A 40,444-nucleotide genomic window follows, 5' to 3' on the forward strand; every position below is an offset into this window, starting at 1 on the left:
CCCCCCCCGCCTGCTCCCGGGTCCGCCCGGACCCAGCCCGGCTACAGACTTTCGATCGGCAGGAGCAGAGAACAGCGATGGCGGGACAGAAGATCCGCATCCGGCTGAAGGCCTACGACCACGAGGCGATCGACGCCTCGGCGCGACGCATCGTCGAGACGGTCACCAAGACCGGAGCGCGCGTGGTCGGCCCCGTGCCGCTGCCGACGGAGAAGAACGTGTACGCGGTGATCCGTTCGCCGCACAAGTACAAGGACTCGTTCGAGCACTTCGAGATGCGCACGCACAAGCGGCTCATCGACATCCTCGACCCGACGCCGAAGACGGTCGACGCGCTCATGCGCATCGACCTCCCGGCCTCGGTCGACGTCAACATCCAGTAAGGGCAGTCAGCAGACATGGCGAGCACATTTCGCGGTCTTCTCGGCGAGAAGCTGGGGATGACCCAGGTCTTCGACGAGAACAACCGCCTCGTGCCGGTGACCGTCGTCAAGGCGGGCCCGTGTGTGGTGACCCAGGTGCGCACCCCCGAGGTGGACGGCTACTCGGCCGTCCAGCTCGGATTCGGCGAGATCGACCCGCGCAAGGTGAACAAGCCCGAGGGCGGGCACTTCACCAAGGCGGGCGTCACGCCGCGGCGACACCTGGTCGAGCTGCGCACCGAGGACGCCGGCGACTACACGGTCGGCCAGGAGCTGACCGCGGACGTCTTCGACGGCGTGGCCAAGGTCGACGTCATCGGCACCAGCAAGGGCAAGGGCACCGCCGGTGTCATGAAGCGCCACGGCTTCCGTGGCCTCGGCGCGGCGCACGGCACCCAGCGCAAGCACCGCCACCCCGGATCCATCGGTGGGGCTTCCACGCCGGGCCGCGTGTTCAAGGGCCTGAAGATGGCCGGCCGCATGGGCGCGGTCAAGACGACCACGCTGTCGCTGGTCGTGCACAAGGTCGACGCGGAGCGGGGGCTGCTGCTCATCAAGGGCGCCGTCCCGGGTCCGAAGGGTGGCCTCGTCCTCGTCCGCTCAGCGGTCAAGGGTGGCCCCGTGGGGAGTGACAACAAGTGAGCCAGTCGATCGAGACGCGCACCGACCGCCAGGTCGACGTGCGCACCCCGGCGGGGGAGACCTCCGGCAGCGTCACGCTGCCCGGTGAGCTGTTCGACGCCGACGCCAACGTCTCCCTGATGCACCAGGTCGTCGTGGCGCAGCTGGCCGCGGCCCGTCAGGGCACCCACGCGACCAAGACGCGTGGTCAGGTCAGCGGCGGTGGCACCAAGCCCTACCGGCAGAAGGGCACCGGCCGGGCCCGTCAGGGTTCGATCCGCGCGCCGCAGTTCGCCGGTGGTGGCACGGTCCACGGCCCGCAGCCGCGCGACTACACGAAGAAGACGCCGAAGAAGATGAAGGCGGCCGCGCTGCGTGGCGCGCTGTCCGACCGGGCCCGCGAGGGCCGGGTCCACGTCGTCTCGGCCTTCGTCGACGGCGACGCCCCGAAGACCAAGGCCGCCCTGGCGACCCTCGAGGCCGTCACCCGGGCCGCCAAGGTCCTCGTGGTCCTCGACCGCGACGACGTCCTCAACTGGGTCAGCCTGCGGAACCTGCCCCAGGTGCACCTGATCGAGGCCGGACAGCTCAACACCTACGACGTGCTCAACGCCGACGAGGTCGTCTTCACCGAGACCGCGCTCGCCGAGTTCGTCGAGGGCCGCCGCGGAGCCGCCGGCACCAAGCCGGACCTGGCGACGCACGTGACCCCCGGTGGGGTGCCGTCGATCGCGCCGGCCGAGGGCGAGGGCACGGTCGAGGCCGTGACCGGCGCCGAGCCGGCCCCGGCCGAGAAGGCCGCTGCCAAGAAGGCCCCCGCCACGGAGGCCGCCACCCCGGAGGAGGCCGCCCCGGCCACCGCCGAGGAGGCCGCCAAGGCCCCCGCCGAGCTGGCCGACGTCGCCGACGCCGGGCCGGACGCGCAGGCGCCCACCGAGGACGGCACCACCGACGCGAGCACCGAGGAGAAGGCATGAGCGTCCGCGACCCCCGGGACGTCCTGCTCGCCCCGGTCATCTCCGAGAAGAGCTACGGGCTGCTGGACGAGAACCAGTACACGTTCATCGTGCTGCCCGAGGCGAACAAGACCCAGATCAAGATCGCGGTCGAGCAGATCTTCGACGTGAAGGTCGTCGGCGTGAACACCATCAACCGCCCGGGCAAGCGCAAGCGCAGCCGGGGCACGCGGATGGGCAAGCGCAAGGACACCAAGCGCGCCATCGTCTCGCTCGCCCCCGGCAACCGCATCGAGATCTTCGGCGGCCCGGGCGCCTGACCGCGCCCGGACTCCACGGACCAGAGATAGAGGACTGAGTCAGCAATGGCTATCCGCAAGTACAAGCCGACGACGCCGGGCCGCCGCGGCTCCAGCGTCGCCGACTTCGCCGAGGTCACCCGCGACCATCCCGAGAAGTCGCTGGTCCGGCCGCTGCACGGCCGCGGTGGACGCAACGTCCACGGCAAGGTCACCGCGCGTCACCAGGGGGGCGGTCACAAGCGTGCCTACCGGCTGATCGACTTCCGCCGGGCCGACAAGGACGGCGTGCCGGCCAAGGTCGCGCACATCGAGTACGACCCGAACCGCACCTCGCGGATCGCGCTGCTGCACTACGCCGACGGCGAGAAGCGCTACATCATCGCCCCGGCGCGGCTGAAGCAGGGCGACACGGTCGAGTGCGGGCCCTCGGCGGACATCAAGCCGGGCAACAACCTGCCGCTGCGGAACATCCCGGTCGGCACCGTCGTTCATGCCATCGAGCTCCGCCCGGGTGGCGGGGCCAAGATCGCCCGTTCCGCGGGTACCAGCGTCCAGCTGGTCGCCCGTGAAGGCCGGTTCGCGCAGCTGCGCATGCCGTCGGGCGAGATCCGCAACGTCGACGTCCGCTGCCGCGCGACCGTCGGCGAGGTGGGCAACGCCGAGCAGTCGAACATCAACTGGGGCAAGGCCGGCCGGATGCGGTGGAAGGGCAAGCGCCCGACCGTCCGCGGTGTGGCCATGAACCCCGTCGACCACCCGCACGGTGGCGGTGAGGGCAAGACCTCCGGCGGTCGCCACCCGGTGAACCCGAAGGGCAAGCCGGAGGGCCGGACGCGCAAGCGGAAGGCCAGCGACGCCCTGATCGTGCGCCGCCGGCGCACCAACAAGAAGCGCTGAGCAGGTAGCTAAGAGGAGCCGACTGACATGCCACGCAGCCTGAAGAAGGGCCCGTTCGTCGACGACCACCTGCTCGCCAAGGTGGACGCACAGAACGCCAAGGGCACCAAGAACGTGATCCGCACCTGGTCGCGTCGCTCGACGATCATCCCGGACATGCTCGGCCACACGCTGGCCGTGCACGACGGCCGCAAGCACGTCCCGGTCTTCGTGACCGAGGCGATGGTCGGGCACAAGCTCGGCGAGTTCGCGCCCACCCGCACCTTCCGTGGGCACGTCAAGGACGACCGCCGCTCGCGGCGGGGCTGACCAGGTAGAGAGAGACTCAGATGACTTCCCAGTTGGGACAGGAGGCGCCGGTCGCCCGGGCTACGGCCCGGTTCGTCCGCGTGACCCCCATGAAGGCCCGCCGGGTGGTGGACCTGATCCGCTACCTGCCGACCGATGAGGCCCTGGCGCTGCTGCGCTTCGCCCCGCAGAGCGCGAGCGAGCCGGTGGCCAAGGTCGTGGCCAGCGCGGTGGCCAACGCCGAGCACAACCTGCAGCTCGACCCGGGTGCGCTGGTCGTCAGCGCCGCCTACGTCGACGAGGGCCCCACGCTGAAGCGGATCCGTCCGCGCGCGCAGGGCCGGGCGTTCCGCATCAACAAGCGGACCAGCCACATCACCGTCGAGGTCAGCGAGGCGGCCGCCAACGCCGGCCTCGCGCAGAAGGCGCGCAAGGCCCGCCGCGACACCGGCCAGTCCGGTACGTCGGACCGGGTGAGCGCCACCCGCCAGCAGAGCAGCAACACGAGGGGAGGGACCCGCTAGTGGGTCAGAAGGTCAACCCGCACGGGTTCCGTCTCGGGATCACCACCGACTACAAGTCCCGGTGGTACGCGGACAAGCTGTACAAGGACTACGTCAAGGAAGACGTCGCGATCCGCAAGCTCATGTCCAAGGGCATGGAGCGGGCCGGCATCTCCAAGGTCGAGATCGAGCGCACCCGTGACCGGGTCCGCGTCGACATCCACACCGCCCGGCCGGGCATCGTCATCGGCCGTCGCGGCGCGGAGGCCGACCGCATCCGCGGCGAGCTCGAGAAGCTCACCGGCAAGCAGGTGCAGCTGAACATCCTCGAGGTCAAGAACCCCGAGTCCGACGCGCAGCTGGTCGCCCAGGCCGTCGCCGAGCAGCTGTCCAGCCGGGTGAGCTTCCGCCGGGCGATGCGCAAGGCCATGCAGTCGGCCCAGCGCAGCCCGCAGGTCAAGGGCATCCGGGTGCAGTGCTCGGGCCGCCTCGGCGGTACCGAGATGAGCCGGTCGGAGTTCTACCGCGAGGGCCGGGTGCCGCTGCACACGCTCCGCGCGAACATCGACTACGGCATCTACGAGGCCCGCACCACCTTCGGCCGCATCGGCGTGAAGGTGTGGATCTACAAGGGTGACGTCAGCGGCTCGCGTGCCGAGCGGGAGGCCCTCGAGGCGCTCGCCGCCCGTCAGCAGCGCCGTGAGCGGGCCCAGCGGCCGCAGCGCCGCTCCGGCTCGTCGGGCACCACCGCCGGTGGCACCGAGGCCGGTCGCGCCGCCGCCGAGACCACCGAATCCGTCGTGGCGCAGACCTCCGGCGAGGTCGCGCCCGAGACGACCGTCGCCGAGGTCGCCGGCCCCGAGGCCACCGCGGCCGTCGAGCAGACGGCCACCGAGAACACGGAGAGCTGAGCGATGCTCATCCCACGGCGCGTCAAGCACCGCAAGCAGCACCACCCCGACCGCAGCGGCCGGGCCAAGGGCGGCACCGCCATCAACTTCGGCGAGTACGCCATCCAGGCCCTCGAGCCGGCGTACGTGACGAACCGGCAGATCGAGTCGGCTCGTATCGCCATGACCCGGCACATCAAGCGTGGCGGGAAGGTGTGGATCTCGATCTACCCGGACCGCCCGCTGACCAAGAAGCCGGCCGAGACCCGCATGGGTTCCGGTAAGGGTTCGCCGGAGTGGTGGGTCGCCAACGTCAAGCCCGGTCGCATCATGTTCGAGCTGTCCGGTGTCGCCGAGCCCGTGGCCCGCGAGGCCATGCGTCGCGCCATCCACAAGCTGCCCATGAAGTGCCGCTTCATCACGCGTGAAGGAGAGGTGTGATGGCCGCCGGTCTGACCGCTCCGGAGCTGCGCGAGCTCTCGGCCGACGAGCTCGCCTCGCGGCTGCGCGAGTCCAAGGAAGAACTGTTCAACCTGCGGTTCCAGGTGGCCACCGGCCAGCTGGACAACAACCGGCGACTGCAGACCGTCCGTCGTGACATCGCCCGGATCTACACGATCATGCGCGAGCGCGAGCTGGGTCTCTCGGTCGCCCCGAACGAGGGTGTGGCATGAGCGAGCCCCAGCAGTCGACCGGTCCCGGTCTGGCCGGGCGTGGCTACCGCAAGGTCCGTGAGGGCCTCGTGGTCAGCGACAAGATGCAGAAGACCATCGTCGTCGAGGTCGAGGACCGCGTGAAGCACGCCCTCTACGGCAAGGTCATCCGCCGGACCAACAAGCTGAAGGTCCACGACGAGCAGAACGTCGCCGGCATCGGCGACCGCGTCCAGATCATGGAGACCCGGCCCACGTCGGCGACCAAGCGCTGGCGGCTCGTCGAGATCCTCGAGAAGGCGAAGTAAACAGCCGGCCCTCCGGGGTCGTCCCAGGGGCGAGTACCCTGGACGCTTGGCGCGCACCGCACCTCTCACCGGGTGCGCGCGCCGCATCCCGGTACCCGTGCTTCGGACGCACCGGCGGCATCCGCCGCCGGTGCGTCCGCACGCCGGTACCGGACAGCCGGTTCACCGATCCGGCCCGGCTGTCACCACTGAGATTTGGGAGTTGGACGTGATCCAGCAGGAGTCGCGACTGCGAGTCGCCGACAACACCGGTGCGAAGGAGATCCTCTGCATCCGGGTGCTCGGCGGTTCCGGGCGACGCTACGCGGGCATCGGCGACGTCATCGTGGCGACCGTCAAGGACGCGCTGCCCGGTGCCGGGGTCAAGCGGGGTGACGTGGTCAAGGCCGTCGTCGTCCGCACGGTGAAGGAGCGTCGTCGTCCCGACGGTTCCTACATCCGCTTCGACGAGAACGCCGCGGTCATCATCCGCGACAGCGGCGACCCGCGCGGTACGCGCATCTTCGGCCCGGTGGGCCGCGAGCTCCGCGACAAGCGCTTCATGCGGATCATCTCGCTCGCACCGGAGGTGCTGTGATCATGGCTGCCAACAACGGCAGGACGCCGTCCATGAAGGTCAAGAAGGGTGACACCGTCCTCGTCCTGTCCGGCAAGGACAAGGGTGCGAAGGGGCGCGTCATCGCCGCCTACCCGAAGGTCCAGCGCGTGCTGGTCGAGGGCGTGGGGCGCGTGAAGAAGCACACCCGCATCAGCTCGACCCAGCGCGGCGCCCAGCAGGGCGGGATCGTCACGCAGGAGGCGCCCATCCACGTGAGCAACGTGATGGTGATCGACTCCGAGGACAAGCCGACCCGGGTCGGCTACCGCAAGGACGACAACGGCCGCAGCATCCGGGTCTCGCGGCGCACCGGTAAGGACCTCTGAACGTCATGAGCGCACCCACGCGTGAGCTGCCCCGCATGCTCGCCCACTACCGCGAGACCATCGCGCCGGCGCTGCAGTCGGAGTTCAGCTACGAGAACGTCATGCAGATCCCGCGCCTGACGAAGATCGTCGTCAACATGGGCGTCGGCGAGGCCACCCGCGACGCCAAACTGATGGACGGCGCCGTCCGCGACCTGACCGCCATCACCGGTCAGAAGCCGGCCGTCGTCCGGGCCCGCAAGTCCATCGCGCAGTTCAAGCTGCGCGAGGGCATGCCGATCGGCGCCAAGGTCACCCTGCGCGGAGACCGGATGTGGGAGTTCCTGGACCGGCTGCTGTCGCTGGCCCTGCCCCGCATCCGTGACTTCCGTGGCCTGAACCCCAAGCAGTTCGACGGCCACGGGAACTACACCTTCGGCCTCAACGAGCAGTCGATGTTCCGCGAGATCGATGTCGACAAGATCGACCGGCCGCGCGGTATGGACATCACGCTGGTCACCACCGCCACGAACGACGAGGAGGGCCGCGAGCTGCTCCGCCAGCTCGGCTTCCCCTTCGCCGGCCAGCCCGTCGTGACCACCATCCGCTGAGCCGGTAGGAGAAACCAATGGCCAAGAAGGCTCTGATCAACAAGGCGGCCCGCAAGCCTAAGTTCGCGGTCCGCGGTTACACCCGCTGCCAGCGGTGCGGCCGTCCGCACTCCGTCTTCCGCAAGTTCGGCCTCTGCCGGATCTGCCTGCGGGAGATGGCTCACGCGGGGGAGCTCCCGGGCGTGCGCAAGTCCTCCTGGTGAAGGACCCGGCTGCCCCCCACGACACGCTTCGCGCGCCGCGGGTCCCTGCAGCCGGGCCGTTCCAGCAAGTCACCAACCGAGCACCACTGATCGCCGAGAGGCCCAGCGCCAAGTCTCCGGGACCCAGCGCACGAGGAACCGCGGCGAGAGAGGCACCACCACCATGACGATGACCGACCCGATCGCGGACATGCTGACGCGGCTGCGGAACGCCAACCAGGCGTACCACGACAGCACCGTGATGCCGTCCTCGAAGCTGAAGACGCACATCGCGGAGATCCTCCAGCAGGAGGGCTACATCGCGGGCTGGACGGTGAAGGACGTCGAGAAGGACGGCTCCACCTTCAAGCAGCTGCAGATCGACCTGAAGTACGGCCCCAACCGGGAGCGGAGCATCGCCGGCGTCCGGCGGGTCTCGAAGCCCGGTCTGCGGGTGTACGCGAAGTCCAACTCGCTGCCCAAGGTCCTGGGTGGTCTCGGCGTGGCGATCATCTCGACCTCCACCGGGCTGCTGACCGACAAGCAGGCGAACAAGAAGGGCGTGGGCGGGGAAGTCCTCGCCTACGTCTGGTAAGGGAGCGAACGACAATGTCACGGATCGGACGACTCCCCATCGCCGTGCCCGCCGGTGTGGACGTCACCATCGACGGCCAGACGGTCAGCGTGAAGGGGCCGAAGGGCACCCTGAACCACACCGTGGCGGCGCCCATCACGGTGGAGCGCGACGAGGACGGCACACTGCGCGTGCAGCGGCCCAACGACGAGCGCCAGAACCGCGCTCTGCACGGGCTCTCGCGGACGCTGATCGCCAACATGATCACCGGCGTCACCGAGGGCTACACCAAGACCCTGGAGATCGTCGGTGTCGGTTACCGCGTCCAGGCTCGCGGCTCGGACCTCGAGTTCGCCCTGGGCTTCAGCCACCCGGTGCCGGTGAAGGCCCCGGAGGGCATCACCTTCGCCGTCGAATCCCCCACCCGCCTGCGGGTGAGCGGGATCGACAAGCAGCAGGTCGGCGAGGTCGCGGCCAAGATCCGCAAGATCCGCAAGCCGGACCCGTACAAGGGCAAGGGCGTGCGGTACCAGGGCGAGGTCGTCAAGCGCAAGGTCGGGAAGACGGGTAAGTGATGGCAACCGCAACTACTCCCACGAACGGGAAGTCCGCCGGCGGCCACAAGCCGGTCGGCACCGACATCAGCACGGCGCGCCGTGTCTCGCGGCTGCGCCGCCACAACCGGTTGCGCAAGCGCGTGGCCGGCACGCCGGAGCGTCCGCGCCTGGTCGTCAACCGGAGCTCGCGGCACATCCACGTGCAGCTGGTCGACGACACGGTCGGCCGCACGCTGGCCAGCGCGTCGACGATGGGGCTCCGCGGCGCGGAGGGCGACAAGTCGGCCCTGGCGCGCCAGGTCGGCGCCCTCATCGCCGACCGGGCCAAGGCCGCCGGCATCTCCGCGGTCGTCTTCGACCGCGGCGGGAACCGGTACGCCGGGCGGATCGCCGCCCTGGCCGAGGGTGCCCGCGAGGGTGGGCTGGACTTCTGATGAGCAGCATCGCCAGCACCGTGAACACGCAGATCGAGAGGGACGTCTGATGCCAGGACCACAGCGACGCGGCGGCGGCGCCGGCGGCGGCAACGACCGCCGTGACCGTCGTGACGGCGGGCGGGGCCCGGGAGGCGCGCCCGCCGAGAAGAGCAACTACATCGAGCGCGTGGTCGCCATCAACCGCGTGTCCAAGGTCGTCAAGGGCGGTCGGCGCTTCAGCTTCACCGCCCTGGTGATCGTGGGTGACGGCGACGGCAAGGTCGGTGTGGGCTACGGCAAGGCCAAGGAGGTGCCCGCGGCGATCGCCAAGGGTGTCGAGGAGGCCAAGAAGCACTTCTACAGCGTGCCGCGCATCGCCAGCACCATCCCGCACCCGGTGCAGGGTGAGGCGGCGGCCGGTGTCGTGCTGCTCAAGCCGGCCAGCCCGGGTACCGGTGTCATCGCCGGTGGCCCGGTTCGTGCCGTCCTCGAGTGCGCCGGCATCCACGACGTGCTCTCCAAGAGCCTCGGGTCGTCGAACCCGATCAACATCGTGCACGCCACGATGCAGGCGCTCAAGGAGCTCGTCCGCCCCGAGGAAATCGCGGCCCGTCGTGGCCTTCCCCTCGAGGACGTCGCCCCGGCCGCCATGCTCCGCGCTCGTGCTGGTCAGGGGGTCTGAGATGGCACAGCTCAAGGTCACCCAGGTCAGGTCGTCGATCGGCTGCAAGCAGAACCAGCGGGACACGCTGCGTTCCCTCGGTTTGAAGCGGATCCACGACTCGGTCGTCCAGGAGGACCGTCCCGAGATCCGCGGGATGGTCGCGACGGTGCCGCACCTCGTGCGCGTCGAGGAAGTCTGAGGAAAGACTCGCTATGACACTGAAGGTTCATCACCTGCGTCCGGCCCCGGGCGCCCACACGGCCAAGACGCGAGTCGGCCGCGGTGAGGGCTCCAAGGGCAAGACGGCCGGTCGCGGTACCAAGGGCACCGGGGCGCGCGGCAACACCCACGCGCGGTTCGAGGGTGGGCAGACGCCGCTGCACATGCGGCTGCCCAAGCTCACCGGGTTCACGAGCCCGAACAAGGTCGTGTTCCAGGTCGTCAACCTCGACCGCATCGCGGCCCTGTTCCCGCAGGGCGGCCCGGTGAACCCGGACACGCTGGCCGATGCGGGCGCGGTCCGCCGCGGCCACCCGGTCAAGGTCCTGGGCACCGGCGACCTCGGCGGTGTCAAGGTCGACGTCCAGGCGCACGCCTTCTCCGCGTCCGCCGCCGAGAAGATCGGCGCCGCCGGCGGCAGCACCACCCGCATCTGAGAGAGGACCCCCCTGCCCCCCGCCACTCGCGAGTTGCGGCTGGCCCCGGCAGGGGGGCCTTCTGCTGCCGGTCCTGCACCACGGCCCCGCCCAGAGGCTCGCCGCGAGCTCGCGAGCGGTGAGGGGGGCGGGGTCCTTCCATTGCTAACCTCACACGACCGACTCGGGGAGGGCACGTGCTGCAGGCGTTCGCCGCGGCGTTCCGGACGCCAGACCTCCGGCGCAAACTGCTGTTCTCCCTGGCGATCATCGCCGTGTACCGGCTGGGTGCCGCGGTGCCGGGGCCGGGCGTCTCCGTGGAGGCGATCAACAGCTGTCTCGAGATCGCGCAGGCCTCCGACCAGCGCGACATCTACTCGCTGGTCAACCTGTTCTCCGGCGGCGCGCTGCTGCGGCTGAGCGTCTTCGCGCTGGGGATCATGCCTTACATCACGGCGAGCATCATCGTGCAGCTGCTGGTGGTCGTGATCCCGCGCTTCGAGCAGCTGAAGAAGGAAGGGCAGTCGGGTCAGGCCAAGCTGACCCAGTACACCCGCTATCTCACGATCGCCCTCGCCGTCCTGCAGAGCACCGGCATCATCGCCCTGGCCCGCAGTGGGCAGCTGTTCCCCGGCTGTCCCGAGTCGATCATCCCGTCGGACTCCGTCTGGTCGACCGTCGTCCTGGTCATCGCGCTCACGGCCGGCACCGCGCTGATCATGTGGCTCGGTGAGCTCCTCACCGAGAAGGGGATCGGCAACGGCATGTCCGTGCTGATCTTCACCTCGATCGCCGCGCGCATCCCGGCCGAGGGTGGCGCGATTCTGCAGACCCGCGGCGGTGTGGTCTTCGCCGTCGTCTGCGCCTTCGCCCTGGTCATCATCGGCGCGGTCGTGTACGTGGAGCAGGCCCAGCGCCGCATCCCCGTGCAGTACGCCAAGCGGATGGTCGGACGCCGCATGTACGGCGGGACGTCCACCTACCTGCCGCTGAAGGTCAACCAGGCCGGCGTCATCCCGGTCATCTTCGCCTCGTCGCTGCTCTACCTCCCGCAGCTGATCACCCAGCTCCAGGGCAGCGAGACCGGTCCGGTGCGGCGGTTCTTCGAGAACTACATCATCGACCAGAGCAGCCCGGTGCACGTCGCGTTCTACTTCGGCCTGATCGTGTTCTTCACGTACTTCTACGTGTCGATCACCTTCAACCCCGAGGAGCGGGCCGACGACATGAAGCGCTACGGCGGCTTCATCCCCGGCATCCGCCCGGGCCGCCCGACCGCTGAGTACCTGCAGTACGTACTGTCCCGGATCACCCTGCCGGGATCGATCTACCTGGGGACGGTGGCGGTGCTGCCCAACCTGTTCCTGTCGATCACGCAGGAGGGGCAGAACCAGAACTTCCCGTTCGGCGGGACGGCGGTGCTGATCATGGTCGGAGTGGGGTTGGAGACGGTGAAGCAGATCGAGACGCAACTCAACCAGCGCAACTACGAAGGGTTCCTGAAGTAGTGCGCGTGGTGCTGCTGGGGCCTCCCGGAGCGGGCAAGGGCACCCAGGCGCAGATCATCGCCGGCAAGCTCGGCGTCCCCGCGATCTCGACCGGCGACATCTTCCGCGCCAACGTGAGCGGGCAGACGGAGCTGGGCCAGCAGGCCAAGACCTACATGGACGCCGGTGACCTGGTGCCCGACGAGATCACGGTCGCCATGGTGAAGGACCGCCTGGCCGAGCCCGACGCCAAGGGCGGCTTCCTGCTGGACGGCTTCCCCCGCACCATCGCGCAGGCCGAACAGCTGCGCTCGTCGCTGTCCGAGCTCGGCCAGGCCCTGGACCGGGTGCTGGAACTGGTCGTGGACGAGGAGGAGCTGGTCCGTCGGCTCTCCGGCCGCCGGATGCTGGTGGACGGCCAGATGGTCCAGCGCGACGACGACAAGCCCGAGACCGTGCGGCGCCGCCTGCACGTCTACCAGGAGCAGACCGCGCCCCTCTCCGGGTTCTACGAGGGGGAGGGGCTGCTGGCCCGCATCGACGCCATCGGCGAGGTCGAGGAGGTCACGGCACGGGCGCTGCGGGCGCTCGGCGTGGCCGACGACGAGCGGCCGGGCGCAGACTGAACGAGCGGGAGCGGGGACGGCGATGACCTCGAGAATCCTGGGTCGCCTCCCCCTGCTGGCGAAGTGGAGTGGACGCATGATCCAGATCAAGACACCGCACGAGATCGAGCTCATGCGTGGAGCCGGGCTGGTCGTGGCCGGCGCGATCAAGGCCGTCCTCGCCGAGATCCGCCCCGGCGTGACGACCGGCGAGCTCGACGCGGTCGCCGAGGACCACATCCGGACCGCCGGCGCCGTCCCGTCCTTCCTCGGCTACCACGGGTTCACGGGCAGCATCTGCGCCTCTATCAACAACGAGATCGTCCACGGCATCCCGGACCGCCGGCGCGCGCTCGCCCAGGGCGACAACATCTCGATCGACTGCGGTGCCATCCTGCACGGCTGGCACGGCGACTCGGCGGTCACGGTGACGGTGGGAGAGCCGTCCGCCGAGGACGCCGCGTTGCTGGACGTGACGGAACGGTCCATGTGGGCCGGGCTGGCGAGGGCCGTCGCGGGTGGACGGCTGACCGACATCAGCTCCGCCGTCGAGCACACCATCACCGCCGAGTCCCATCCGTACGGGATCGTCGACCACTACGGCGGGCACGGCATCGGCACCGAGATGCACCAGGACCCGCACGTGCTGAACTACGGCCGGCCCGGCCGCGGCCCCAAGCTGGTCCCGGGCCTGGCCCTGGCCATCGAGCCGATGGTCACGGTGGGCGACCCGGCGACGGTGGAGCTCGAGGACGGCTGGACCGTCGTCACCAAGGACGGGTCGCGCGCCGCGCACTTCGAGCACACGGTGGCCATCACTCCCGAGGGCCCGTGGGTCCTCACGGCGGAGGACGGCGGCGTCGCCGGCCTGGCCCCGTTCGGCATCACCCCCCGCACCTGAGGCCCCCTCCAGAGGCTCGGCCCGAGCGTGCGAGGGCTGAGACGATGAGGGGGTCCCTCCGGCCGTCCTCCCCGCCCACGCACGCTCGGGGGACCGGGAACGGGTTCCGCCCCGAGCGGCCGGGGGAGGTGGGTCCTTCCTCACCCCCGGGGCGGGTTGGAGACCAGTGGTGCCCCGGGGTACCATGTTCTGTGGCGCTAGCGCCGTCCCGTCGTCGTGCTGTGGCCGCGTGACGCGGGACGCCCTCGCGAGAGCGCCGAGAGAAGTACTGCACCACCTGTTCTGCAATCACCGAGCGCGTCCAGTCGGTCTCCGGCGTGTGCGCGCAGCGACAAGCGACGGTGACCAGTACCACCGAGTCAGGGAGCGCGTTCAAGGCATGGCGAAGAAGGACGGGGCCATCGAGGTCGAGGGTCGCGTCGTCGAGCCGCTGCCCAACGCGATGTTCCGGGTCGAGCTGCAGAACGGGCACCGGGTGCTCGCCCACATCAGCGGCAAGATGCGGCAGCACTACATCCGCATCCTGCCCGAGGACCGCGTGGTCGTGGAGCTCTCGCCCTACGACCTGACCCGCGGTCGCATCGTCTACCGCTACAAGTAATCGCTCGGCCGCGTCGTGTCCTGGGAGTCCCCGGGCAGGCAGCGGTCGGCACACGATCTGAGGAATGAGGGGCGGCACCGGTGAAGGTCCAGCCGTCGGTGAAGAAGATCTGCGACAAGTGCAAGGTGATCCGCCGGCACGGCCGGGTCATGGTCATCTGCGACAACGCCCGGCACAAGCAGCGCCAGGGCTGAGGGAGTTCCTGAACATGGCACGACTGGCCGGCGTCGACCTCCCCCGCGAGAAGCGGATGGAGATCGCGCTCACCTACATCTATGGCATCGGCAAGGCTCACGCCAAGGAGACCTTGGCCGCGACCGGCGTCAGCCCGGACCTGCGGGTCAAGGACCTCGGCGACGAGGACCTGCTGAAGCTGCGCGACTACATCGACGAGCACTTCCGCGTCGAGGGTGACCTGCGCCGCGAGGTGGCCGGTGACATCCGCCGCAAGGTGGAGATCGGCTGCTACCAGGGTCTGCGTCACCGCCGCGGGCTCCCGGTCCACGGTCAGCGCACCCGCACCAACGCGCGCTCCAGCAAGGGCCCGCGCAAGACCATCGCCGGCAAGAAGAAGGCCGGCAAGAAGTAAGGACCACCCTTCCCCCCGCGCCTCGCAGGCTCGGCGCGGGCCCCTGAAGGGTGGCCGTTCCATCTGGCCACGAAGTAAAGGAACGAAACAGACTTATGCCTCCCAGGGCTCGCACCGCGGCCGGCGCCAAGAAGGTCCGCCGCAAGGAGAAGAAGAACGTCGCCCACGGCGCGGCGCACATCAAGAGCACGTTCAACAACACGATCGTGTCGATCACCGACCCGAGCGGGAACGTGATCAGCTGGGCCTCCGCCGGCCACGTCGGCTTCAAGGGCTCGCGCAAGTCCACGCCGTTCGCCGCGCAGATGGCTGCCGAGAACGCCGCCCGCAAGGCGCAGGAGCACGGCATGCGCAAGGTCGACGTCTTCGTCAAGGGCCCCGGCTCCGGCCGTGAGACCGCGATCCGCTCGCTCCAGGCCACCGGCCTCGAGGTGGGTCAGATCCAGGACGTGACGCCGCAGCCGCACAACGGCTGCCGCCCCAAGAAGCGCCGCCGGGTCTGACCGGCCACTGACGAGACGAAACAGGAGTATTTGACGTGGCCCGTTACACCGGAGCCGACTGCCGCATGTGCCGGCGCGAGAAGATGAAGCTGTTCCTCAAGGGCAGCAAGTGCGAGTCCCCGAAGTGCCCGATCGAGATCCGGCCGTACCCGCCGGGCGAGCACGGCCGTGGCCGCAGCAAGGACAGCGAGTACCTGCTCCAGCTCCGTGAGAAGCAGAAGGCCCGCCGCATCTACGGCGTCCTCGAGAAGCAGTTCCGCGGGTACTACGAGGAGGCCAACCGCAAGACCGGCAAGACCGGTGAGGTCCTCCTCCAGATCCTGGAGTCGCGGCTGGACAACGTCGTCTACCGGGCCGGCTTCGCCGAGTCCCGCGACATGGCCCGCCAGCTGGTCCGCCACGGCCACATCCGCGTCAACGGCCGCAAGGTGGACATCCCGTCCTACCGGGTGAGCGAGAACGACATCATCGAGGTCGCCGAGAAGTCGCGCCGGATGCTGCCGTTCGAGATCGCCCAGGCCCGCGCCGGCGAGCGGCCCGTGCCGCCGTGGCTGGAGGTCATCAGCAGCCAGCTGCGCGTGCTCGTGCACAGCATCCCGGCCCGTCAGGTCATCGACACCCCGGTCCAGGAGCAGCTGATCGTGGAGCTCTACTCCAAGTAAGCAGAAGGACCCCACGAAGGACCCCCCGCCCCCCACCGCTCGCACGCTCGCGGTGGGACCCTGCGAGGGGGCCACGGCTCCGGCGGGCGGACAGATGCCCGCCGGAGCCCGCACCACCCCCTCACGGCGTCATATGGCGGGCGCCGGAGGACCCGAAGGAGAACCACCATGCTCATCGCACAGCGCCCCACCCTGACCGAGGAGACGATCTCCGAGCAGCGCTCGCGGTTCGTCATCGAGCCGCTCGAGCCGGGCTTCGGTTACACCCTCGGCAACTCCCTGCGCCGCACGCTCCTCTCCTCGATCCCCGGCGCTGCTGTCACCAGCATCCGCATCGAGGGCACCCTGCACGAGTTCACGACCGTGCCGGGCGTCAAGGAGGACGTCACCGAGATCATCCTGAACCTCAAGGGCCTGGTCGTCAGCTCCGACTCCGACGAGCCGGTGACCATGTACCTGCGCAAGCAGGGCCCCGGTGAGGTGACCGCCGCGGACATCGCGCCGCCGGCCGGTGTCGAGGTGCACAACCCCGACCTGCACATCGCGACCCTCAACGGCAAGGGGCGGCTCGAGATCGAGCTGGTCGTCGAGCGGGGCCGCGGCTACGTGCCGGCGCCGCAGAACAAGCAGCCCGGCCAGGAGATCGGCCGCATCCCGGTCGACTCGATCTACTCGCCGGTCCTCAAGGTCACCTACGCCGTCGAGGCGACCCGCGTCGAGCAGCGCACCGACTTCGACCGCCTCGTGGTCGACGTCGAGACCAAGCCGTCGATCGCCCCGCGCGACGCCATCGCGTCCGCCGGCTCGACGCTGGTCGAGCTGTTCGGCCTCCTGCGGGAGCTCAACGTCGAGGCCGAGGGCATCGAGGTCGGGCCGAGCCCGGCCGAGGCCGCGGACATCGCGAACTTCTCGATGCCGATCGAGGACATGGACCTCACCGTCCGGTCCTACAACTGCCTCAAGCGCGAGGGCGTGCACACCGTCGGGGAGCTCGTCACCCGCTCGGAGGCCGACCTGCTCGACATCCGCAACTTCGGGGCCAAGTCGATCGACGAGGTCAAGATGAAGCTGGCGGCCATGGGTCTCGCGCTCAAGGACAGCCCGCCCGGGTTCATCCCCACCTCCGTCGAGAGCTACGACGAGGGCTACGAGACCGACGCCTACCAGCAGCACGGGTACGACGCCGAGGTCGAGTACAGCGACGGCTCCTACCAGGAGACCGAGCAGCTCTAGAAGGACGCCGTGCCAGCGCCCGCAGGGGCCGCCGGGCGGTGGGGTCCACCCGCCGCCCGGCGCCCGCCCCCGGGCGGCCACACTGGACGTGAGCACCACCGCACCACCAGCACGACCCGGACGACGCACCACCACGGATGCAGCCGAGCACGCAGCGCACGGCCGCTCGAGGAAGGACCGACATGCCCACCCCCACCAAGGGCCCCCGTCTCGGCGGGTCCCCCTCGCACGAGCGGCTGATGCTGGCCAACCTGGCCACCTCGCTGTTCGAGCACGGGCGGATCACGACCACCGAGACGAAGGCGAAGCGCCTGCGTCCCCTGGCCGAGAAGCTGGTGACCTTCGCCAAGCGCGGTGACCTGCACGCGCGTCGTCAGGTCATGACGACCATCCGGGACAAGGACGTCGTCCACACCCTCTTCGCCGAGATCGGCCCCCGCTACGAGAACCGGCCCGGTGGCTACACCCGGATCACCAAGGTCGGTCCCCGCAAGGGCGACAACGCGCCGATGGCGGTCATCGAGCTGGTCGAGGCCCTGACAGTGGGCCAGCAGGCCGTCGGCGAGGCCGAGCGCGCCCGCGGCACGACGTTCGCGTCCGGCGCCGGTGCGGCCGCCGCCTCCGGTGAGGTCACGGCCGACGCGCTCGAGGACGCCGACGCCGACGCCGGCGATGCGGTCGCGACCGACGCCGAGTCCACCGACGCGGAGTCCGGCGACGAGGCGGTCGCCGCGGACGGTGCCGACGCCACCGGGACCGACACCGACGCGGTGGCCGCCGACGCGGAGTCGCCGGCCGACGCCGAGGGCACGGACGGCGCCAAGTGACCGACCCCGAGGCCCCGGTCCCGGCGGACGACAGCGACACGGCGCCCCAGCCGGGTACCCCGGGCGAGGGCGGCAACGCCGGAGCGGTGGGCGTGCGCGCCGGTGGCGGCGACCAGGGGGCGACCCTCGAGGGCGAGACCACGGGCCCCGGTGGGGACACCTCCCCGGCCGTGACCGACGGCTCGGTCGACCAGGAGGCGCAGCAGGTCGTCACCGACCTGTACAACCCCGACGGTTCGCGCCAGGACGACGGCGCCGTTGAACCGGAGCCGATCCGGCAGAACGCCGCGATCGTCGACGACCCGGCCCTGTCGCCCGAGCTCGCCGCGGCCGCCGCGGCGGAGATCGAGGCCGCCGAGCTCAGCGACGCCGCGACCTCAGGCACCCTGTACCAGGGGGGCGACGCCGCTCCCGACCCGCAGTGAGCGGTCGCTGATCGCCACGCAGCACCCCGACGAGCCCGTCACCGGCAACGGTGACGGGCTCGTGCGTCTTCGACTGGCCGTCAGCTACGACGGCACGCAGCTGCACGGGTGGGCGCGGCAGCCCGGCCAGCGCACCGTCCAGGGCGAGCTGGAGCAGGCGCTGTCGATGGTGCTGCGCGTCCCGGTGAACCTGACCGTGGCCGGCCGGACCGACGCGGGGGTCCACGCGACCGGGCAGGTGGCCCACTGCGACGTATCGGCGGAGGTCTGGCGGGAGCACGAGACCCGCCTCGTGCGGCGGCTGCGCGGCGTGCTGCCGCCCGACATCGCGGTGCCCGCCGTCGTGCGGGCGCACCCGGACTTCGACGCCCGCTTCAGCGCGCTCGGCAGGCACTACGTCTACCGGCTGACCGACCACCCCTCCGGCCCGCCACCGCTGCGCCGCGCCGACACGGTGGGGTGGCCCCGGTCCCTGGACGCCGAGGCCATGGCGGAGGCTGCGGGGCTGCTCCTCGGCGAGCACGACTTCGCCGCCTTCTGCCGGCGCCGCGAGGGAGCGACGACGATCCGCACCCTCCTCGCCCTCGACGTGGTGCGCGAGGGCGGGCTGATCACCGTGGCCGCGTCCGCCGATGCCTTCTGCCACTCGATGGTCCGCAGCCTCGTCGGGGCGCTCCTCGTCGTGGGCGAGCGCCGGCGCCCGCCGCAGTGGCCGGCCGCCTTGCTCAGCCGTACCGAGCGGGCCGGCGACGTGCCGGTGGCGCCGGCCGGCGGGCTCACCCTGGTCCACGTCGACTACCCGGTGGACGAGGAGCTCGCCGCCCGTGCCCTGGTGACCCGCGCCCGGCGCGGCTAGCCGCCACGCGCGGCCGCGACCGCCTGCGCGAGCGGGGTCGGGCCGCCGGTCAGTTCCAGCACGGTGCCGTCGAGGTCGGCGTCCAGGAGGGCCACCACGACCGCGGCGACGTCGTCCCGCGGGACGCTGCCGCGCTCCACCTGGCGCCCCAGGCTGACCCGGCCGGTCCCGGGGTCGTCGGTGAGCCCGCCGGGCCGCAGCACCGTCGTCCGGAGGGCGGACCGCGCGAGCAGGTCCTGCTCGGCCGCGAGCTTGGCCCGGAGGTAGGCGGTGAAGACCTCCTCCATCCCCTCGGGACGGCGGCCGTCGGCGACGGCGTCGACGCCCATGGAGGACAGGAGGAGGTAGCGCGTCACCCCCGCCCGCTCGGCGGCGTCGGCGAGCAGGACGGCGGCCGCCCGGTCGACGGTGTCCTTGCGCGCCGCTCCGCTGCCCGGGCCGGCCCCCGCGGCGAAGACCACGGCATCGGCGCCGGAGAGCGCGGCCGCCACCTCGTCGGCCGAGGCCGCCTCCAGGTCGAGGACCGCCGGCTCCACCCCGTCGGCGACCAGGTCGGCCGGGTGGGCCGGATTGCGCACGATGCCGACGACGGTGTCGCCACGGGCGGACAGCAGGCGGCCCAGGCGGCGGGCGACCTGCCCGTGGGCCCCGGCGATGACGATGCGCACGCAAGCCGCCCTACCCGCCGGAGGGGCGGCCCCACACAGGTGCGCCGGCTCAGCCCCCGGGGTGCACGTCGATGACGATCCGGCCCGGGTCGGTCAATGCGTAGGCACGGAACGGCAGCTGGCCGCCGTGGATGCCGATCAGGACCTCCTCGTTGCCGCCGGAGAAGCCCGTCGTCCGGGCCTCGACGATCGGCCCGGGGTTCGCCGAGACCCGCGACCGCGACTGCCCGCTCGGCGGCGTGCCGGTCCGCAGCCGGACCCGCAGGACCGCGTCACCGGCGACGTCGACCGGCGCGCCGTCCGGGCCGACGGCCTCGGCGTAGCCGACGGTCCACTCGGGGACGCCGTTGCCGCCGAGGTCCACGACCAGCCGGGACAGGCCGTTCTGCCCGGTGAGCCGGAGACCCTTGATGTGCATCTGACCTGCCTGATCGTCGTCGGAGCCGGGCTGGGCCGGGCCGCCGTCCTCGCCGGTGTCGGCGGGGGACGAGGCGTCCGGGGACTGCGCGTCGGTGGGAACGGGGACCGAGGACGGGGCCGGTGCGCTGCTGGGGGGCGCCGGCGCCGAGGTCGTCGGTCCTGCGGGACTGGCGACGCCCGGCGTCACGTCGGTGCAGGCGGTCATGAGCACGGCCGCGGACGCCAGCGCGACGAGACGGGAACGGTGGGGCATCGGTCCTCTCCTGCGGGGGTGGGCCGAGGCTAACGGCTCAACCGGGTTCCGTGGGGGGCTGGAAGCGCGGCAGCACCGGCGGACGGGGTCGCGCCTCCTCGGAGGGTGGGGCCAGGGCGCGGGCACGGGCCAGGTCGGCCGGGGTGTCGCAGTCCAGCCACGGTGGCGGCCGGCCGGGTGCCACGATTGGCCGCAGGCGGCGGACGGCCAGCGGCGCGAGCACCCTGCGGAGGGACGTCGGCCCGGTAGCAGCGGCGACGGCCGATCGGAGGGCCGCCGTCCGCCAGGCACCCAGCAGGTACTGGTCGCGGCCGGAGTCGTCGACCACCAGGACGCCGTCGCCGGTGAGGCTCTCCCGGAGCCGACGCACCAGGTCCGCGGTCACGAACGGCAGGTCCCCGGCGAGCACGACGACGACCTCGGTGCCGACCTCGGCCAGCCCGGCGCGGACGGCGGCCACCGGGCCACCGCGGGGTGGCTGCTCCCGGACGACGACGACACCAGGGGGAACCGGCTGCGGGGGGCCCACGACGATCCGCTCGTCGGCGTCGCGGACCGCGGCCAGGACGGTCGCGAGCATCGGTCGGCCACCCACGACCAGCTGCGGCTTGGCCTGCCCGCCCAGGCGGGCCGCCTTGCCGCCCGCCAGCACCACGGCGGTGTACGGCGGCAGCGGGTCCACCGCGTCACCGTAGGGCCGGCACGTGGGTACCGTCTCGCGCGTGGGACGAGTCACCAGCCGGACACCGGTGCTGCGCATCCGCGGTCCGCAGCACACCACCCGGCCGGACACGGTCGCGGCCGAGGAGCCGCTGGAGATCCGGCTGGCCGGTTCACCGCTGGCGGTGACGATGCGGACGCCCGGGGAGGACTTCGACCTGGTGCACGGCTTCCTCGCGACCGAGGGCGTGATCGGCGGGCACGACGACGTCGCGGGGCTGCGGTACTGCGACTCGGTGGACGCCGACGGCCGCAACACCTACAACGTCGTGGACGTCGACCTCGCGCCTGGCGTGCCGGTCCCGGACACCGGTCTGGAGCGGAACTTCTACACGTCCAGCTCCTGCGGCGTCTGCGGCAAGGCCAGCATCGACGCGATCCGCACGAAGACGGCCTACGACGTGGCCGCCGACGCGGCGCGGGTACCGCTGGAAGTGCTGTTCGCCCTGCCGGACCGGCTGCGTGCCGAGCAGCAGGTGTTCGAGAAGACCGGCGGTCTGCACGCCGCCGGGCTGTTCACCGCGGCCGGTGAGCTGGTGGCCCTGCGGGAGGACGTCGGGCGGCACAACGCCGTCGACAAGGTGGTCGGTGACGCCGTCCGGACCGGTCGGCTGCCCCTCTCCGGCCACGTGCTCATGGTCAGCGGCCGGGCCAGCTTTGAGCTGACCCAGAAGGCGGCGATGGCCGGCATCCCGGTGCTGGCCGCGGTCTCGGCGCCGTCGTCCCTCGCCGTGGAACTGGCCCGCGAGGTCGGTATCACGCTGGTCGGCTTCCTCCGGGGCGACGGCTGCAACGTCTACACCCACCAGGAGCGCATCGTCCTGCCGGAGTGAGCGGCCCCGTCCCGCCGCGGGCCTGCGAGGGTGGGGAGGACGGAGTCCTCCCTCAGTGGTCTCCGCCGCGGAGCTGGCTCACGACGTGGGGGAGCAGCGGGCCGAGCACCGCCAGGGCGTCCCGGACGCCCCCGGTCGAGCCCGGCAGGTTGACGATCAGGGTCCGTCCCGCCGTCCCGGCCAGGCCGCGGGACAGCACCGACGTCGGCACCCCCTGCTCCGCCCCGTACCGGCGCACCGCCTCGGCGATCCCCGGCGCCTCCCGCTCCAGCACCCGGCGGGTGGCCTCCGGCGTGACGTCGGTGGGCGACAGACCCGTACCCCCGGTCGTCAGCACGACGTCGAAGCGGGCGTCGACCGAGGCGCGCAGCACCGCCTCGAGCTCGTCGACGTCGTCGGGTCGCAGCCTCGGGCCTTCGACGTCGAAACCGAGGCCCTCCAGGCCCTCGACGAGCAGGCGGCCGCTCCGGTCCTCGTAGACGCCGGCGAACGCCCGGTTGGACGCGGTGACCACGACGGCGCGGGCGTCGGCGGGGAGGTCGCTCATCTGGTCCACACCCCGCTCTTCCCGCCGGACTTCCGGAGCAGCCGGACGTCGGTGATCGAGGCCCGTGGGTCGACGGCCTTCACCATGTCGATCATCGTCAACCCGGCGACGGTCACGGCGGTGAGCGCCTCCATCTCCACCCCGGTCCGGTCGGCGGTGCGTGCGGTCGCGGTGATGTCGATGCCGTCGTCGGCCACCTCGACGTCGACCGTCACGCCGTGCAGGGCGATCGGATGGCACAGCGGCACGAGGTCCGGCGTCCGCTTCGCCCCGGCGATCCCCGCGATCCGCGCGACGGCCACCGCGTCGCCCTTCGGCACGCCCCGCCCGCGCAGCAGCTCGATCACCTCCGGGCCGACCAGCACCCGCCCGGCCGCGGTCGCCTCCCGGGCGGTGACGGGCTTGGCGCTGACGTCGACCATGCGCGCCGCGCCGGTCTCGTCGACGTGCGTGAGCCGGGACTCGCTCATTGCAGGGCTCCTTCGATCAGGAGGACGTCGACGTCGGCGCCGGCGGGCAGGTCGGTGACGTCCTCCGGGACGACGACCAGGCAGTTGGCGCGGGCCAGGTGCGCCACGAGATGGGAACCGGGGCCCCCGACCTGGGAGACGGTCCCGCCGTCGTACCGCCCCCGCAGGAACTGCCGGCGCCCGGCGGGGGAGCGCAGCGGGCCGGTCAGGCGGGCGGGCACGCGCAGGCGGTCGGGGGAGAGGTGTCCCAGCGCGCGCCGCAGCGCCGGCCGCACGAACACCTCGAAGGACACGAAGGCGCTGACCGGGTTGCCCGGCAGCGTCACCACCGGGACGCCGTCCACCGTGCCCGCGCCCTGCGGGCCACCCGGCTGCATCGACACCTTGACGAACTCGACGGTGCCCAGGCCCCGGAAGGCGTCCTTCACCACCTCGTAGGCGCCGGCGCTGACGCCGCCGCTGGTGACCAGCAGGTCCGCCGACGCCAGTTCCGCGCGCACGGTGGCGAGGAACTGGTCGACGTCGTCGGGCACGAAGTGCAGCCGGCGGGCCTCGCCGCCGGCGTCCTCCACCGCTGCGACGAGGAGTCGGGAGTTGGACTCGTAGATCTGCCCGGGGAGCAACGGCTGTCCCGGCGCGACCAGCTCGCTCCCGGTCGACAGGACGAGGACCCGGGGCCGGCGCCGGACGGGTACCGCGCCGACCCCCACGGCCGCGGCCAGGCCGAGCTGCGCCGCACCGAGGGGGCTGCCGGCCTGCAGCGCCACCGCACCCCGGGCGATGTCCTCGCCCGCCATGCGCAGGTGGCTGCCGGGCGGGGGCGCCTCGCGGATCTCCACCACGTCGGTACCGCCGTCGGTCAGCTCCACGGGAACGACGACGTCGGCGCCGGGCGGCAGCGGAGCGCCCGTCATGATCCGGTGCACCGTCCCCGGCGCCAGCGGGACGACGTCGGTCCGCCCGGCCGGGATGTCCTCCACCACGGGGAGGGGGACGGGTGCGGCACGGACGTCGGCCCAGCGCGCGGCGTACCCGTCCATCGCGGAGTTGTCGAAGCCGGGCAGCGCGACCGCGGCGGTCACGTCCCGCGCCAGCACCCGGCCGTGGGCGGCGCCGAGGGGGACCTCCTCCTCGGGAAGGGGCGACAGCAGCGCGGCGACCGCTGCCCGGTGTTCCTCCACTGTGCGCACGGGGCACATCCTGACCGATCGACCCCCGACCGGTTCCGCGAGCGGCCGGGAGCGGACGGAGGAGGGCCCGGATGACCGACGTCGTCGTGCTGGGGCAGATCGGCCGGGACCTGGTCCTCTGGGTGGACGGGCTGCCCGACGCCGGCGGCTCGGTCCGGGCCACGGAGCGCCGCGAGCTGCTCGGGGGCAAGGGGGCCAACCAGGCGGTGGCGCTGGCGCAGCTCGGCGTGCCCGTCGCCCTGGTGGGGGTGGTCGGGGACGACGGGCCCGGCGCCCAGGCGCGGGCGCAGGCGGTGGCCGACGGCATCGACGTCTCCGGCGTGGTGACCCGGCCCGGTACGGCGACGGCGCTCCTCCTGGACCTGGTCGGGAACGGCGGGACGCGCAGGCTGGTCGAGCACGTGCCGGCCGGAGTGCTGCTGACCGGCGACGACGTCGCCGCGGCCGACGACCTGGTCGCCGGGTGCCAGGTGCTCAGCCTCCAGCTCCAGCAGCCCGGGGAGGCGGTGCGGGCCGCGCTGGACCGGGCGCCCGCGGAAGCCGTGGTCGTCACCGACGGTGCCCCGGGCGACGCGGGGACGAGGGCGGCGGTGCTCGCCCGCACCGAGGTCCTCCGCGCCGACGCGGTGGAGGCGACCCGGTGGGTCGGTCGGGACCTGCGCGGCGTGGACGACGCGCGCGAGGCCGCGGCGGAGCTCCTCACGGCCGGGCCCCGGCTGGTGTCGCTGGCCGCGGGCGAGGCGGGCGACGTCGTCGCCTGGCGGGCCGGGCCGGGCCTCGGAACCGCCGCCGGCATGCTCGAGGTCGATCCGCGCTGGGCCGACGGCGACACGGTGGTCCCGCTGCTCGGTGGCCCACCGGTCGACCCCACCGGTGCCGGGGACGCCGCCGTGGCGGCGCTCGCCGCGACCCTCCTGGGTGGCGCCGGCCCCGAGGACGCCGCATGGGCCGCGGCCGCGGCGGCGGCGCTCACGGTGGCCCACGCGGGGGGACGGCCCGAACTGAGCCCCGCTGCGGTGGGGGAGACGGTCCACCGGTACCGGTCGGCCCGGGCGTCCGGCTAGGGTCCGGTGCACGGGTCCTGGGACGGAGGAATGCGTGGCCGAGATCGACCGGATGCTGGCGGCGAACGCCGAGTGGGTCGGGCGGGCACCGGCAGGGCTGCCCGCCCGGCCGGCCCGTGGTGTCGCCGTCGTCGCCTGCATGGACGCCCGCATGGACGTCTACCGGCTGCTGGGCCTGGCCGTCGGGGACGCGCACGTCATCCGCAACGCGGGCGGGGTCGTCACCGAGGACACGATCCGGTCGCTCGCCATCTCGCAGCACGTCCTCGGGACCCGTGAGGTGCTGCTCGTCCACCACACCCGCTGCGGCCTGGAGGGCGCCGACGAGGAGGCGTTCGCCGCGCAGGTGGAGCAGTCGACCGGGCAGCGGCCGCCCTGGCCCATGCGGGCCTTCACCACGGTGGACGACGACGTGCGCGAGTCGGTGCGGCTGGTCCGGGAGAGCGCCCTCTTGATCGCGACCGAGGTCCGCGGCACGGTCTACGACGTCGACACCGGGGCGCTGCGCACGGTCGTCTGAGCGCACCCGTCCCGAGGTTCCCCCGAGCCTGAGGGGGTCAGGAGGACGGGTCCGTCGACTGGTATCGTGACGGGCTGGCGCGCGCAAGCCGGCTGGTGCCCGCGTGTCGCACCGTCTCCCGTGCTCGGTGAGGCGATCCCACCAGCCATCCCGACGACGACGGAGGACACGAGCGCCGTGCGCACGTACTCACCCAAGCCCGGCGAGATCGCCCGGGCCTGGCATGTCATCGACGCCACCGACGTGGTGCTCGGCCGACTCGCCAGCCAGACCGCGCAGCTGCTGCGCGGCAAGCACAAGCCCCAGTACGCCCCGCACGTGGACGTCGGCGACTTCGTCGTCATCGTCAACGCCGGCAAGGTCGCGCTGACCGGTTCCAAGCGGGACGACAAGCGCGCCTACCGGCACTCCGGTCACCCGGGTGGTCTCAAGACCATCAACGTGGGCGACCAGCTGCGCACCCACCCCGACCGCGTCGTCGAGCGGGCGGTCAAGGGGATGCTGCCGCACAACTCGCTGGGACGGCAGATGCTGTCCAAGCTCAAGGTGTACGCCGGCCCCGAGCACCCCCACGCTGCGCAGCAGCCCCAGACCTTCGAGATCAAGCAGGTGGCCCAGTGACCAGCGCAGCGACCCTGACCGACGCCGACGGGCGTCCCATCCAGACCGTCGGCCGCCGCAAGGAGGCCGTCGTCCGTGTCCGCCTCCTCCCGGGCACCGGCCAGTTCCGGCTGAACGGCCGCAGCCTGGAGGAGTACTTCCCCAACAAGGTGCACCAGCAGCTCATCCGTGAGCCGTTCGTGATCCTGGAGAAGGCCGAGCAGTACGACGTCGTCGGCATCCTCAAGGGCGGCGGCGTCACGGGTCAGGCCGGTGCCCTGCGCCTGGCCATCGCCCGCGCACTCATCGAGGTCGAGGGCGACGACCGTCCCGCCCTCAAGAAGGCCGGCTTCCTCACCCGGGACGCCCGCGTCACCGAGCGCAAGAAGTACGGCCTGAAGAAGGCGCGCAAGGCGCCTCAGTACTCCAAGCGCTGACCCGCAGGCCGTTGGGTCGTCTCTTCGGGACCGACGGCGTCCGGGGTCTGGCGAACGCCGACCTCACGCCGGAGCTGTCCCTCTCGGTGGCACGCGCTGCCGCCGGAGTGCTCGCCGACCGCGACGGGACCTCGCGTCCCGTCGCGGTCGTCGGGCGTGACCCCCGCGCCAGCGGGGAGATGCTGGAGGCCGCGGTGGTGGCCGGCCTGGCCAGCGCCGGTGCCGAGGTGCTGCTCGCCGGCGTGGTGCCCACGCCCGCCCTCGCCTACCTGACCGCCGAGACCGGCGCCGACCTCGGCGTCATGATCTCGGCCAGCCACAACCCCATGCCCGACAACGGGATCAAGCTCTTCAGCCGCGGTGGTCACAAGCTGCCCGACGCGGTGGAGGCGGCCATCGAGCAGACGGTCCTCAGCGGCTCCTCCGACGGTCTGCGGCCCACCGGTGCGGCCATCGGCCGGGTGCGCGCGCTGCCCGACGCGATCGAGCGCTACGCCCAGCACGTCCTCTCGACCGTGGACCAGCCGCTCACCGGCCTCCGGCTGGTCGTCGACTGCGCCCACGGCGCCGCGGCCGGCACGGCCCCCGAGGTCTACCGGCGCGCGGGCGCCACCGTGCACGCGATCGGTGACCAGCCGGACGGCTGGAACATCAACGACGGCGTCGGCTCCACGCACCTCGGTCCGCTGATCGAGGCCGTGCGGCAGCAGGGTGCCGACCTCGGGATCGCCCACGACGGCGACGCCGACCGCTGCCTGGCGGTCACCGCCGAGGGCGAGGTCGTCGACGGGGACGCGATCCTGGCCGTCTGCGCCCTCGCCCTGCACGAGCGCGGCGCGCTCAAGGGCGACACCGTCGTCGCGACGGTCATGAGCAACCTCGGCTTCCACCACACCATGCGCGACGCCGGCATCGCCGTGCGGACGACCGCGGTCGGTGACCGCTACGTGCTGGAGGCGCTCCGGGAGCACGGGCTGAGCCTGGGCGGCGAGCAGAGCGGCCACCTCGTCTTCCTCGACCACGCCACGACGGGCGACGGCCTGCTCACCGGACTGGCGCTGCTGTCCCGGATGCGGGCCACCGGCGCCTCGCTGGCCGAGCTGGCGTCGGTCGTGCAGCGGCTGCCGCAGACGCTCATCAACGTGCCAGTCAACGACCGGCTGGCGGTCGCGGAGAGCGACGCCGTCGCCGAGGCCGTCAACGCCGTCGAGGAGGAGCTCGGCGACACCGGCCGGGTCCTGCTGCGCCCCTCCGGCACCGAGCAGTTGGTGCGCGTGATGGTCGAGGCGCCCACCCAGCGGCAGGCCGACGAGGTGGCGGCCCGGTTGGCGGAGGTCGTCGCCGCGGTCGGTTAGGGACCACGCGGGTGGCCCGTCGCGACGAGGTGGGCCGGAGGCCTCACCCCGGAGTGACGCAGCGGCTCACCGTGACGGACGTGGGCTCCTGGCGGCGGTGTCGTGCGGAGCACGACAGTGTCACTGGCGGGAATGGTTCGTCACCGCCGGTACCCTCGATCGAATGTGCGGCATCGTGGGTTACGTCGGTCCGCGGGACGCCCGGGACGTTGTCCTGGAGGGCCTGCGCCGGCTCGAGTACCGGGGTTACGACTCCGCCGGGATCGCCGTCGTCGCTGACGGCGAGCTGACCTCGGCGAAGAAGGCCGGCAAGCTGGCCAATCTGGAGAAGGTGCTCGCCGAGCGGCCGCTGCCGGCGGCGACCGTGGGCGTCGGGCACACCCGGTGGGCCACGCACGGTGGGCCGACCGACCGCAACGCGCACCCGCACGTCTCCGCCGACGGGAGCGTCGCGGTGGTCCACAACGGGATCATCGAGAACTTCGCGTCGCTGCGCGCCGAGTGCGAGGCCGAGGGCGTGGAGTTCACCTCGGAGACCGACACGGAGGTGGCGGCGCACCTGCTCGCGGCGGCCTACCGGAGGGCTCCGGAGGGACCCGGCCGGTTGGCCGAGGCCATGCGGGCCGTCTGCCGGCGGCTGGAGGGCGCGTTCACGCTCGTCGCCACCTCGGCGCTCGAGCCCGACACCCTGGTCGCCGCGCGGCGCAGCAGCCCCCTGGTGGTCGGGGTGGGCGACGGCGAGTACTTCCTCGGCTCCGACGTCGCCGCGTTCATCGGCCACACCCGCGAGGCCCGCGAGCTCGGTCAGGACCAGGTCGTCGAGATCGACCGCAGGCGGGGTGTGACCGTCACCGACTTCTCCGGCGGCATCGCCGAGCCGAGGGCCTACACGGTCGACTGGGACGCCGCGGCCGCCGAGAAGGGCGGCTACGACTGGTTCATGCTCAAGGAGATCGCCGAGCAGCCGCAGGCGGTCGCCGACACCCTGCTGGGCCGGCTGGGCGGGAACGGCGAGCTGGTGCTCGACGAGGTCCGCCTGTCCGACCAGGAACTCCGCGACATCGACAAGATCTTCGTGGTGTCCTGCGGCACCTCGTACCACGCCGGACTCATCGCCAAGTACGCGATCGAGCACTGGACACGCATCCCGGTGGAGGTCGAAGTCGCCAGTGAGTTCCGCTACCGGGACCCGGTGCTGGACCGCTCCACGCTCGTCGTCGTCATCAGCCAGTCCGGCGAGACGATGGACACCCTCATGGCGCTGCGGCACGCCAAGGAGCAGAAGGCTCGCGTGCTGGCCATCTGCAACGCCAACGGCTCCACCATCCCGCGCGAATCGGACGCCGTCCTCTACACCCACGCCGGGCCGGAGATCGCCGTCGCCTCCACCAAGGCGTTCCTCAGCCAGATCGTGGCCTGCTACCTGGTCGGGCTCTTCCTCGCCCAGGTGCGCGGCATCAAGTACGAGGACGAGGTCGCGGCGATCGTCGACGACCTGCGCCGGCTCCCCGAGGCCGTGTCCGAGGTGCTCACGGGCATGGACGAGGTCCGGGCGCTGGGCCGCTCGCTGGCCGACGCGAACACGATCCTCTTCCTCGGCCGGCACGTCGGGTTCCCCGTCGCGCTGGAGGGTGCGCTCAAGCTCAAGGAGCTGGCCTACATCCACGCCGAGGGCTTCGCGGCCGGTGAGCTCAAGCACGGACCCATCGCCGTCATCGACCAGGGCACCCCGGTCGTGGTGATCGTGCCGTCGCCGCGCAGCCGCGAGTCGGTGCACGGCAAGGTCGTCTCCAACATCCAGGAGGTGCGGGCCCGCGGGGCCCGCACCATCGTGATCGCGGAGGAGGGCGACGAGGACGTCGTCCCGTACGCCGACCACCTGATCCGGGTGCCCCGCACGCCCACCCTGCTGGCGCCCGTGGTGACCACCGTGCCGCTGCAGGTGCTCGCCTGCGAGATCGCCGACACCCGCGGGCTGGACGTCGACCAGCCGCGCAACCTGGCGAAGAGCGTCACCGTCGAGTAAAGGACCGCCCGTCCCCCCACGCCTCGCGAGCTCGGCGCGGGCCCCTGACGGGCGGCCGTTCCAGCACCTCCGCCGCTGACGCGGCAGGATGTTCCCGTGATCATCGGGGTGGGGATCGACGTCGTGCCGGTCGAGCGCTTCGCCGAGTCGCTCACCCGGACGCCGGGTCTGCGCGACCGGCTGTTCACGGCGGCCGAGCAGCACACGCCGAGCGGCAATCCGCGCACGGGGGAGTCGCTGGCGGCCCGGTTCGCGGCCAAGGAGGCGCTGGCGAAGGCATTGGGGGCGCCCGGTGACCTGCACTGGCACGACGCCGAGGTGACCGTCGGTGAGCACGGCCGACCGCACCTGGAGATCCGCGGCACGGTGGCCGGGCGCGCCGCCCAGCTGGGCGTCTCCTCCTGGCACCTCTCGCTGAGCCACGACGGCGGGATCGCCTCGGCCGTGGTGGTCGCGGAGGGCTTCCCCCGGGGCGACACGTGATCGGGCTGTACACGGCGGCCGAGATCCGGGCGGCCGAGGAGCCGCTCCTCGCCGCCGGTCCGGAGGGGGCGCTCATGCAGCGCGCGGCCACGGGGCTGGCGACCGTGTGCCTGCGGATGCTGGGCTCCGCCTACGGGCGGCGGATCACGCTGCTGGTCGGGGCGGGCAACAACGGCGGCGACGCCCTCGTGGCGGGCGCGCACCTGGCCGCCCGTGGCGCCCGGGTGACCGCCGTGCTCCTCGATCCCGGCCGTGCCCATCCCGCGGGTCTGCGTGCGCTGCGTCGCGCCGGCGGCCGCGTGCTGGACCCGACGGCGGAGGACAACGGCCTCGACCGGGCCGACCTCGTCCTCGACGGGATCGTCGGCATCGGCGGCTCGGGCGGTCTGCGGCCCCGGGCGGCGGCCCTCGCCGAGCAGGCGGCCCGAGGACCGGGGCTGCTGGTCGCCGTCGACGTCCCGAGCGGGGTGGATGCCGACACCGGCGCGGTCCACGGAACGGCGTTCGAGGCGGGCACGACGGTCACGTTCGGGGCGGTCAAGCCCGGCCTGGTGGTGGGGGAGGGCAAGGGCTTCGCGAACGAGGTGCGCCTCGTCGACATCGGCCTGGACCTGCCGCCGGCGAGGACCCACCAGCTCACCGACGCCGACGTCGCGCTGCGGCTGCCGTTCCCGCTGCCCGGCGACGACAAGTACAGCCAGGGCGTCGTCGGCGTCGCCGCCGGCTCGTCGGTCTACCCCGGTGCCGCGGTGCTGTGCACCGGTGCCGCCCTCCGGACCCGCCCGGGGCTCGTCCGGTACGCGGGCACGGCCGCGGACGGCGTCCGCGCCGCCTGGCCGGAGGCGATCGTCACCGACGGCCGGCCGGCGGACGCCGGCCGGGTGCAGGCATGGGTGGTCGGCCCGGGCATGGGCACCGACGACGCCGCGGAACGGGTGCTCACCGAGGTACTGGCGAGCGACCTGCCGGTGCTGGTCGACGCCGACGCCCTCACGCTGGCCGCCCGCCGGCCCGGGCTGGTGCGCGACCGCAGCGCCCCGACGGTGCTCACGCCGCACGACCGGGAGTTCGCCCGGTTCGGGAACGAGGTCGGGTCCGACCGCCTGGGCGCTGCACGCGGGCTGGCCGCCGACCTCGGCGCCGTCCTCCTGCTCAAGGGCGAGGCCACGGTCGTCGCCGACCCGAGCGGCACCGCGTACGTCAACGGCACCGGCACCCCCTGGCTCGCCACCGCCGGTACGGGGGACGTGCTGTCGGGGATCGTCGGTTCGCTGCTCGCCACGGGCATGGACGCGGCGGAGGCCGCGGCGGTCGGGGCGCACGTGCACGGCCGGACCGGCCAGCTCGCCGCGGCGCGCGGACCCCTGGTCGCCGGGGACCTGCTGCGGCGGCTGCCCGACGCGATCCGCCGGATCCAGCAGGCGGCCGGGTTCGTCCCGATCGGCCTGGGAGACTCGGCGCCGTGACGAACCGAGCCGCCCGCGCCGAGGTCGTGGTCGACCTGGACGCCATCGCCGCCAACACGGCCGTGCTGCGCGACCGGGTCGGCCGGCCGCTGATGGCCGTCGTCAAGGCCGACGGCTACGGCCACGGTCTGCTCCCCGCCGCCCGCGCGGTGCTCGCCGGCGGCGCCGACTTCCTCGGGGTCGCCGTCCTCGACGAGGCGCTGGCCCTGCGCGCCGCCGGGATCACCGCGCCGGTGCTGTCCTGGCTGCACGGCCCCGGCACCGACTACGCCGCCGCGCTGGTCGCCGACGTCGAGGTGTCGGTCAACGCCGAGTGGGCCCTGGCCGAGGTGGTGGCCGCCGCGCGAGCGACCGGCGTGACCGCGCGGGTGCACCTCTTCGTCGACACCGGACTGTCCCGGGAGGGCGCCACGGCCGCCGACTGGCCGGGCGTGGTGGCCGCGGCCGCCCGCGCGCAGGCCGACGGCGACGTGTCGGTGGTCGGCCTGTGGAGCCACATGGCCTACGCCGACGCGCCCACCCACCCGACCATCGGCGCCCAGGTCCGCGTCTTCGAGGAGGCCGTCGACGTGGCGCGCCGGGCGGGCCTGACCGGCGCCGCGCTGCACCTGGCCAACTCCGCGGCGACGGTCGCCCTGCCGGAGACCTGGTACGACTTCGTCCGCCCGGGCGTCGCGCTGTACGGGCTGGACCCGCTCGGCGGGAACCCGGCCGACCACGGGCTGCGCCCGGCCATGACGGTGCGCGCCTCGATCGCCCTCACGAAGCGGGTGCCGGCGGGGGTCGGCGTGTCCTACGGCCACACCTACTTCCCGCAGACGGAGACGACGCTGGCGCTGGTGCCGGTGGGCTACGCCGACGGTGTCCCGCGCGCGGCGGGGAATTCCGCCCCGGTGCTGGCCGGGGGTGCCCAGCGCACCATCGCCGGCCGGGTGTGCATGGACCAGTTCGTCCTGGACGTGGGCGACGCCGACGTCCACGAGGGGGACGAGGTCGTGCTCTGGGGCCCCGGGGACCGTGGTGAGCCGACGGCGCAGCAGTGGGCCGATGCCGTCGACACCATCCACTACGAGCTGGTGACGCGGATCGGCGGACGCTTCACCCGCCGGTACGTCGGCTCGGCGGGGGCGGTCTGATGGCCCGGCCCACGCGGCCGCCCACGCACGGTCGCGGGCGCACCGCCGGGGTCGTCGGCGCCGCCGTCGGCCTGGCGGCGGCCGGCACCGCGCTCGGTGTGGGGCTGACCCGGATCGCCCGCCGTCGCGTGCGCGCCGCCGAGCTGGGCGCCGCCGGGGAGCGGGCCGCGGCGCTGTCGGCCGCCCAGCTGCGTGAGGACGACCCGCTCGGCACCGCCGGCCGGGCCGCCGACCGGACGGCGCTGGTCCAGGCCGACGACGGGGTGCTCCTGTCGGTCGAGGAGATCGGGCCGCGGGACGCGCCCATGACCGTCGTCTTCGTGCACGGCTACACCCTCTCGATGGCGTCCTGGGCCTTCCAGCGGCGGTCGCTGGCCGCCGAGCTGGCGACGGCCAACGGTCACCGGCCCGACGCCCGCCTGGTCTTCTACGACCAGCGCGGTCACGGCTCGTCCGGCCGCGGGGCGCCGGAGCGATCGACCATCGAGCAGCTGGCCCGGGACCTGGACACCGTGCTCCGGATGCGGGTCCCCTCGGGGCCGGTCGTCCTGGTCGGTCACTCCATGGGCGGGATGACCATCATGGGACTGGCCGCACTGCGACCGGAACTGTTCGGCACGAGGGTCGTCGGTGTCGCCCTGCTGTCCACGTCCAGCGGGCAGCTGGCCGAGCTGACGTTCGGCCTGCCGGAACTGCTCACCCGCGTGCGGGCGGCGGTGTTCCCCGTGGCGGCGTGGACGATGCGGCACCGGCCCGCCTTCGCCGAGCGGACCCGGGTCCTGGCCGCCGACCTCGTCTCCATGGTCACCCGCTCGCTGTCGTTCGCGTCGTCCGACGTGGATCCCGCGCTGGGCCGGTACGTGGACTCGATGATCGCCGGGACCCCGGTGGACGTGATCGCGGAGTTCTACCCGGCGCTGGCCGGGATGGACGAGATCGGCTCGCTGGAGCCGTTGCGCCGGGTGCCGACGCTCGTGCTCACCGGCGACAAGGACAAGATGATCCCGATGGAGCACAGCGAGCGCATCGTGGAGCGGCTCCCGGACGCGCGGTACGTCGTGGTCCCCGATGCCGGGCACCTCGTGCTCCTGGAGAAGTCGGACGAGGTGACCGGCGCCCTTGCGGCGTTCCTCCGCCGGCTCGCGGCGGGCGCATCGGCGCACTGAGGCGCTCATCGGCCGCCGCCGTCACCACCACCGCCGCCCCCGCCCGCGTCGGTGCCCCCGCCCCTGCCTGCGAAGAAGGGATCGGAACGGGCCGCGTCGAGCCGTCGCCGGAGACCCACGGCCCGTTCCTTGGCGGTCGGTACGGGAAAGGCCTCGAAGAGCGAGGCCCGCAGCAGCGCGTCGTCGACCCCGTTCCGACCGTGCAGGGCCACCAGCACGGCACGGCCGCCGGCCCACGCCGGGTCCGTCGGCGGGCTCGCCAGGACGCTCCGCAGCACGCGGCGGCCGGCGGTCGTCGGCACCGGCGCCCGGTTCGCACGACGCAGGACCGTGCCCCACCGGCTCACCAGTCCCTCGGCCACCAGCCGGCGGCCGACGGCCAGGATGCGGGTGTCGTCCCGGAGCCGCCACAGGATCACGTCCACCGAGCGATGGCCGCGGGTGCCGACGGCGTCGAGCACCGCGGCCTCGACCGGGTGCCGGCGGGCCGGCTCCGCGACGGCGAGCTGGCCCGGCGCGTGCACCCGGACGCGGCCGGCCTCGACCATCGCGACGAGGGCGGAGTCGACGAGCCGGGCCAATCCGCCGGCGAGGTAGGCGATGTCGTAGAGGTCCAGGTCGCACGGGCCCAGCGGCGGCGCCGCGCCGGATGTCGTCATGACCGGCCGCCCTTCCGGCGGAGAGGAGAACGCGCCCGCGAGGACGGTCCCACTGGGTGGCGCCCGGGGGAAGCGCCGGAGGGTCCTCGTTAGGGTGCGGGGGTGGCCGACCCCCGACCGCCCCGGTTCGACGCCTCGGCCGACGAGGTGGCCCGCGTCGCGGCCGCGGCACCCGACTGGGCGGCCCTCGCCGCGGCGGCGCGGCCGTGCGTCGCCTGTCCCGAGCTGGCCGCCACCCGGCAGCACGTGGTCGTCGGCGACGTGCCGCTCACCGGACGGCCGCGGTTCGCGCTGGTCGGCGAGGCGCCGGGCGCGCAGGAGGACGAGACCGGCCGGCCGTTCGTCGGCCGGTCAGGCGCGCTGCTGGACGAGCTCCTCGCCGAGGCCGGTCTGGACCGGGCCGAGGCCGCCGTGCTCAACGTCGTGAAGTGCCGGCCCCCGGGCAACCGCACGCCGAAGGCCGCCGAGGTGGCGCGCTGCAGCGGATGGCTCCGGCGCCAGCTCGAGCTGCTCGACCCACCGGTCGTCGTGGCCCTGGGCCTCTCGGCCGCGAAGTGGTTCCTGGGGCCGCGGACGGTCCTGGCGCAGGTGCGCGCCCGGCCGCACCCGGTGGAGGGGCGCGCCGTCTGGGCGACCTACCACCCGTCGGCCGCCATCCGGTTCGGCCCGAACGGCGCTCCGCGGGCCGGGCTGCTGGCCGATCTCACCGCCGTCGCAGGGACGCTGGCGTGAGGCGGGAGCACGTCCTGCCGACACCGGAGGCGACGCACGCCCTCGGCCGGGAGCTCGCCGGGCTGCTGCGGCCGGGCGACCTGGTGGTCCTCGTCGGACCCCTGGGTGCCGGGAAGACGGCCCTCACCCAGGGCATCGGCGCGGGGCTCGGCGTCCGCGAGCCGGTCACCTCGCCCACCTTCGTCATCGCCCGCGTGCACCGGGACGGGCGCGTGCCGCTCCTGCACGTCGACGCCTACCGGCTGGGCGGGGTCGCCGACGTCGACGACCTCGACCTCGACGCCTCGACCGGGGAGTCGGTCACCGTCGTCGAGTGGGGGCAGGGGCTGGTGGAGCAGCTGGCCGACGAGCACCTGGAGATCCGGCTCGACCGGCGCGACGACGACGTCCGGACCGCGCTGCTCGTCCCCCGGGGACCCGGCTGGGAGCAGCGGCTCGCCGCCGCCTGAGTCGACCGGACGGCGGCTCGGTAACGTGGTCGGACGTGCTCGTCCTCGCGCTCGACACCGCCACTCCGACGCTCGTCGCCGGGCTGGCGCGCTGGTCGCCGGGCGCCGGGACGGAGGTCCTCGCCGAGCGCACCCTGCCCTCGGGCAACCGGCACGCCGAGCTGCTCACCCCGGCGATCCAGGACCTCCTGGCCGACGCCGGGACGACGATGGCCGACGTGGACGCGGTCGTGACCGGGCTGGGCCCCGGCCCGTTCACCGGGCTGCGGGTCGGGGTGGTCACCGCCGCGGCGCTCGCCGACGCGCGCGTCCTGCCGGTCGTCGGTGTCTGCTCGCTGGACGCGATCGGCGCGGGAGCGCGGACGGTGGTGACCGACGCCCGCCGCAAGGAGATCTACTGGGCGGCGTACGACGCCGACGGGACCCGCACCGAGGGGCCGGCGGTCGTCCGGCCGGAGGAGCTGGGCCGCCCCGGGCCGTTCGTGGGCGATCCCGCCTTCGCCGCCCGGCTGGGTGCGGAGGTCGTCCCGGCGGACGTGACGACTGCGGGCCTGCTGCGCGCGGCCGGTCCCCAGCTGGCCGACCCCTCGTCGGCCGGGCCGCTGGTCCCGCTGTACCTGCGCCGCCCGGACGCCACCCCGCCGACGGTGATCAAGGCGGTGTCGAAGTCGTGAGCCAGCTCGCGAGCCCGGCACGGGGCGCGGCCCGGCCCGGCAGGCGGCTGACGAGCGCCGGCGAGGACCACGCATGACGGTGACCCTGCGGCCCATGACGGTCGCCGACCTGCCGGCCGTGATGCGGCTGGAGGAGGAGCTCTTCGCCCCCGACACCTGGACCGAGGCGATGTACCGCGACGAGCTCTCCCGTGCCGACACCCGCTACTACCTGGTGGCCGAGTTCGACGTCACCGGGGACGAGGACGAGCCGGTCGGCGGGCCCCCGGTCCTGGTCGGCTACGGCGGGCTCATCGCCTACGACGACGAGGCGCACGTGGCCACCCTCGGCGTCGCCACCGCGCTGCAGGGCGAGGGGATCGGCTCGCTGCTGCTCGACGCGCTCCTGGCCGAGGCGGACAGGCGCAGCCCCGTCGTCCTGCTGGAGGTCCGGGCCGACAACGAGCGCGCCCAGCACCTGTACCGGCGCCGCGGATTCGTCGAGATCGGCCGCCGGCGCGGCTACTACCAGCCCAGCGGCGCCGACGCCGTCGTCATGAGACGCAAGCGGGTGCGGGCCCTGAGCCGAACGGGAGGCGGACGTGGCTGATCGCGTGGGCGGGGAACCGCTGGTCCTCGGCTTCGAGACCTCGTGCGACGAGACCGGGGTGGGCCTCGTCCGCGGGCACACCCTGCTCGCCGACGCCCTGGCCACCTCCGTGGACGAGCACGAGCGCTTCGGCGGGGTCGTTCCGGAGATCGCCTCGCGGGCGCACCTGGAGGCGATGGTCCCGACGGTGCACCGCGCGCTCGCCGACGCCGGCGCGACCATCGACGACGTCGACGCGGTCGCCGTCACCTCGGGTCCCGGACTCACCGGCGCGCTCCTGGTGGGCGTCGCGGCGGCCAAGGCCTACGCGCTGGCGCTGGGCAAGCCGCTCTACGGGGTCAACCACCTGGCCGCGCACGTCGCCGTCGACGAATTGCAGCACGGGCCGCTGGCCGAGCCCTCGATCGCCCTGCTGGTCTCGGGCGGGCACAGCTCGCTGCTGCTCGTGCCCGACCTCGCCCAGGACGTGCAGTCGCTGGGGCGCACCGTCGACGACGCCGCGGGGGAGGCGTTCGACAAGGTGGCGCGCGTGCTGGGCCTGCCGTTCCCCGGTGGCCCGCCGATCGACCGCGCCGCGCGCGAGGGCGACCCGGCGGCGATCGCCTTCCCGCGTGGCCTGACCGGCCCACGCGACCCGGTCTACGACTTCTCCTTCTCCGGCCTCAAGACGGCCGTGGCCCGCTGGGTGGAGGCGCGGCAGCGAGCGGGGGAACCGGTGCCGGTGGCCGACGTCGCGGCTTCCTTCCAGGAGGCGGTCGCCGACGTGCTGACGAGGAAGGCCGTTCGCGCCTGCCAGGACCACGGCGTCGACCACCTGGTGCTCGGGGGCGGGGTGGCGGCCAACTCCCGGCTCCGGGCCCTCGCCGAGGAGCGATGCGCGGCCGCGGGGATCGTCCTCCGCGTACCCAGCCCCCGCCTGTGCACCGACAACGGTGCCATGGTGGCGGCCCTGGGCTCGAGGCTGGTGGCCTCCGGGGTCGCGCCGTCCTCGGCGGACCTGGGCGCCGACAGCTCGCTGCCGGTCGAGGTCGTCAGTCGAAGGACCACCCTTCCCCCCACGCCTCGCACGCTCGGCGCGGGCCTCTGAAGGCCGTTCCAGCACGTCACCAGGCTCGGGGCGAGCCGCCGGACGGGCCTCGGCTCACTGCGGGTCGCAGACCAGCACCGTCGGGGTGCCGGCCGCACGGGTGACCACGACGACGGCCCACTCGCTGCCGGGCCCTCGCAGCTGCCGGGCGAGCGTCTCGGGCTCGACGGGGGAGCCGCGCTTCTTGACCACCACCCGCCCGATCCCGCGGGCGCGCAGGTGCGCCCGCAGCCTCTTGAGGTTGAACGGCAGCACGTCGGCGATCCGGTAGGAGCGCACCCAGGGGTCGTCGGTGCGCGCGTCGGAGGTCAGGTAGGCGATCGTCGGGTCGACCAGCGTCGCGCCGAGGCGCGCGGCGACCGAGGCCACCAGCCCCGAGCGGATGGCCGCCGGGTCGGGTTCGTGCAGCCACTGCCGGACCGGGCCCCACGGCGCCGGCCCGGGGTCCTCCCCGGCGGTCAGCTCGTGCACCGCGCCGTCGCGCACCAGGGTCGCCCGCCGCCATGTCTCCGACACCGCCGGCCCCCACAGCAGGGCCTCGACGATCGAGCCGGCGACCGACACCCACTCGGCCTCCACCCCGGCGGGCACGCGGTCGTGGTCGAGCCCGGGAGCCACCTTGACGACCGTGGCCGGCACGCGGTCGAGCAGGGCGGCCACGGTCGACCAGGGAGGGGACCACCGGTCCGGATCCAGCTGGCGCCGTCCCCCGGCGCGGCGGGCGGGATCGAGCACGGCGGCGGCGCATCCCGCCACCCGCCCGTCCCCGGCGGCGGCCACCAGGTCGACGACGTCGGCGGCGACCACCCGCACCCGATCGGCCACGCCCAGGGCCTCGGCGTTGGCGGCGGTCAGCTCGCGGGCCACCGGATCGCGGTCCACCGCCACCACCGACGCCCCCGCGCGGGCCAGCGCGATCGTGTCCGTGCCCGCCGCGCATCCCAGGTCGGCGACGGTCGAGGAGCCGGCGGACAGCAGCCGCGCGGCCCGCCGGGAGGCCAGCTCCGGGCGCCCGGCCTGCTCCAGGGTGCCGGCGGTCAGGAGGAGGACGTCGGCGTCGGCGCCGAAGACGGGCCGGGCGCGGGCACGCAGGCGGGCGAGTTCCCAGGCGGGGCCGGCGTGCTCCGGGCCCACCTCCCCGCGGAGCCGGTCGAGGCCCGGCAGCAGGTCGACCCCGGCGGCGAGCAGCTCGCCGGCCAGCCGTGTCGCCGCCGTCCCCTCCGGGCCGCGCAGCCAGCGCAGCACGGCGATGGCCGCGTCCTCGGGCAGGTCGTCCGCGAGGTCCTCGGCAGGGTCGGTCGGCACCCGGCAAGCCTGGCGCAGCCCTCCGCTCGCCCACTCGGGGGCCCGGTTGAGCGGCTGGCACTCTCCTGAGTAGAGTGCCAATCGACACGGGCTGGCGCCCGACCCCCGCGACGGCGGGTGCCCGGATCCCGTGCCACAGCATCAGAACATCCACCAGCCGTCCGACACCGAAGGGGGCGTCGCCGACGTGACGACCGCTACCAAGGTCAGCATCAAGCCGCTGGAGGACCGGGTCGTGGTCCAGGCCAACGAGGCCGAGACCACCACCGCCTCCGGCCTAGTCATCCCGGACACCGCCAAGGAGAAGCCGCAGGAGGGCACGGTCATCGCCGTGGGCCCCGGTCGCATCGACGACAACGGCAACCGCGTTCCGCTCGACGTGAACGTCGGCGACGTGGTCATCTACTCGAAGTACGGCGGCACCGAGGTCAAGTACGGCGGCGAGGAGTACCTCGTGCTCTCCGCCCGCGACCTGCTCGCCGTCGTGGAGAAGTAGAAGGACCCCGTCGCCCCCCACCGCAGAA

General features: G+C 73.1%; 58 protein-coding genes. 50 read left to right on the top strand and 8 right to left on the bottom strand.

Annotation, left to right across the window (positions count from 1 at the left end; all coding sequences use genetic code 11):
* Nucleotides 1–77: 77 nt before the first annotated feature.
* From rpsJ to truA, 33 genes are all read left to right on the top strand, one after another.
* The gene (gene rpsJ / locus ACFSHS_RS01230) at nucleotides 78–383 is read left to right on the top strand and encodes a 30S ribosomal protein S10 (RefSeq protein ID WP_014377994.1); all 306 of its coding nucleotides are present in this window, start codon (nucleotides 78–80) and stop codon (nucleotides 381–383) included.
* 15 nt (nucleotides 384–398) lie between these two features.
* Nucleotides 399–1,064, top strand: a complete 666-nt coding sequence (gene rplC / locus ACFSHS_RS01235; protein WP_376870759.1) for a 50S ribosomal protein L3 — start codon at nucleotides 399–401, stop codon at nucleotides 1,062–1,064.
* Nucleotides 1,061–2,020: a 50S ribosomal protein L4 gene (gene rplD / locus ACFSHS_RS01240; protein ID WP_376870762.1), complete on the top strand. Its 960-nt coding sequence runs from the start codon at nucleotides 1,061–1,063 to the stop codon at nucleotides 2,018–2,020. Before rplC ends, rplD begins: the two co-directional genes overlap by 4 nt.
* Entirely contained in the window at nucleotides 2,017–2,319 is a 303-nt protein-coding gene (rplW, locus tag ACFSHS_RS01245; RefSeq protein ID WP_376870765.1) for a 50S ribosomal protein L23, read from the top strand. The genes rplD and rplW overlap by 4 nt, the downstream gene beginning before the upstream one ends.
* A 45-nt stretch (nucleotides 2,320–2,364) precedes the next feature.
* Nucleotides 2,365–3,198, top strand: coding sequence for a 50S ribosomal protein L2 (gene rplB / locus ACFSHS_RS01250; protein ID WP_089336463.1), 834 nt, complete (start codon nucleotides 2,365–2,367; stop codon nucleotides 3,196–3,198).
* 27 nt (nucleotides 3,199–3,225) lie between these two features.
* Complete coding sequence (rpsS, locus tag ACFSHS_RS01255) at nucleotides 3,226–3,507, top strand: 30S ribosomal protein S19 (protein WP_236825796.1); 282 nt, start codon at nucleotides 3,226–3,228, stop codon at nucleotides 3,505–3,507.
* Between the two features lie 20 nt (nucleotides 3,508–3,527).
* Nucleotides 3,528–4,010 (top strand): 50S ribosomal protein L22, encoded by a 483-nt coding sequence (gene rplV, locus ACFSHS_RS01260; RefSeq protein WP_458199612.1) that lies wholly within the window; start codon nucleotides 3,528–3,530, stop codon nucleotides 4,008–4,010.
* Nucleotides 4,010–4,900 (top strand): 30S ribosomal protein S3, encoded by an 891-nt coding sequence (gene rpsC / locus ACFSHS_RS01265; protein ID WP_376870768.1) that lies wholly within the window; start codon nucleotides 4,010–4,012, stop codon nucleotides 4,898–4,900. The genes rplV and rpsC overlap by 1 nt, the downstream gene beginning before the upstream one ends.
* A gap of 3 nt (nucleotides 4,901–4,903) precedes the next feature.
* Nucleotides 4,904–5,320, top strand: a complete 417-nt coding sequence (gene rplP, locus ACFSHS_RS01270; protein WP_222194238.1) for a 50S ribosomal protein L16 — start codon at nucleotides 4,904–4,906, stop codon at nucleotides 5,318–5,320.
* A complete protein-coding gene (gene rpmC, locus ACFSHS_RS01275; protein WP_097194642.1) occupies nucleotides 5,320–5,553 on the top strand; it encodes a 50S ribosomal protein L29 in 234 nt (77 codons plus the stop codon). The genes rplP and rpmC overlap by 1 nt, the downstream gene beginning before the upstream one ends.
* On the top strand, nucleotides 5,550–5,840 hold the full coding sequence (gene rpsQ, locus ACFSHS_RS01280; protein WP_376870772.1) for a 30S ribosomal protein S17: 291 nt from the start codon (nucleotides 5,550–5,552) through the stop codon (nucleotides 5,838–5,840). Before rpmC ends, rpsQ begins: the two co-directional genes overlap by 4 nt.
* Before the next feature lie 208 nt (nucleotides 5,841–6,048).
* Entirely contained in the window at nucleotides 6,049–6,417 is a 369-nt protein-coding gene (rplN, locus tag ACFSHS_RS01285) for a 50S ribosomal protein L14 (RefSeq protein ID WP_012950472.1), read from the top strand.
* Nucleotides 6,418–6,419: 2 nt separating this feature from the next.
* Nucleotides 6,420–6,764: a 50S ribosomal protein L24 gene (gene rplX / locus ACFSHS_RS01290; protein WP_458199613.1), complete on the top strand. Its 345-nt coding sequence runs from the start codon at nucleotides 6,420–6,422 to the stop codon at nucleotides 6,762–6,764.
* 5 nt (nucleotides 6,765–6,769) lie between these two features.
* Nucleotides 6,770–7,354 carry a 50S ribosomal protein L5 gene (rplE, locus tag ACFSHS_RS01295; protein ID WP_376870775.1) on the top strand — a complete coding sequence of 195 codons (585 nt, stop codon included), beginning with the start codon at nucleotides 6,770–6,772 and terminating at the stop codon, nucleotides 7,352–7,354.
* Between the two features lie 17 nt (nucleotides 7,355–7,371).
* Nucleotides 7,372–7,557, top strand: coding sequence for a type Z 30S ribosomal protein S14 (locus ACFSHS_RS01300; RefSeq protein ID WP_089336472.1), 186 nt, complete (start codon nucleotides 7,372–7,374; stop codon nucleotides 7,555–7,557).
* 169 nt (nucleotides 7,558–7,726) lie between these two features.
* Entirely contained in the window at nucleotides 7,727–8,131 is a 405-nt protein-coding gene (gene rpsH / locus ACFSHS_RS01305; protein ID WP_458199614.1) for a 30S ribosomal protein S8, read from the top strand.
* Between the two features lie 14 nt (nucleotides 8,132–8,145).
* Complete coding sequence (gene rplF / locus ACFSHS_RS01310) at nucleotides 8,146–8,685, top strand: 50S ribosomal protein L6 (RefSeq protein WP_376870781.1); 540 nt, start codon at nucleotides 8,146–8,148, stop codon at nucleotides 8,683–8,685.
* Entirely contained in the window at nucleotides 8,685–9,101 is a 417-nt protein-coding gene (gene rplR, locus ACFSHS_RS01315) for a 50S ribosomal protein L18 (protein WP_376870784.1), read from the top strand. The genes rplF and rplR overlap by 1 nt, the downstream gene beginning before the upstream one ends.
* A 49-nt stretch (nucleotides 9,102–9,150) precedes the next feature.
* Nucleotides 9,151–9,765 carry a 30S ribosomal protein S5 gene (rpsE, locus tag ACFSHS_RS01320; protein WP_376870787.1) on the top strand — a complete coding sequence of 205 codons (615 nt, stop codon included), beginning with the start codon at nucleotides 9,151–9,153 and terminating at the stop codon, nucleotides 9,763–9,765.
* Between the two features lies 1 nt (nucleotide 9,766).
* A complete protein-coding gene (gene rpmD, locus ACFSHS_RS01325; RefSeq protein ID WP_376870790.1) occupies nucleotides 9,767–9,946 on the top strand; it encodes a 50S ribosomal protein L30 in 180 nt (59 codons plus the stop codon).
* A gap of 13 nt (nucleotides 9,947–9,959) precedes the next feature.
* Nucleotides 9,960–10,403 (top strand): 50S ribosomal protein L15, encoded by a 444-nt coding sequence (gene rplO, locus ACFSHS_RS01330; protein ID WP_417281941.1) that lies wholly within the window; start codon nucleotides 9,960–9,962, stop codon nucleotides 10,401–10,403.
* A 176-nt stretch (nucleotides 10,404–10,579) separates the two neighbouring features.
* The gene (gene secY / locus ACFSHS_RS01335; RefSeq protein ID WP_376870793.1) at nucleotides 10,580–11,890 is read left to right on the top strand and encodes a preprotein translocase subunit SecY; all 1,311 of its coding nucleotides are present in this window, start codon (nucleotides 10,580–10,582) and stop codon (nucleotides 11,888–11,890) included.
* A 5-nt stretch (nucleotides 11,891–11,895) separates the two neighbouring features.
* Nucleotides 11,896–12,495, top strand: coding sequence for an adenylate kinase (locus ACFSHS_RS01340; protein ID WP_458199615.1), 600 nt, complete (start codon nucleotides 11,896–11,898; stop codon nucleotides 12,493–12,495).
* A gap of 76 nt (nucleotides 12,496–12,571) precedes the next feature.
* Nucleotides 12,572–13,375 (top strand): type I methionyl aminopeptidase, encoded by an 804-nt coding sequence (gene map, locus ACFSHS_RS01345; RefSeq protein WP_376870799.1) that lies wholly within the window; start codon nucleotides 12,572–12,574, stop codon nucleotides 13,373–13,375.
* A gap of 379 nt (nucleotides 13,376–13,754) precedes the next feature.
* Nucleotides 13,755–13,976, top strand: coding sequence for a translation initiation factor IF-1 (infA, locus tag ACFSHS_RS01350; protein ID WP_012950459.1), 222 nt, complete (start codon nucleotides 13,755–13,757; stop codon nucleotides 13,974–13,976).
* Nucleotides 13,977–14,056: 80 nt separating this feature from the next.
* Nucleotides 14,057–14,170 (top strand): 50S ribosomal protein L36, encoded by a 114-nt coding sequence (gene rpmJ, locus ACFSHS_RS01355; protein WP_012950458.1) that lies wholly within the window; start codon nucleotides 14,057–14,059, stop codon nucleotides 14,168–14,170.
* Between the two features lie 14 nt (nucleotides 14,171–14,184).
* The gene (gene rpsM / locus ACFSHS_RS01360; RefSeq protein ID WP_376870805.1) at nucleotides 14,185–14,565 is read left to right on the top strand and encodes a 30S ribosomal protein S13; all 381 of its coding nucleotides are present in this window, start codon (nucleotides 14,185–14,187) and stop codon (nucleotides 14,563–14,565) included.
* A gap of 95 nt (nucleotides 14,566–14,660) precedes the next feature.
* Nucleotides 14,661–15,068 (top strand): 30S ribosomal protein S11, encoded by a 408-nt coding sequence (gene rpsK / locus ACFSHS_RS01365; protein WP_376870807.1) that lies wholly within the window; start codon nucleotides 14,661–14,663, stop codon nucleotides 15,066–15,068.
* A 35-nt stretch (nucleotides 15,069–15,103) separates the two neighbouring features.
* Nucleotides 15,104–15,730: a 30S ribosomal protein S4 gene (gene rpsD / locus ACFSHS_RS01370; RefSeq protein WP_376870809.1), complete on the top strand. Its 627-nt coding sequence runs from the start codon at nucleotides 15,104–15,106 to the stop codon at nucleotides 15,728–15,730.
* A gap of 168 nt (nucleotides 15,731–15,898) precedes the next feature.
* Nucleotides 15,899–16,963 (top strand): DNA-directed RNA polymerase subunit alpha, encoded by a 1,065-nt coding sequence (locus ACFSHS_RS01375; RefSeq protein WP_376870811.1) that lies wholly within the window; start codon nucleotides 15,899–15,901, stop codon nucleotides 16,961–16,963.
* 182 nt (nucleotides 16,964–17,145) lie between these two features.
* Nucleotides 17,146–17,790, top strand: coding sequence for a 50S ribosomal protein L17 (gene rplQ / locus ACFSHS_RS22560; protein WP_458199616.1), 645 nt, complete (start codon nucleotides 17,146–17,148; stop codon nucleotides 17,788–17,790).
* Nucleotides 17,787–18,215, top strand: coding sequence for a hypothetical protein (locus ACFSHS_RS01385; protein WP_376870813.1), 429 nt, complete (start codon nucleotides 17,787–17,789; stop codon nucleotides 18,213–18,215). Before rplQ ends, ACFSHS_RS01385 begins: the two co-directional genes overlap by 4 nt.
* Nucleotides 18,216–18,276: 61 nt before the next feature.
* Complete coding sequence (gene truA / locus ACFSHS_RS01390; protein WP_376870815.1) at nucleotides 18,277–19,071, top strand: tRNA pseudouridine(38-40) synthase TruA; 795 nt, start codon at nucleotides 18,277–18,279, stop codon at nucleotides 19,069–19,071.
* Here truA and ACFSHS_RS01395 read toward each other — a convergent pair.
* The 3 genes from ACFSHS_RS01395 to mobA are packed head-to-tail and all read right to left on the bottom strand — an operon-like array spanning nucleotide 19,068 to nucleotide 21,094.
* The gene (locus ACFSHS_RS01395; RefSeq protein ID WP_376870817.1) at nucleotides 19,068–19,739 is read right to left on the bottom strand and encodes an NAD(P)H-binding protein; all 672 of its coding nucleotides are present in this window, start codon (nucleotides 19,737–19,739) and stop codon (nucleotides 19,068–19,070) included. The two genes, truA and ACFSHS_RS01395, sit on opposite strands and share 4 nt — an antisense overlap.
* A gap of 49 nt (nucleotides 19,740–19,788) precedes the next feature.
* Complete coding sequence (locus tag ACFSHS_RS01400; RefSeq protein ID WP_376870819.1) at nucleotides 19,789–20,412, bottom strand: AMIN-like domain-containing (lipo)protein; 624 nt, start codon at nucleotides 20,410–20,412, stop codon at nucleotides 19,789–19,791.
* Nucleotides 20,413–20,449: 37 nt separating this feature from the next.
* The gene (gene mobA / locus ACFSHS_RS01405) at nucleotides 20,450–21,094 is read right to left on the bottom strand and encodes a molybdenum cofactor guanylyltransferase (protein ID WP_376870821.1); all 645 of its coding nucleotides are present in this window, start codon (nucleotides 21,092–21,094) and stop codon (nucleotides 20,450–20,452) included.
* A gap of 40 nt (nucleotides 21,095–21,134) precedes the next feature.
* Between mobA and fdhD the strand changes: the two genes are divergently transcribed.
* Nucleotides 21,135–21,965, top strand: coding sequence for a formate dehydrogenase accessory sulfurtransferase FdhD (fdhD, locus tag ACFSHS_RS01410; protein WP_376870823.1), 831 nt, complete (start codon nucleotides 21,135–21,137; stop codon nucleotides 21,963–21,965).
* Nucleotides 21,966–22,017: 52 nt separating this feature from the next.
* Here fdhD and ACFSHS_RS01415 read toward each other — a convergent pair whose 3' ends face one another.
* The 3 genes from ACFSHS_RS01415 to moeA are packed head-to-tail and all read right to left on the bottom strand — an operon-like array spanning nucleotide 22,018 to nucleotide 24,172.
* The gene (locus ACFSHS_RS01415; RefSeq protein WP_376870825.1) at nucleotides 22,018–22,512 is read right to left on the bottom strand and encodes a MogA/MoaB family molybdenum cofactor biosynthesis protein; all 495 of its coding nucleotides are present in this window, start codon (nucleotides 22,510–22,512) and stop codon (nucleotides 22,018–22,020) included.
* Nucleotides 22,509–22,982, bottom strand: a complete 474-nt coding sequence (gene moaC, locus ACFSHS_RS01420) for a cyclic pyranopterin monophosphate synthase MoaC (protein ID WP_376870828.1) — start codon at nucleotides 22,980–22,982, stop codon at nucleotides 22,509–22,511. Before moaC ends, ACFSHS_RS01415 begins: the two co-directional genes overlap by 4 nt.
* The gene (gene moeA / locus ACFSHS_RS01425; protein WP_376870831.1) at nucleotides 22,979–24,172 is read right to left on the bottom strand and encodes a molybdopterin molybdotransferase MoeA; all 1,194 of its coding nucleotides are present in this window, start codon (nucleotides 24,170–24,172) and stop codon (nucleotides 22,979–22,981) included. The genes moaC and moeA overlap by 4 nt, the downstream gene beginning before the upstream one ends.
* A gap of 71 nt (nucleotides 24,173–24,243) precedes the next feature.
* On the opposite strand from moeA, the gene ACFSHS_RS01430 reads away from it, so the two are divergent.
* From ACFSHS_RS01430 to ACFSHS_RS01475, 10 genes are all read left to right on the top strand, one after another.
* Nucleotides 24,244–25,236: a PfkB family carbohydrate kinase gene (locus tag ACFSHS_RS01430; protein ID WP_376870834.1), complete on the top strand. Its 993-nt coding sequence runs from the start codon at nucleotides 24,244–24,246 to the stop codon at nucleotides 25,234–25,236.
* A 34-nt stretch (nucleotides 25,237–25,270) separates the two neighbouring features.
* A complete protein-coding gene (locus ACFSHS_RS01435) occupies nucleotides 25,271–25,756 on the top strand; it encodes a beta-class carbonic anhydrase (protein WP_376870837.1) in 486 nt (161 codons plus the stop codon).
* A gap of 177 nt (nucleotides 25,757–25,933) precedes the next feature.
* Nucleotides 25,934–26,377 carry a 50S ribosomal protein L13 gene (gene rplM, locus ACFSHS_RS01440; RefSeq protein ID WP_376870839.1) on the top strand — a complete coding sequence of 148 codons (444 nt, stop codon included), beginning with the start codon at nucleotides 25,934–25,936 and terminating at the stop codon, nucleotides 26,375–26,377.
* Nucleotides 26,374–26,793: a 30S ribosomal protein S9 gene (rpsI, locus tag ACFSHS_RS01445; RefSeq protein WP_376870841.1), complete on the top strand. Its 420-nt coding sequence runs from the start codon at nucleotides 26,374–26,376 to the stop codon at nucleotides 26,791–26,793. The genes rplM and rpsI overlap by 4 nt, the downstream gene beginning before the upstream one ends.
* 11 nt (nucleotides 26,794–26,804) lie before the next feature.
* Nucleotides 26,805–28,148 (top strand): phosphoglucosamine mutase, encoded by a 1,344-nt coding sequence (glmM, locus tag ACFSHS_RS01450; RefSeq protein ID WP_376870844.1) that lies wholly within the window; start codon nucleotides 26,805–26,807, stop codon nucleotides 28,146–28,148.
* A 163-nt stretch (nucleotides 28,149–28,311) separates the two neighbouring features.
* The gene (glmS, locus tag ACFSHS_RS01455) at nucleotides 28,312–30,174 is read left to right on the top strand and encodes a glutamine--fructose-6-phosphate transaminase (isomerizing) (protein ID WP_376870846.1); all 1,863 of its coding nucleotides are present in this window, start codon (nucleotides 28,312–28,314) and stop codon (nucleotides 30,172–30,174) included.
* 96 nt (nucleotides 30,175–30,270) lie between these two features.
* A complete protein-coding gene (locus ACFSHS_RS01460) occupies nucleotides 30,271–30,657 on the top strand; it encodes a holo-ACP synthase (protein WP_376870848.1) in 387 nt (128 codons plus the stop codon).
* Entirely contained in the window at nucleotides 30,654–32,123 is a 1,470-nt protein-coding gene (locus tag ACFSHS_RS01465; RefSeq protein WP_376870850.1) for an NAD(P)H-hydrate dehydratase, read from the top strand. Before ACFSHS_RS01460 ends, ACFSHS_RS01465 begins: the two co-directional genes overlap by 4 nt.
* Nucleotides 32,120–33,259: an alanine racemase gene (gene alr, locus ACFSHS_RS01470; protein WP_376870852.1), complete on the top strand. Its 1,140-nt coding sequence runs from the start codon at nucleotides 32,120–32,122 to the stop codon at nucleotides 33,257–33,259. The genes ACFSHS_RS01465 and alr overlap by 4 nt, the downstream gene beginning before the upstream one ends.
* Nucleotides 33,259–34,425 (top strand): alpha/beta fold hydrolase, encoded by a 1,167-nt coding sequence (locus ACFSHS_RS01475; RefSeq protein ID WP_376870855.1) that lies wholly within the window; start codon nucleotides 33,259–33,261, stop codon nucleotides 34,423–34,425. The genes alr and ACFSHS_RS01475 overlap by 1 nt, the downstream gene beginning before the upstream one ends.
* 5 nt (nucleotides 34,426–34,430) lie before the next feature.
* Here the strand turns inward: ACFSHS_RS01475 and ACFSHS_RS01480 are convergent, their stop codons facing one another.
* Nucleotides 34,431–35,084: a TIGR04222 domain-containing membrane protein gene (locus ACFSHS_RS01480; protein WP_376870857.1), complete on the bottom strand. Its 654-nt coding sequence runs from the start codon at nucleotides 35,082–35,084 to the stop codon at nucleotides 34,431–34,433.
* A 102-nt stretch (nucleotides 35,085–35,186) separates the two neighbouring features.
* Between ACFSHS_RS01480 and ACFSHS_RS01485 the strand changes: the two genes are divergently transcribed.
* The 5 genes from ACFSHS_RS01485 to tsaD all read left to right on the top strand — a co-directional run bounded on the left by ACFSHS_RS01485 (nucleotide 35,187) and on the right by tsaD (nucleotide 38,615).
* Nucleotides 35,187–35,816 (top strand): uracil-DNA glycosylase, encoded by a 630-nt coding sequence (locus ACFSHS_RS01485; protein ID WP_376870860.1) that lies wholly within the window; start codon nucleotides 35,187–35,189, stop codon nucleotides 35,814–35,816.
* Nucleotides 35,813–36,265, top strand: a complete 453-nt coding sequence (gene tsaE / locus ACFSHS_RS01490; RefSeq protein WP_376870863.1) for a tRNA (adenosine(37)-N6)-threonylcarbamoyltransferase complex ATPase subunit type 1 TsaE — start codon at nucleotides 35,813–35,815, stop codon at nucleotides 36,263–36,265. The genes ACFSHS_RS01485 and tsaE overlap by 4 nt, the downstream gene beginning before the upstream one ends.
* 35 nt (nucleotides 36,266–36,300) lie before the next feature.
* The gene (gene tsaB / locus ACFSHS_RS01495) at nucleotides 36,301–36,939 is read left to right on the top strand and encodes a tRNA (adenosine(37)-N6)-threonylcarbamoyltransferase complex dimerization subunit type 1 TsaB (RefSeq protein WP_376870866.1); all 639 of its coding nucleotides are present in this window, start codon (nucleotides 36,301–36,303) and stop codon (nucleotides 36,937–36,939) included.
* 73 nt (nucleotides 36,940–37,012) lie between these two features.
* Entirely contained in the window at nucleotides 37,013–37,528 is a 516-nt protein-coding gene (rimI, locus tag ACFSHS_RS01500) for a ribosomal protein S18-alanine N-acetyltransferase (protein ID WP_376870868.1), read from the top strand.
* Complete coding sequence (gene tsaD, locus ACFSHS_RS01505; protein WP_376870870.1) at nucleotides 37,521–38,615, top strand: tRNA (adenosine(37)-N6)-threonylcarbamoyltransferase complex transferase subunit TsaD; 1,095 nt, start codon at nucleotides 37,521–37,523, stop codon at nucleotides 38,613–38,615. Before rimI ends, tsaD begins: the two co-directional genes overlap by 8 nt.
* A gap of 54 nt (nucleotides 38,616–38,669) precedes the next feature.
* On the opposite strand, the gene ACFSHS_RS01510 is transcribed toward tsaD, so the two are convergent.
* On the bottom strand, nucleotides 38,670–39,920 hold the full coding sequence (locus ACFSHS_RS01510; protein WP_376870872.1) for a THUMP-like domain-containing protein: 1,251 nt from the start codon (nucleotides 39,918–39,920) through the stop codon (nucleotides 38,670–38,672).
* 130 nt (nucleotides 39,921–40,050) lie between these two features.
* Here ACFSHS_RS01510 and groES point away from each other — a divergent pair, with 130 nt between their 5' ends.
* Nucleotides 40,051–40,416: a co-chaperone GroES gene (gene groES, locus ACFSHS_RS01515; protein WP_458199618.1), complete on the top strand. Its 366-nt coding sequence runs from the start codon at nucleotides 40,051–40,053 to the stop codon at nucleotides 40,414–40,416.
* Nucleotides 40,417–40,444 lie beyond the last annotated feature (28 nt).

Origin of the sequence: Blastococcus deserti, assembly GCF_042682525.1 — a bacterium.
Classification (GTDB): domain Bacteria; phylum Actinomycetota; class Actinomycetes; order Mycobacteriales; family Geodermatophilaceae; genus Blastococcus_B; species Blastococcus_B deserti.

What these genes read in the sequence shown, in the direction of transcription:
- rpsJ (WP_014377994.1), top strand. Translation starts at nt 78, where the DNA reads ATGGCGGGACAGAAGATCCGCATCCGGCTGAAGGCCTACGACCACGAG.
- rplC (WP_376870759.1), top strand. Translation starts at nt 399, where the DNA reads ATGGCGAGCACATTTCGCGGTCTTCTCGGCGAGAAGCTGGGGATGACC.
- rplW (WP_376870765.1), top strand. Translation starts at nt 2,017, where the DNA reads ATGAGCGTCCGCGACCCCCGGGACGTCCTGCTCGCCCCGGTCATCTCC.
- rplB (WP_089336463.1), top strand. Translation starts at nt 2,365, where the DNA reads ATGGCTATCCGCAAGTACAAGCCGACGACGCCGGGCCGCCGCGGCTCC.
- rpsS (WP_236825796.1), top strand. Translation starts at nt 3,226, where the DNA reads ATGCCACGCAGCCTGAAGAAGGGCCCGTTCGTCGACGACCACCTGCTC.
- rplV (WP_458199612.1), top strand. Translation starts at nt 3,528, where the DNA reads ATGACTTCCCAGTTGGGACAGGAGGCGCCGGTCGCCCGGGCTACGGCC.
- rplP (WP_222194238.1), top strand. Translation starts at nt 4,904, where the DNA reads ATGCTCATCCCACGGCGCGTCAAGCACCGCAAGCAGCACCACCCCGAC.
- rpmC (WP_097194642.1), top strand. Translation starts at nt 5,320, where the DNA reads ATGGCCGCCGGTCTGACCGCTCCGGAGCTGCGCGAGCTCTCGGCCGAC.
- rpsQ (WP_376870772.1), top strand. Translation starts at nt 5,550, where the DNA reads ATGAGCGAGCCCCAGCAGTCGACCGGTCCCGGTCTGGCCGGGCGTGGC.
- rplX (WP_458199613.1), top strand. Translation starts at nt 6,420, where the DNA reads ATGGCTGCCAACAACGGCAGGACGCCGTCCATGAAGGTCAAGAAGGGT.
- rplE (WP_376870775.1), top strand. Translation starts at nt 6,770, where the DNA reads ATGAGCGCACCCACGCGTGAGCTGCCCCGCATGCTCGCCCACTACCGC.
- ACFSHS_RS01300 (WP_089336472.1), top strand. Translation starts at nt 7,372, where the DNA reads ATGGCCAAGAAGGCTCTGATCAACAAGGCGGCCCGCAAGCCTAAGTTC.
- rpsH (WP_458199614.1), top strand. Translation starts at nt 7,727, where the DNA reads ATGACCGACCCGATCGCGGACATGCTGACGCGGCTGCGGAACGCCAAC.
- rplF (WP_376870781.1), top strand. Translation starts at nt 8,146, where the DNA reads ATGTCACGGATCGGACGACTCCCCATCGCCGTGCCCGCCGGTGTGGAC.
- rplR (WP_376870784.1), top strand. Translation starts at nt 8,685, where the DNA reads ATGGCAACCGCAACTACTCCCACGAACGGGAAGTCCGCCGGCGGCCAC.
- rpsE (WP_376870787.1), top strand. Translation starts at nt 9,151, where the DNA reads ATGCCAGGACCACAGCGACGCGGCGGCGGCGCCGGCGGCGGCAACGAC.
- rpmD (WP_376870790.1), top strand. Translation starts at nt 9,767, where the DNA reads ATGGCACAGCTCAAGGTCACCCAGGTCAGGTCGTCGATCGGCTGCAAG.
- rplO (WP_417281941.1), top strand. Translation starts at nt 9,960, where the DNA reads ATGACACTGAAGGTTCATCACCTGCGTCCGGCCCCGGGCGCCCACACG.
- map (WP_376870799.1), top strand. Translation starts at nt 12,572, where the DNA reads ATGATCCAGATCAAGACACCGCACGAGATCGAGCTCATGCGTGGAGCC.
- infA (WP_012950459.1), top strand. Translation starts at nt 13,755, where the DNA reads ATGGCGAAGAAGGACGGGGCCATCGAGGTCGAGGGTCGCGTCGTCGAG.
- rpsM (WP_376870805.1), top strand. Translation starts at nt 14,185, where the DNA reads ATGGCACGACTGGCCGGCGTCGACCTCCCCCGCGAGAAGCGGATGGAG.
- rpsK (WP_376870807.1), top strand. Translation starts at nt 14,661, where the DNA reads ATGCCTCCCAGGGCTCGCACCGCGGCCGGCGCCAAGAAGGTCCGCCGC.
- ACFSHS_RS01375 (WP_376870811.1), top strand. Translation starts at nt 15,899, where the DNA reads ATGCTCATCGCACAGCGCCCCACCCTGACCGAGGAGACGATCTCCGAG.
- rplQ (WP_458199616.1), top strand. Translation starts at nt 17,146, where the DNA reads ATGCCCACCCCCACCAAGGGCCCCCGTCTCGGCGGGTCCCCCTCGCAC.
- ACFSHS_RS01400 (WP_376870819.1), bottom strand. Translation starts at nt 20,412, where the DNA reads ATGCCCCACCGTTCCCGTCTCGTCGCGCTGGCGTCCGCGGCCGTGCTC.
- ACFSHS_RS01415 (WP_376870825.1), bottom strand. Translation starts at nt 22,512, where the DNA reads ATGAGCGACCTCCCCGCCGACGCCCGCGCCGTCGTGGTCACCGCGTCC.
- moaC (WP_376870828.1), bottom strand. Translation starts at nt 22,982, where the DNA reads ATGAGCGAGTCCCGGCTCACGCACGTCGACGAGACCGGCGCGGCGCGC.
- ACFSHS_RS01430 (WP_376870834.1), top strand. Translation starts at nt 24,244, where the DNA reads ATGACCGACGTCGTCGTGCTGGGGCAGATCGGCCGGGACCTGGTCCTC.
- glmS (WP_376870846.1), top strand. Translation starts at nt 28,312, where the DNA reads ATGTGCGGCATCGTGGGTTACGTCGGTCCGCGGGACGCCCGGGACGTT.
- ACFSHS_RS01475 (WP_376870855.1), top strand. Translation starts at nt 33,259, where the DNA reads ATGGCCCGGCCCACGCGGCCGCCCACGCACGGTCGCGGGCGCACCGCC.
- ACFSHS_RS01480 (WP_376870857.1), bottom strand. Translation starts at nt 35,084, where the DNA reads ATGACGACATCCGGCGCGGCGCCGCCGCTGGGCCCGTGCGACCTGGAC.
- rimI (WP_376870868.1), top strand. Translation starts at nt 37,013, where the DNA reads ATGACGGTGACCCTGCGGCCCATGACGGTCGCCGACCTGCCGGCCGTG.